Below are 57203 nucleotides of genomic sequence, written 5' to 3'. Positions count from 1 at the left end.
GCAACCGATCGGTGAGCGGCGGTTTCTGGCGCCGAGACCACTTCAGCCGTGGACCGGTCTGCGCGATGCAATCGAACACGGGCCGCTGCCGCCGCAGGGACGATCGTTTGTCGGCGGCGGCCGCGACGATCCCAAGGTCCGCGACGAGGCCTGCCTGACCGTCACCGTCTGGTCGCCCAACACCCGGGGTTCATTGCCGGTGATGGTGTGGATTCCCGGCGGTGCGTTCGTCTACGGCGCGGGCCAGTTACAGCTGTATAACGGGTCGCGGCTGGCCGCGAACGGCAACGTGGTCGTCGTCAACGTCACCTACCGGCTTGGGGTGTTCGGGGGTTTCGAACTCTCTGATCTCGGCGAGGGATTCGACGACAACCTCTGTCTGCGCGACCAGATCGCCGCGCTGCGTTGGGTGCAGGACAACATCGCCGCGTTCGGCGGTCATCCCCAGAAGGTGACGGTATTCGGTGAATCTGCTGGCGCCACATCGGTGTTGGCGCTACTGGCCAGCCCGTCCGCGAAGGGGCTGTTCGCCCGCGCGATCGCCCAAAGCCCCGCGCTGCCGTTGATCGCCGACCGCGAAATCCGCGCGCAACGGGCCCGACGCTTTGTGGAACGGCTCGGCGTCGGAGTCGACGAGATCAAAGCTTTGCCACAGCGGCAGCTGCGCCGCGCGGCCGGGCAGTTGCAACTCGAAAGCGCCCAGGAGACGCCGACATTGGCCTACGGCCTGACCCACGGAGTCGACTTGTTGCCACGACACCCGATCGAGGCCGCGCGGGCCGGCGAGGTATTGGAGGTGCCGCTGATCATCGGCACCAACAGCCACGAGGCGTCGATGTTCGCGTGGGGCAAGCCGCCGATGCTGCCCACCACGGTCGCCGGCGTCGAAGGCTATTTCCGGCGGCGGGCACCGGACGCGAAGGACCGGGTGCTGGCCGCATATCCGGGCTATCCGCGACGACGGGCGCTGGTGGCGTTCGGCTCCGACGTCATGTTCGGCGCCCCGACGTGGGCGTTCGCCGACGCCTACAGCCCGCACGCGCCGACCTACGTGTACCGCTTCGACCACACGACGTGGACATTGCGGGCGTTGGGCCTCGGTGCGACGCATGGCAGCGAGATCGTGCACATCCAACACAGCTACGCGTCATATCTGGGCCGCAAACTCCATCCGCTGGGCCGGCGTGTGCAGCCGTCGGTCGGCCGGCGGATGCAGCGCACGTGGCTGGACTTCGCCGCCGACGGCCTGGGGCCGCAGTGGCCGCGCTACGACACGGACCGGCGTCGTACCCGTGTCATCCGGTCCACCCGCGACGACACCGTCGACGACCCCGATGGCGTCCGGCGTTCGGCGTGGGAGGGGCTGTACTAGCCCCCGTAGCGTTCGTCGCAGTAGCGGCGCAGGTTGTAGAGGAACCGCTGGAACATCCAGGCCATCACCGGCCTGCCGAGCGTCATACCCAGCCGCGCCGCCAGCCCCTTGGGCTTCATGGCCATCACCCAGGTCAGGTGGCAACCACCCGACGTCTTCACCACGCGATAGTCCTCGGCGAACGCCGCAATACTGCCCGTCGACGCCTCGTTGAATCGAAACGCCATGTGGCTGAACGGTTCCCAGGCCAGAAACTCCTCATCGCCGACGATGCCGCCGCGCATGTGCACCGTGCGTGTGGTGCCGACGCCGCGCGGCTCCGGACTGGTCCAGGTCACCTTGGTGATCACCGTGGCCCACTGCGGCCATGACTCGGCGTCGGCAAGCACCTCGAAGAGCTGCTCGGGCGTGATGGCGAGCTCGACGGTGCTGACGAACCGGTACGGCGCGGAGTCGATGAAGTCCAGGTCGACGCGTTCGCAGGGCCTCATGGCCATACACAGTAGATCAGCCTGTCTAGTCGCGGTGCAAGGCAAGGACCATCGGCCGCACCTCTTAGACTGTGGCGGTCCCAAACACCTACTCAGGGAGTTTTTGTGCTGCGCAGTCACGCCGCCGGTTCGTTGCGGCCCACCGATGCCGGGCAGACGGTGACCCTGGCCGGGTGGGTGGCGCGTCGCCGAGACCACGGCGGCGTCATCTTCATCGACCTGCGCGACGCGTCGGGCGTATCGCAGGTGGTGTTCCGCGAGGCCGACGTGCTGGAGCAGGCGCACCGGTTGCGAGCGGAGTTCTGCATCGCCGTCGACGGCGTCGTCGAGATCCGGCCCGAAGGCAATGCCAACCCCGAGATCGCGACGGGCGAGATCGAGGTCAATGCCACCGCGCTGCGGGTGCTGGGGGAGAGCGCGCCGCTGCCGTTCCAGCTCGACGAGCCCGCCGGTGAGGAAGCCCGGCTCAAGTACCGCTACCTGGATCTGCGCCGCGAGGGGCCGGGCTCGGCAATTCGGTTGCGCTCCAAGGTAAGTGCGGCTGCGCGCGCGGTGCTGGCCAAGCACGACTTCGTGGAGATCGAGACGCCGACGCTGACCCGGTCGACGCCGGAGGGGGCGCGTGACTTCCTGGTGCCGGCGCGGCTGCAGCCCGGTTCGTTCTACGCGCTGCCGCAGAGCCCGCAGTTGTTCAAGCAGCTGCTGATGGTGGCCGGCATGGAGCGCTACTACCAGATCGCCCGCTGCTACCGCGACGAGGATTTCCGCGCCGACCGCCAGCCCGAGTTCACCCAGCTCGATATGGAGATGAGCTTCGTCGACGCCGAGGATGTCATCGCGATCTCCGAGGAGATCATCGCGGCGCTGTGGGCGCTGATCGGTTACGAGGTACCGCTGCCGCTGCCGCGGATGACCTACGACGACGCCATGCGCCGGTTCGGCTCCGACAAGCCCGATCTGCGCTTCGGACTCGAACTCGTCGAATGCACCGACTACTTCTCCGACACCCCGTTCCGGGTGTTCCAGGCGCCCTATGTCGGCGCGGTCGTCATGCCGGGCGGCGCGTCGCAGCCGCGGCGCACGCTCGACGGCTGGCAGGACTGGGCCAAGCAGCGCGGACACCGCGGGCTGGCCTACGTGCTGGTGGGCGACGACGGCACGCTCGGCGGGCCCGTCGCCAAGAACCTGTCGGACGCCGAACGCGCCGGGCTGGCCGCGCACGTCGGCGCGGCGCCGGGGGACTGCGTGTTCTTCTCGGCCGGTCCGGCGAAGTCGTCGCGCGCGCTGCTCGGCGCCGCGCGCATCGAGATCGCGAAACGGCTCGACATGATCGACCCGAACGCGTGGGCGTTCACCTGGGTGGTGGACCCGCCGCTGTTCGAGCCGGCCGATGAGGCCACCGCCGCCGGTGAGGTGACGGTCGGCGGCGGGGCCTGGACGGCCGTGCACCACGCGTTCACCGCGCCCAAACCGGAGTTCGCCGATCGCATCGACACCGATCCGGGCGCCGTGCTTGCCGACGCCTATGACGTGGTCTGCAACGGCAACGAGATCGGCGGCGGGTCGATCCGTATCCACCGCCGCGACGTCCAGGAAAAAGTGTTCGCGGTGATGGGTCTGGACAAGGCGCAGGCCGAGGCGAAGTTCGGTTTCCTGTTGGAGGCGTTCATGTTCGGCGCGCCGCCGCACGGCGGAATCGCGTTCGGCTGGGACCGCATCACCGCACTACTGGCCGGGATGGAATCCATCCGCGAGGTCATCGCGTTCCCGAAGACCGGCGGCGGCGTCGACCCGCTGACCGACGCGCCGGCGCCGATCACGCCGCAGCAGCGGCGGGAATCGGGAATAGACGCCAAGCCGAGGAAGCTTGACGAGGCATGACCGAATCCCTGCAGGCGTTCAACGAATCCATCGTCGATGAGTTCCGCGCCAACGGCGGCAAGGTCGGCGGCCAATTCGAGGGCGCCAACCTGCTGCTGCTCACCACCACCGGCGCGAAGTCGGGCCAGCCGCGGCTGTCCCCATTGGCCTACCTGACCATCGACGATCGCATGATCATCGTCGGCTCCTACGCAGGCGCGGACGTCCATCCGGCGTGGGTGCACAATCTGCGGGCCAACCCGCGGGCGCACGTCGAGGTGGGCACCGACGCCTACGACGTGATCGCCCGCGAGTTGCCACCCGCGGAACGCGATCAGCTCTATCCGAAGATCGTGGAGCTGGCACCGGTATTCGCCGAGTATCAGGCGAAGACTTCTCGCGTCATCCCGCTGTTCGAGCTGCAGAAGGTGTGATTTCGGCGGGTTGCCGTTGAGTTTGCACACCCGGTCGTGGATTGACTGATTTCACAGCCTTGCGCGCAACCTCGACACCCGCAGGACCAACCGCTACCCGTTACTCTCGCCGGGTGCTGCATTTGCGCGTGATCGCGCCGTCCGAACTGCGCGAAGCGGTGCTCGACCTGCTCTCCGCCACCGACGGTGTCGCCCACATTGTTTTCCACCGCGAGGCCGCCCTGGACCCCCGCGGTGACGAGATCACCGCCGACATCGCCCGGGAATCGGCCAACGACGTGATCGACGGGCTCAAGGCGCTCGGCGTCAAGGAGCGCGGGGCGATCACGCTCGACGTCGTCGACACCGTGCTGTCCACCCGGGCCTACCGCGCCGAGGACGAGGCCGAGGGCGATCCCGCCGACGCCGTGGTCTGGGACGAGCTGGCCGCCCGCACCCGCGAGGAGTCCACCCTCAACATCACGTTCCTCGCGTTCTTGTGCCTGGCCTGCCTGATCGCGGCCATCGGGGTGGCCACCGACTCACCCGTCACCGTGGTGGGCGCCATGGTGGTCGGACCGGAGTTCGGCCCGCTGGCGGCCCTGGCCGTGTCGCTGGTACGTCGGCGGATGTATCTGGCCCGCCGCGCGGCGCTGGCGCTGATCGTCGGCTTCCCGGTGGCGATGCTCGTCACCGCGGCGGGTGTGCTCGCCGGCGAGGCAATCGGCTGGATCGACTTGACCAGCACCCGCCAACTCGACCAGGTGGACTTCATCTTCCAGGTCGGCCCGCTGTCTTTCGTGGTGGCGCTGCTGGCCGGAGCGGCCGGCATGCTGTCGCTGGTGTCGGCGAAATCGGCTGCGCTGGTAGGGGTTTTCATCTCAGTGACGACGGTGCCCGCCGCGGGATTCGCGGTCGTCGCCGCCACAGTCGGCGATTGGGACGTCGCCGCCAAGTCGGCTTTGCAGCTCGCGGTGAACCTGGTGGGCATCGTGCTGGCCGGCGTTCTGGTGTTGTGGGCGCGCCGGGCGGCGGACTGATCACGGTGTGCCGGGCATGTACGACGCGGGACCAGTGATTACCGTTCTGGGTTGATGGTTCTTCCTACGAACGGTCGCGACGTCGATCTGCTGGCCGGGTACCGCGCCGCCCGGGCCCAGCAGGCGCTGTTCGACCTGCGCGGCGGCGCGAGCGCGGGGTACGACGAATTCATCGACGCCGCAGGCGAAGTACGGCCGGCCTGGCAGGAGCTCGCCGACTACGTCCGTGAACGCGGCCGCGACGGGCTGGACCGGCTGCGCGGGGTTGTGCGCAGCCTCGTCGACAACGACGGCATCACCTACGTCCAGGTCGACCACAACGGCTCGGTTCTCGGTCAAGCGGCCACCAACGGAGACGTCACGGCCGAGCCCGGACCCTGGCACCTCGACGCATTGCCCCTGCTGCTCTCGGCGTCGGATTGGGACACGCTGGAATCGGGTCTGGTGCAACGCTCGCGGCTGCTCGACGCGATTCTCACCGACCTGTATGGGCCGCGGGTTTCGGTGACAAGCGGAGTGCTGCCCGCGCAACTGCTGTTCGCCCATCCGGGTTACGTGCGCGCCGCATGCGGTATCGAGGTGCCCGGCNCCGCGGGTTTCGGTGACAAGCGGAGTGCTGCCCGCGCAACTGCTGTTCGCCCATCCGGGTTACGTGCGCGCCGCATGCGGTATCGAGGTGCCCGGCCGTCATCAGCTGTTCCTGCACGGCTGCGACATCAGCCGCACCGCCGATGGGGGTTTCGTCGTCAACGCGGACTGGACCCAGGCGCCGTCGGGTGCCGGGTATGCGCTGGCCGACCGGCGGGTGCTGGCGCACGCCGTGCCCGAGCTGTACGAGCAGATCGGCCCGCGGCCCGCCTCACCCTGGGCGCAGGCGCTGCGGTTGGCGTTGATCGACGTGGCGCCGGAATCGGCCGAGGAGCCCGTCGTGGTGGTGCTCAGTCCCGGCATCTATTCCGAAACGGCGTTCGACCAGGCCTATCTGGCCAGCGTGCTGGGCTTCCCGCTGGTGGAGAGCGCCGACTTGGTGGTGCGCGACGGCAAACTGTGGATGCGCTCGCTGGGCACGCTCAAGCGGGTCGACGTGGTGCTGCGCCGGTTGGACGCGGACTACGCCGATCCGCTGGATCTGCGCGCCGATTCCCGGCTCGGTGTGGTCGGCCTGGTCGAGGTGTTGCGCCGCGGCGCGGTGACGGTGGTCAACACGTTGGGCAGCGGTGTGCTGGAAAGCCCTGGGCTGCTTCGCTTTCTGCCGGAGCTGGCCGAGAAGCTGCTCGGCGAGACACCGATGCTCCCGACGGCACCGCTGTACTGGGGCGGTATCAGCACCGAGCGCTCGCACCTTCTGGCCAACCTGGGGTCGTTGCTGATCAAGGCCGTCACGGGCGGCGAGCCGATCGTCGGGGCCGCCCTGTCGGCGGCGCAGCGGGAGGCGTTGACGGCCCGCATCGAGGCCGCGCCGTGGCAGTGGGTGGGCCAGGAGCTGCCGCAGTTCTCGTCGGCGCCGACCGACTACTACCCGGGCGGGTTGTCGGCCGCGAACGTCGGCATGCGATTGTTCACCGTGTCACAGCGCAGCGGCTATGCCCCGATGATCGGCGGGTTGGGTTACATCTTGGCGTCCGGGCACGCCGCCTACAAGTTGAATACCATTGCTGCCAAAGATATTTGGGTACGCACACCGGCGCGGGCAACGGTCGAGGAGATCCCGACCATCCCGGCCGAACTACCCGCGATCACCCCCAGCCCGACGCGCGCCGTCAGCTCGCCACGCGTGCTGGACGACATGTTCTGGATCGGCCGCTACGCCGAACGCGCCGAGAACATGGCGCGGCTGCTCACCGTCACTCGCGAGCGCTACCACGAATTCCGCTACCGCCGCGAGATGCCGGGCAGCGAGTGTGTGCCCGTGTTGCTGGCCGCACTCGGCGAAGTCACCGGCACCGACACCGGAGCCGGCGCGGACTACGCGGAAATGGTCGCGACGGCCCAGTCGACGCTGTGGTTGTTGACCACCGATCGGCATCGTCCGGGCTCGCTGGCCCAATCGGTCGAGCGGCTCGGCTTGGCCGCCCGCGCCGTGCGCGACCAGATGTCCAACGACACCTGGATGGTCTTGGCGGCCGTGGAGCGCACGCTGCTGCACGTGCCGCCGTCGCAGACCGAGAGCGACGACTACCTCACCTCCGCGAGCAACCTGACGCTGGCGGGGATGCTGGCGCTGTCCGGGGTGGCGGCCGAGTCGATGGTGCACGACGCCAGCTGGACGATGATGGACGCCGGTAAGCGCATCGAACGCGGGCTTGCGCTGACGGCGCTGCTGCGTGCGACGTTGACGACGGTCCGAAGCCCGGGCGCCGAGCAAACGATCACCGAATCGGCTCTGGTGGCCTGCGAGTCCTCGGTCGTCTACCGGCGGCGGACCTTGGGCAAGGTTAGTGTGGCTGCCGTGGCGGACCTGGTGCTGTTCGACGCCGAGAACCCGCGCTCGCTGGTGTACCAGATCGAGCAGCTGCGCGCAGACCTCAAGGCGCTGCCGGGGTCCTCGGGTTCGTCGCGACCCGAGCGGCTGGTCGACGAAATCGCCACGCGGTTGCGCCGCGTCGACCCCGCGGATCTGGAAACCGTTGCTGCGGACGGTAAACGGACGCGGTTGTCCGATTTGCTCGACAGGATGCAGGCCGACCTGCGCGGCCTGTCCGACGTCATCACCGCGACCCATCTGTCGCTGCCCGGCGGTATGCAGCCGCTGTGGGGTCCCGACGTGCGCCGGGTCATGCCGTGACGCGCTGCTACCAGATCGTGCATCGCACCGTCTACCACTACTCCGACGTCGTGACGAGTTCCTACGGCCGCGGGTTCTTGACTCCGCGCGACGCGGCGACGCAGCGCTGCCTGTCGCACGAGCTGCTGATCGACCCGGAGCCGTCGGATCGGTCCACCAGTCGCGACGCCTATGGCAACCTCAGTTCGTATTTTCACGTCACCGAACGCCACGACACCCTCAGCATCACCAGTCGGTCGGTCGTCGAGGTGGATCCACCGCCGCCGGAGCTCTACGGCGGAGGGTCGGCGGTGGCGCCGTGGGAGATCTCGCGACCGGTCGGCGTCGACGCGGCGTTGGCCATCGAATTCACGCTCGATCTGCAGCCGCCCGAGATCACCGACGCGGTACGCGAATACGCCGCGCCGAGCTTTGTGCCGGAGCGTCCGCTCATCGAGGTGTTGTCCGATCTGAACACCCGCATCTTCGACGATTTCACCTACCGGTCCGGTTCCACGACGGTGTCGACGAAGGTCGACGACGTGCTGGCGGCGCGGGAAGGCGTGTGTCAGGACTTCGCCCGGTTGGCGATCGCCTGTCTGCGCGCGAACGGTCTTGCGGCAAGCTATGTTTCGGGCTACCTGGCGACGGACCCGCCGCCCGGCAAGGAACGCATGATCGGCATCGATGCCACGCACGCGTGGGCGTCGGTGTGGACGCCGCAGAACCAGTGGCTGGGTCTGGACCCCACCAATGCTCAGATGGTCGATGAGCGTTACATCGTGGTCGGGTTCGGTCGTGACTATGCGGATGTCCCGCCGCTGCGGGGCATCATCTACACCGACTCGAAGAGCAGCATGATCGACGTTGCGGTCGACGTGGTGCCCTACGAGTCCGGGGTGGTCAATGCGTGACTTCAGCTGTCCGAAGTGCGGGCAGCGCCTGGCCTTCGAGAACTCGCTGTGCCTCAATTGCGGTAGCGCTCTGGGGTTTTCACTCAAGGACATGGCGCTGCTGGTGATCGCGCCTGCGGATCAGGGCGAACATCCCGGCGTGGTTGATTCGCGTCGGTATCGGTTGTGCGCCAATCTTCATCTGGCCGAATGTAATTGGCTGGTCGAAACCGGTCCGGTGCCCAAACTGTGCATCTCGTGCGCGCTGACTCGCACCCGTCCGAACGACAACGACGCCATGGCGTTGCCGGCGTTCGCTGCCGCGGAGAAGGCCAAGCGTCGGTTGATCGCCCAGCTATACGAGCTCAAGCTGCCGATCATCGGACGCGACGAAGATCCGGCGTACGGCCTTGCGTTCGACCTGCTGTCCAGCGCGGACCACAAAGTGTTCACCGGACACCAAAACGGTGTCATCACACTTGATCTGGCCGAGGGCGACGACGTGCACCGCACACGCCTGCGCATCGAGATGGACGAGCCGTACCGAACCCTGCTCGGACACTTCCGGCACGAGATTGGGCACTACTACTTCTACCGGCTGGTGAGTCCGTCGCAGGAGTATTCGCAGCGGTTCCGCGAACTGTTCGGCGATCCCGATGCCGACTACCAGGCCGCGCTGGACCGACACTACGAGCACGGCGCGCCGCCCGGGTGGGACGACCGCTACGTGTCCTCCTACGCGACCATGCATGCCAGCGAGGATTGGGCCGAAACCTTCGCGCACTACCTGCACATCCGGGACACGCTGGACACCGCCGCGGCGTTCGGTTTTGCCCCCGCGGGCGCGATGTGCGAACGAACGGTGTTGGGGTCCAGCGGGTTTGACACGATAATAGAGCTGTGGTTGCCCTTGGCGTGGGGGCTGAACATGGTCAACCGCTCGATGGGCCGCGACGACCTGTACCCGTTCGTGCTGCCGCCTGCGGTGTTGGAGAAGATGCGGTTCATCCACACCATCGTCGACGAAATCACTCCGCAGAAGTAGCGCGTTGCAGATACGCGCGGCCGCGCGGCGACAGCCGATAACCGACGTCGAGGCTGATGGTCAGACCCAGCCCCTTGAGCTGGCGTACCCGCCGCTTGAACCGGGGCACATCCAGCCCGACGCGGAAGGCCAAGTCGGGTGCGCGGACCGCCTCGTTATCGCCGATCATTTCCAGGTACTCACGCGTCCACGGCGACGTTGCGGCATCCCAGCGAGTCAACCGGGCGGTGATCGCCTCCACGTCGGCGTCGGAAAGCCGGTCGTCGGCGGCCAATACCGGGCGCTCGTCGGGGCCGACATAGGACACTGTGATCACGTAGGTGTGCCGGGCCGGGCGACGATTTAGGTCGGCCTGCGCGGTCTTGGCGTCCGGATATCCGGCCGCGCGGGCTTGCGCGGCGGTGACCCGGTAACTGCCGGGGTATTCGGTGACGTCGTCGATGCGAATCGTGCCTGCCGGGGTGCGCTGTGTGCCACCGGCTTTCACGCGCGGGGCGTCCCAGCGCCGCAAGACGATCGTTATGTCACCGTTCGCAATGCCTTCCGCCGTGTCGCGATTGAGCAGCACGGGTGTGACCCTACGATCGGGCGGTGGCTGATCGCTATGGGACAGACGTACTCGCCAACAATCCGCACAACACGCGGAAGGTTCGCTCCACCGAACAGCCGGTGGATACCGGGATGGTCGTGGAGGACGCGCAGAGCGGCTTCGTGGGCGCTGTGGTTCGCATCGAGAAGAGCCGCATCGACCTCGAGGACCGCAACGGCCGGATCCGCTCGTTCCCGCTGGGGCCGGGCTACCTGATCGACGGCCGGCCGGTGATCCTCACCGCGCCGCAGCGTCCGGCACGCACCGCGACACGCACGGCGTCGGGCTCGGTGGCGGTGCCCGCGACGCGTGCCCGGGTGGCGCTCGCCAGCCGCATCTACGTCGAGGGGCGCCACGACGCCGAGCTCGTCGAGCAGGTGTGGGGCGACGACCTGAGGGCCGAGGGCGTCGTCGTGGAGCACCTCGGCGGGGTCGACGACCTTGTCTGCATCGTCGAGCAGTTCCGGCCCGGACCCGGCCGGCGGCTCGGAGTGCTCGTCGACCATCTCGTCGCCGGGTCGAAGGAGGCCCGCATCGCCGATGCGGTGCGACGCGGGCCGGGCGGCGCGCACACGCTCGTCGTCGGACATCCGTATGTCGACATCTGGCAGGCGGTCAAGCCGGCCCGCGTCGGCCTGCAGGCCTGGCCGATCGTGCCGCGGCACACCCAGTGGAAGCACGGCGTCTGTCAGGCACTGGGCTGGCCGCACGCCACGCAAGCCGACATCGCGCAGGCGTGGCAGCGGATCCGCGGGCGGGTCCGCGACTGGAACGACCTCGAGCCGGCGCTCATCGGCCGGGTCGAGGAGCTGATCGACTTCGTCACGCAAACCTGACGGCTCGCGCGGGAGATGTCGCCGCCGCGTGGTATGCCTGAAGCGTGTCCGAAGGTCTGTTCGACCTGCCCGGCGCGTCCGGGCTGACCGACCGCAGCGGGACGCCGGCTCCGCTGGCGGTGCGGATGCGCCCGGCCACGCTCGACGAGGTCGTCGGGCAGGACCACCTGCTGGCGCCGGGGTCACCGCTGCGGCGGCTCGTCGAGGGCGCCGGGGCTGCGTCGGTGATCCTCTACGGGCCACCCGGCACCGGTAAGACGACGCTGGCGTCGTTGATCTCGCAGGCGACGGGCCGGCGATTCGAGGCGCTCTCGGCGCTGTCGGCCGGTGTCAAGGAGGTCCGCGCCGTCATCGACACCGCCAGGCGAGCGGCGGCCCACGGCGAGCAGACCGTGTTGTTCATCGACGAGGTGCACCGGTTCTCCAAGACGCAGCAGGACGCGCTGCTGTCCGCGGTGGAGAACCGGGTGGTGCTGCTGGTCGCGGCCACCACCGAAAATCCATCGTTCTCCGTGGTGGCACCGCTGCTGTCGCGCTCGCTGATCCTGGCGCTGCAACCGCTGAGGCCAGACGACGTCCGCACCGTCGTCAAACGGGCCATCGACGATCCGCGCGGCCTGGGTGGGCAGGTCCAGGTCAGCGACGACGCCGTCGAGCTGCTGGTGCAGCTCTCGGCGGGTGATGCCCGTCGAGCGCTCACCGCGCTGGAGGTTGCCGCCGAAGCGGGTGACGAGGTGACGGTCGAAGCGATCGAGCAGTCGCTGGACAAGGCCGCGGTGCGCTATGACCGCGACGGGGATCAGCATTACGACGTCATCAGCGCGTTCATCAAGTCGATCCGCGGGTCCGACGTCGACGCCGCCCTGCACTACCTGGCCCGGATGCTGGTGGCGGGGGAGGACCCGCGGTTCGTGGCGCGCCGGCTGATGATCCTTGCCAGCGAGGACATCGGCATGGCCGACCCGACCGCGCTGCAGACCGCGGTCGCCGCCGCGCAGACGGTCCAATTGATCGGAATGCCCGAAGCCCAGCTGACCCTCGCACACGCCACCGTGCACCTGGCCACCGCACCGAAATCGAATGCGGTGACGACGGCGCTGGGGAAGGCGATGAACGACATCCGCGACGGCAAGGCGGGGCTGGTGCCGCCGCATCTGCGCGACGGGCATTACTCCCGCGCGACCAAACTGGGCAATGCCGTGGGCTACAAGTATTCGCACGACCACCCCGACGGCGTTGTGGCCCAACAGTATCCACCCGACGAGCTGGTCGGCGTCGACTACTACCAGCCGACGGGCCGCGGAGCCGAACGCGAGATCGCGAGCCGGCTGGAAAAGTTGCGGGCCATCATCCGCCGCAAGCGCGACAAAGCCTGAGGGTCACACCATCTCAGGTACCCGCAGGTGCGCGATCGCCAGCTCGAATTCGCCAACGTCGATCACGTCAGCGCCCAATTCCCGGGTCCGTGCATTTCTCAGTTCTCGCGCGTGTTCGCGGTTGCGCTCCATGGCGTCGCGGCTGTCGAACGTCGTCGACGACACGCCACGCCCCGATGAGCGGTTGACAAGCAGGCTGGCGCTGGAGAAACCCTCCAAGTTCTCTAGCGACGGCAAGACCGACGTCCGATAGAACTCGACGGCGCGGTCGGCCTGATCCGGTGGCAGCTTTAGCCAGGTAGCCCGCACGCAAGCGCCCTCACTCGACGGGTGGTCACGGTGCAGCACCGCGAGTTCCCATGAATCGATCGTCGGGGTGCCGCCGAAGATCTCCGCGGCCCGCTCCCGAAGCGGTGCAGCCTTCTCGGTGCTGATGCGCAACGCCTCCTCGGTTTCCCAGGCGCTGGTGGCGATGCAGTGGCCGGACTCCCTGTCGACCAACAGCGATAGGCCGACGTAGCCGTCCATTTGCGCTAAAGCCGGCATGACTTCGTCACGGACGTAGGCGATTCCGGCATCGATGGACTCCGGCTTGGCATCGATAGTCGTAGAGCGCGCGTACACGATCCCCACCTCTTCGTGTCGGGGCAGCGCCCCGGTGGCGCCACCGGATCTACCCAGCCTCCTCCCGCAGAGCAAACATTTCAATGAAGGCCGCGCTGTCGCGAAGCTGTAGTTGTCGGGGTATGCACTCGAACAACGTCTCGATATCTACAGCCTCGACGAAACATCTACAGCCTCGACGAAACCCGAAGAGATTGCTCCTTGACACCCGGCGAACCATCCCTTAGCTTGGCAATCAACCAACAGATTGATCAATGAAAAGGTTGACTATTGGGGAGTGAGGGAGATGCCGAAGCTCGGCTGGATCGCGCCTTCATGGCGCTGGCGGACCCCGTCCGGCGCGCCATCGTGGCGCGCCTGTCGCGGGGCCCAGCCACTGTCAACGAGCTGGCCGAGCCGTTCGACATCACCAAACAAGCTGTGTCCAAACACATTCAGGTGCTCGAGCAATCGGGTCTGGTCACCCGGACCCGCGACGCTCAGCGCCGCCCGGTTCATCTGGACGCGGCCGCACTGGAGCGGCTGACCGCCTGGATCGACCGGTATCGGCTCGACGCCGAACGCAATTACCGCCGGCTGGATGCCCTGCTTGCGGCGATGAACACCGAGAAAGGAAGCGAAGAATGACCAACGCACTGGATCTCAACGCCCCCGTCGACACCCTGGCGATGGAGTTCACCCGGGAATTCGACGCGCCCGTGGAGGCGCTGTTCCGCGCGCACGCCGAGCCGGATCTGATCAAGCAATGGTTGGGTCCGCACGGCCTGGAGATGACGATCGAAGAGTGGGACTTCAAGAGCCACGGCGGATATCGCTACTCGCACACCGACGAGAGCGGCGAATACCGGTTCAACGGCGTGTTCCACACGGTGCGCGAGAACGAATTGATCCTGCAGACCTTCGAATTCGAGGGCGCACCCGACCAGGTCAACATCGAGTACATGTGGTTCGAGGACCTCGGCGACGGACGCAGCCGACTCCGCGGCCGGTCCATCTGCCCGAGCGTCGAGGCCCGCGACGCGCTGCTGTCCTCGGGTATGGAGGGCGGCATGACCGAGGGTTACGAGAAGCTCGACGCGCTGCTGAAGACGCTGTGACGATGGATTGGACGCTCGAGGTGGTGGTGGTCCCGGTCAGCGACATCGACCGGGCCATCGCCTTCTACCGCGATCAACTCGGCTTCCACCTCGACCACGACACCCAGGCGCCGGGCATGCGGTTCGCGCAGTTGACGCCGCCGGGGTCGGGCTGCTCGATCGTCGTGGGTGACCAGCCCGGTGGCCGGTCGATGCCGCCGGGGTCGCTCAAGGGTCTGCAACTGGTGGTGGCCGACGCCTACCGGGCGCACGACGTACTGGCCGCGCGCGGCGTCGCGGTCGGCGACATCAACGTCATCGACCAACGCGACGGCGGCACCCTGTTTGAGTTCGCCGACCCCGACGGCAACGCGTGGGTGGTGCAACAGATCAAGGCGCGGGCGGAGGAGCCGCTCATCCCGCGCTGAGATCCGTCAGGCCAACTCGGGGACCCGCAGATGAGCCAGCGCCAGCTCGAACTCGCACTCGTCGACTTCTTCGACCGCGCCGAACTCGGTGATCTTGGCGGCCTTGAGCTGGTTCGCCTGCTCCCGGTTGCGTTCCATCGCCTCGCGGCTGTCAAACGTCACGGTGGACACCGAACGCCCGGTAGCCCGGTTGGTCAGCAGGCTGGCGCTGCAGAAGCCCTCGAGGCCCTCCAGGTCGTGGATGACCGAGCTCTTGTAGTACTCGATGCCGGCGTCGACGTTGGCCGGGTCGGTCTGCACCCACGTGGCCCGCGCGCAGGCCACGTCGTGGGTGGGATGGTCGCGGTGCAGCGCGGTGATCTCCCAGTCCTCGACGGTCGCGCTACCTCCGCCGAACATCTCCACGGCCCGGTCCCGAAGCGGCTTCACCCGCTCCAAACTGGCGGCTCTGGCGTCCTCGGTCTCCCAGGCGCTGGTGGCGATGCAGCGGCCAGACTCCCGGTCGACGAGCAGTGACATGCCGACACACCCATCCATCGCCTGCAGGGCGGGCATGACCTCATCGCGAACAAACGCAATTCCGGCGTCGATCGACTCCGGCTGCGCAGTAATAGTGGTAGAGCGTGCGTACACGACCCACCCCCTTTTGTTCGGGGCAGCGCCCCGGTGGCGCCACCGGTCACTCCTAAGGGTCCTCCGCTGCGTTGCCTGAGGCAATGCCCTCAAGCTGCCCTCGTACGCTGGAAATATGGAATCTGATGTGCTGGATGTGGACACCTCCCGCCGCCGGATCGTCGACCTGACCGACGCGGTGCGGTCCTTCTGCGCGGGCCACCGCGACGGGCTGTGCAACGTGTTCGTTCCACACGCCACGGCGGGGGTGGCGATCATCGAAACGGGCGCCGGGTCCGACGACGATCTGGTGGATACGTTGGAGCGGTTGCTTCCCCGCGACGATCGCTACCGGCACGCCCACGGTTCGCCCGGCCACGGCGCCGACCACGTGCTGCCGGCCTTGGTCTCACCGTCGGTGACGGTGCCCGTCGCGGCGGGCGAACCGTTGCTGGGCACCTGGCAGAGCATCGTGCTGGTGGACCTCAACCGAGACAACCCGCAACGGTCGGTGCGCCTCAGCTTCATCACCGGCTGACGGACGGCAACCGGTACTGTAGTGCGGTCGATTATTCGCGACGGAACAAACATTAAGGACAGCAGCCAGTGCAGACACACGAGATCAGGAAGCGCTTCCTCGATCATTTCGTGAAGGCGGGTCATACCGAGGTGCCCAGCGCCTCGGTGATCCTCGATGACCCCAACCTGCTGTTCGTCAACGCCGGCATGGTGCAGTTCGTGCCGTACTTCCTCGGCCAACGCACGCCGCCGTACAAGACGGCCACCAGCATCCAGAAGTGCATCCGCACTCCGGATATCGACGAGGTGGGTGTCACCACCCGGCACAACACCTTCTTCCAGATGGCGGGCAACTTCTCGTTCGGCGACTATTTCAAGCGCGGCGCCATCGAGCTGGCGTGGACGCTGCTGACGACGTCCATCGACGACGGCGGCTTCGGGATGGATCCCGAAAGGCTTTGGGCCACTGTCTATCTGGACGACGACGAGGCTGCAGAGCTCTGGCAGGAGGTAGCCGGGCTGCCGCCCGAGCGCATCCAACGTCGTGGAATGGCCGACAATTACTGGTCGATGGGCATCCCCGGCCCGTGCGGTCCTTGCTCCGAAATCTATTACGACCGCGGCCCTGAGTTCGGTGTCGAGGGCGGGCCCATCGTCAATGAGGAGCGCTACCTCGAGATCTGGAACCTCGTCTTCATGCAGAACGAGCGTGGCGAGGGTACGTCGAAGGAGGACTTCGAAATCCTCGGCCCGCTGCCGCGCAAGAACATTGACACCGGAATGGGTGTCGAGCGGGTGGCATTCCTGCTGCAAGGTGTGCACAACGTCTACGAAACCGACCTGCTGCGGCCGATCATCGACACCACGGCACGGTTCGCCCCGCGCGGATACGACGTGGGAAACCACGACGACGACGTCCGTTACCGGGTCATCGCCGATCACAGCCGAACCGCGGCGATCCTGATCGGCGACGGCGTCAGCCCCGGCAACGACGGCCGCGGTTATGTGCTGCGCCGGTTGCTGCGTCGCGTCATCCGGTCGGCCAAGCTGCTGGGTATCGATGTCCCGATCGTCGGCGAACTGATGAGCACGGTGCGTGACGCGATGGGTCCGTCGTATCCGGAGCTGGTCAACGATTTCGACCGTATTCAACGCATCGCGGTCGCCGAGGAGACCGCGTTCAACCGCACGTTGACCTCCGGATCGCGGTTGTTCGAAGACGCTGCGCGCGCGACGAAAGCCGCTGGCACCACGGTGCTGTCGGGCTCCGACGCGTTCACGCTGCACGACACCTACGGCTTCCCGCTCGAGCTCACGCTGGAGATGGCCGCCGAGGCAGGGCTAAGTGTCGACGAAGAGGGCTTCCGGCATCTGATGGCCGAACAGCGACAGCGGGCCAAAGCCGACGCCGCGGCGCGCAAGCAGGCGCACACGGATCTGTCGGCCTACCGCGAACTCGTCGACACCGCCCCGACAGAGTTCACCGGTTTCGACGAATTGACTTCCGAGGCAAAGATTCTCGGTATCTTCGTCGATGGTCACAGGGTGCCGGTGGTGAGCCACAACGGCGGCCCGTCGCCGGATCGTGTCGAGCTGATCCTGGACCGCACCCCGTTCTATGCCGAGTCGGGCGGACAGATCGCCGACGAGGGCACCATCGTCGGGACCGGTGCGTCGGTCGCCGCCAAGGCCGCCGTCACCGATGTGCAGAAGATCGCCAAAACACTGTGGGCGCACCGGGTCAACGTCGAGTCGGGCGAGTTCGTGGAGGGCGACACCGTCGTCGCCGCCGTCGACCCACGGTGGCGCCACGGCGCGACGCAGGGCCATTCCGGCACCCACATGGTGCACGCCGCACTGCGGCAAGTGCTGGGGCCCAACGCCGTTCAGGCCGGATCGCTCAACCGGCCAGGGTATCTGCGGTTCGACTTCAACTGGCAGGGCGCGTTATCGGAAAGCCAGCGCACCGACATCGAAGAGGTCACCAACGAAGCCGTCGAGGCCGACTACGAGGTGCACAGCTTCACCACCGAACTCGACAAGGCCAAGGCGATGGGCGCGATGGCGCTGTTCGGCGAGAGTTATCCCGACGAGGTGCGGGTGGTCGAAATCGGGGGCCCGTTCTCACTGGAGCTGTGCGGCGGTACACACGTGCGCAGTTCGGCGCAGATCGGTCCGGTCACCATCCTGGGCGAGTCGTCGGTGGGGTCGGGCGTGCGGCGCGTCGAGGCCTACGTCGGGTTGGACTCGTTCCGCCACCTGGCCAGGGAGCGCGCGCTGCTGGCCGGACTGGCGTCGTCGCTGAAGGTGCCGTCCGACGAGGTGCCCGCCCGGGTGGCCCAGTTGGTGGAGCGCCTCAAGGTCGCCGAGAAGGAACTCGACAAGATGCGGCTCGCCAACGCGCGAGCAGCCGCGGCAAATGCCGTCGCAGGCGCCGAGATCATCGGTAAGGTCCGACTCGTGGCGCAGCGGATGGCCGGCGGGATGTCGGCGGCGGATCTGCGCACGCTCGTCGCCGACATTCGCGGCAAGCTCGGTAGCGACCCGGCCGTGGTCGCGTTGCTCGCCGAGGGCGAGAACGATACCGTGCCTTTCGTCGTGGCGGTCAACCCGGCCGCACAGGACCTCGGCTTGCGCGCCAACGAGTTGGTCAAAACGGTGGGCGTAGCGGTGAACGGCCGCGGGGGCGGCAAGGCCGATCTGGCGCAAGGTTCCGGTAAGGGGGCGGGGGGCATCGACGCGGCATTGGCCGCGCTGCGCGCAGAACTGGGCCGGAGTTAGCTTTGACCTACACCGATGATCGCCTGCCGGATCGACCCGGGCGTTTCTTGACGCCACCCGATCCCGGGCGCGGACGACGGCTGGGCATCGACGTGGGCAGCGTCCGCATCGGGGTGGCCACCAGTGACCCCGACGGCATCTTGGCCACGCCGGTGGAAACCGTGCGGCGGGATCGGTCGGGCGGGCATCTGCGCCGGCTGGCCAGCTTGGTCGACGAGCTCGCGGTGGTGGAAGTGGTGGTGGGCCTGCCCCGTACGCTGGCCGATCGCACCGGCCCGTCCGCCCGCGACGCGATCGACCTGGCGGACGCACTCGCCCGGCGTGTCGCGCCCGTCCCCGTGCGCCTCGCCGATGAACGGCTGACTACTGTGACGGCGCAGCGGTCGTTGCGCGAGGCCGGAGTTCGCGCTAAGAGTCAGCGGACGATGATCGACCAAGTAGCCGCCGTGGGGATTTTGCAAGGCTGGCTGGACCAGCGGCGCGCGGTGATGGCCGCGCCCGGAGAGGGCGGCGATGGTTGACGACTGGGGTACCGATCGCGCACAGCCTGTGGCGGTGGGGTCGCCGCGGCGCGCAACGAGCCGCGCCGAGAAGAACCGGGAGGCCCGACGGCGGCGCAGGCGTCGCATGGTTCGGGGGTTCTCGCTGGCCGCGCTCATCGTGGTGGTCGTCGGCGCGATCTTTGTGGGCTCCAGGTTGTGGCACAACATGTTTGGCGGCGTCGACGATTACGCCGGCGGCGGCGTGGACGACGTGGTGATCCAGATTCACGACGGCGATTCCACGACAGCGATCGGCCAGACGCTGGAGGACCACAATGTGGTGGCGACGAGTGAGGCATTCGTCGCGGCGGCGGCGGGCAATTCTGCGATCTCGTCGATTCAGCCCGGTTTCTATAAAGTCCGCACCGAGATTTCCGCCTCGAATGCCGTTGAGCAACTGGCCGATCCGCAGAACCGGGTGGGCAAGCTGGTGATTGCGGAGGGACGCCAGCTCGACGACGTCGCCGACGTCAGGACCAATGCGGTGACCGAGGGCATCTTCACCTTGATCTCCCGCGCGTCGTGCGTGAACCTCAACGGCGAACGTCGCTGTGTAGATGCCGACGAGCTGCGTGAGATAGCGCGTACCGCCGAGCTGTCCGCGTTGTCCGTGCCGGACTGGGCCGCAGAACAAGTCGAGGCGATGGGCGACGACCACCGCCGGCTGGAAGGGTTGATCGCACCGGGTACGTGGAACATCGACCCCTCCGCGTCCGCGCAGGACATCCTGTCCCGGTTGATCGCCGACAGCGTGAAGCAATATGAGGAAGGCGGCCTGCTGGAGACGGCGAAGACGCTGAACATGTCGCCCTACGAGATTCTCACGGTGGCTTCGCTGGTGCAGCGAGAGGCGCTGCCGCAAGACTTCGCGAAGGTCGCACGCGTCATCTACAACCGGCTGGTCGAGTACCCCAAGCTGGAGTTCGATTCGACGGTGAACTATCCGCTGGATCGCATCGAGGTGGCCACCACCGACGCGGACCGTGCCCAAGCGACACCGTGGAACACCTATGTCCGCGAGGGACTTCCGGCCACCCCGATCGGTTCACCCGGCGCGGAGGCGCTGGCGGCCGCCGAGCACCCGGCGCAGGGGGACTGGCTGTACTTCGTCACCATCGACATGCAGGGCACGACGCTGTTCACCCGGGACTTCAACGAGCACCTCGCGAATATCCAACTGGCTCAGAACAACGGTGTCCTCGACTCCGCGCGATGAGCGCCAGCGAAGAGCGCAATCGGGTAGCGCACGGTAGAAAAGCCGCCGTTCTCGGGTCGCCCATCGCGCATTCCCGCTCGCCCCAGTTGCACCTGGCCGCGTACCGCGCGTTAGGGCTTCACGACTGGACTTATGAGCGCATCGAGTGCACGGCCGAGCAATTGCCCGGTCTGGTAGGCGGTTTCGGCCCGGAATGGGTGGGCGTCTCGGTCACCATGCCCGGCAAATTCGCGGCGTTGCGATTCGCCGACGTGCGCACCTCACGCGCGGATCTGGTGGGCTCGGCCAACACGCTGGTCCGGACGGCGACCGGCTGGCGGGCAGACAACACCGACACCGACGGCGTGATCGGCGCGTTGGGATCCGCGACGGGACACGCGGTGGTGGTGGGTTCGGGCGGCACCGCCCCGGCGGTGGTGGTCGGTCTGTCCGAGCTTGGTGTGCAACGGATTACTGTCGTTGCGCGCAATCCCGACAAGGCCGCGCCGCTGGTGGCCCTCGCGGCCGGTGCGGACATCGAGGCGTGCTGGTGCGATATCGAGGGCGTCGAGCTGACGGACGTCGACGTGATGGTCAGCACCATCCCGGCGGACGCGGCCGCCCCGTATGCGCAGGCGCTGGCGGTGACGCCGCTGCTGCTCGACGCGATCTATGACCCGTGGCCGACGCCGCTGGCCGCAGCGGTCGAAGCGGCCGGCGGCCGGGTGATCAGCGGGCTGGAGATGTTGTTGCATCAGGCGTTCGCTCAGGTGGAGCAGTTCACCGGATTGCCCGCGCCCAAAGAAGCGATGAGGGCGGCGCTGGACGGGCCTTAACCTCAGTGGGTGGGGGTGGTGGCGGCCGTACTGGGGCTTGGCTGGTTGGTCACGCTGAGTGTGTACGACGTGCGGGAACGGCGACTGCCGAACCGTCTGACACTGCCCGGTGCCGCGGTGATCCTTGTCGGAGCTGTGGTGGCCGGGCGCGGGGTGGGCGCGGTTGTCGGCGCCGCGACGCTTCTGGGGCTGTATCTGCTCGTGCATCTGCTGGCGGCCCAGGCGATGGGCGGCGGCGACGTGAAGCTGGCGTTCGGCCTCGGCGCACTGACGGGCGCGTTCGGGATGGACGTGTGGATGCTGGCCGCGCTCGCGGCCCCGCTGCTGACCGCCGCGTGGGCCGTCGTCGCGCTCATTCGACGGGCCGGACCGGCTGTGCCGCACGGCCCGTCGATGTGCCTGGCGAGCGCTGCGGCCGTCGCCATGGCGACGTGGGCGTAATTGGTTCCGCTGCGCGCCACCCAGCACGCCGAAATCGCACGCCAGGGCCGTCGTGGGAAGATGGGACACGTGTTGCGATGGACCACAGCTGGTGAATCTCATGGCCGCGCGCTGGTGGCCGTGCTCGAAGGCATGGTCGCCGGCGTTCACGTCACCTCCGACGACATCGCTACCCAGCTGCAGCGCCGGCGGCTCGGCTACGGCCGTGGCGCCCGTATGAAGTTCGAAAAAGACCACGTCACCCTGCTGGGCGGCGTCCGGCACGGCGTCACGCTCGGAGGCCCGATCGCCGTGGAGATCGGCAACACCGAATGGCCCAAGTGGGAAACCGTGATGGCGCCCGATCCGGTCGACCCCGCCGAACTCGAAGACAGCGCCCGTAACGCGCCTCTGACCCGGCCCCGTCCGGGCCACGCCGACTACGCCGGCATGCTCAAATACGGTTTCGACGACGCCCGTCCGGTGTTGGAACGGGCCAGCGCCCGCGAGACCGCCGCCCGCGTCGCCGCCGGGACGGTCGCGAAGCAATTCCTCAAGCAAGCGATCGGGGTCGAGGTGATCTCACACGTCATCTCCATCGGGGCGTCCGCGCCGTATGACGGGCCGCCGCCGCAGCCGGGCGATCTGGCCGCCATCGACGAGAGCCCAGTCCGGGCCTATGACAAGGACGCCGAATCGCGGATGATCGCCGAGATCGAGGCCGCCAAGAAAGACGGCGACACCCTCGGCGGTGTCGTCGAGGTGGTCGCCGACGGCCTCCCCGTGGGCCTGGGCTCGTTCACCAGTGGTGACAACCGGCTCGACAGCCAGCTGGCGGCCGCGGTGATGGGCATCCAGGCGATCAAGGGTGTCGAGATCGGCGACGGCTTCGAAACCGCGCGCCGCCGCGGCAGCGTGGCCCACGACGAGATGTTCCCCGGTCCAGGCGGTGTGCTGCGGTCGACGAACCGCGCCGGAGGCCTCGAGGGCGGCATGACCAACGGCCAGCCGCTACGGGTGCGCGCCGCGATGAAACCCATCTCGACCGTGCCCCGGGCGCTGTCCACCGTCGACATGGCCACCGGCGACGAGGCCGTCGCGATCCATCAGCGCTCCGACGTGTGCGCGGTGCCCGCCGCCGGCGTGGTGGTCGAAGCGATGGTCGCGCTGGTGCTGGCCCGCGCCGCGCTGGAGAAGTTCGGCGGCGATTCGCTCACCGAGACGCGCACGAATATCGACACCTACCTTCGCGCCGTGGCTGCCCGCGAACCCGCCACCGAACCGGCACAGGCGTCGGGCTGATGGCACCCAAGGCGGTTCTGGTGGGCCTGCCCGGCTCGGGCAAGTCCACCATCGGTCGGCGACTGGCCAAATCGTTGGGTCTGACGCTGCTCGACACCGATGCGGCGATAGAGGAACGGACCGGTCGCACCATCGCCGACATTTTCGCCAACGACGGTGAGCAGGAATTTCGTCGCATCGAGGAAGAGGTCATCCGGTCGGCGCTGCAGTCGCACGACGGCGTGCTCTCGCTCGGCGGCGGCGCCGTCACCACGCCAGGCGTGCGGGAGGCGTTGGCCGGCCACACCGTCATCTACCTGGAGATCAGCGCCGCCGAGGGGATTCGCCGCACCAGCGGCAACACCATGCGTCCGCTGCTGGCCGGCGGCGACCCGGCCGAGAAGTTCAAAGCACTGATGTCCCAACGTGTTCCGCTGTACCGGCGGGTTGCCACCATGCGGGTCAACACCAATCGCCGCAACCCGGGAGCCGTGGTGCGCCACATCGTGACGCGCCTGGAGAATCCCGACGCGCCGAGTGCGTCGCGCCGCCGGCGCCGGCCGTCGTGGCGTCGTGGCCCCGCCCGCCTGATCGCGCCGCCGAGCACCGAGGCGCCACCTACCCCCGCGGCCCTGGCCGCGCGCAATCTGGAGCGCAACAAGTGAGCCAACCGGTAACCGTCGACGTGCTCGTCGATCCGCCCTACCCGGTGATCATCGGCACGGGGCTGCTCGGCGAGCTGGTCCGCATCCTCGATGGCCGCCACAAGGTCGCCATCCTGCACCAGCCGGTGCTGTCCCAGACCGCTGAGGCTATCCGGAAGGCGCTGTCCGACACCGGGATCGACGCGCATCGCATCGAAATCCCCGACGCCGAGGCGGGTAAGGAACTGCCCGTCGTCGGATTCATCTGGGAAGTGTTGGGCCGCATCGGCCTTGGTCGCAAGGATGCAATTGTCAGCCTGGGCGGGGGAGCGGCCACCGACGTTGCCGGCTTCGCCGCGGCGACCTGGTTGCGCGGAGTGGACATCGTGCATGTACCCACCACGCTGCTCGGCATGGTCGACGCGGCGGTCGGCGGCAAGACCGGTATCAACACCGAGGCGGGTAAGAACCTGGTGGGCGCGTTCCACCAGCCCGCCGCCGTACTGGTCGACCTGGCGACGCTGGAAACCTTGCCGCGCAACGAGATCGTGGCCGGTATGGCCGAAATCGTCAAAGCCGGTTTCATCGCCGATCCCATCATCCTCGACATGATCGAGGCCGACCCCGAGGCGGCGCTCGATCCGACGGGAACGGTGCTGCCCGAACTGATCCGACGGGCCGTCGCGGTCAAGGCCGAGGTGGTCGCGGCCGACGAGAAGGAATCGCAGCTGCGCGAAATCCTCAACTACGGCCACACTTTGGCCCATGCCATCGAGCGGCGTGAACGCTATCAGTGGCGCCACGGCGCCGCGGTGTCGGTCGGGCTGGTGTTCGCGGCCGAACTTGGCCGTCTGGCCGGACGGCTCGACGACGAGACCGCCGATCGGCACCGGTCGGTGCTGACCGCGCTGGGCTTGCCGGTCAGCTATGACACCGACGCATTGCCGCAATTGCTGGAGTTCATGGCCGGCGACAAGAAGACTCGCTCCGGGGTGCTGCGGTTCGTCGTGCTCGACGGCCTGGCCAAGCCCGGTCGACTGGAGGGTCCCGATCCGTCGCTGCTGGCGGCGGCCTACGCGGAGGTTGCGGCGCAATGACGACGGTGCAGGTGATCAACGGACCGAACCTGGGTCGGCTGGGTCGGCGCGAGCCCGACGTCTACGGCAGCACCACCCACGACGATCTGGTTGCCCTCATTGAACGCGAAACCGCCGATCTCGGCTTGAAAGCCGTTGTGCGGCAAAGTGACAGCGAAGCCGAATTGCTCGGCTGGATTCATGCCGCCGCCGACGCCGGCGAACCGGTGGTGCTCAACGCCGGCGCGCTCACGCATACGTCGGTGGCGTTGCGTGACGCCTGCGCCGAATTGCGGGCCCCGCTGATCGAGGTGCACATCTCGAATGTGCACAAGCGCGAGGAGTTTCGGCACCACTCCTACATCAGCGGCGTGGCGACGGGCGTGATCGTCGGCCTGGGTGTGCAGGGCTATCTGCTGGCGCTGCGGTATCTGGCCAGCCTGGATTAGGTGCGGTTCTGGTCCTGCGGCGGCACCGGTTGCGTGGCATCGTCGGGATGGCGCACAGCGGCGAATACATCGGTATCCGCGCGATCTTCATCGATGGCGGCCAGGCCGTGGTGCTTCACCACCACGTCCGGGGCCTTGCGGTCGACGAGGTAGCGGCCGAGCGCGACGCCGATGATGGCCGCGACGAACGTCAGCAACGCGGTGAACGCGGCGAACGTCGTCAATTCGTTGATCAGACCCTCGACGTAGAGGTTCTTGTAGAACAGCCCGATGAACCACGCGACCGCACCGCTGACGATGCCGGCGAACAGACCCGCCAGCAGCCAGGTCATCGCGAAGTCGCCGCGGCGGTCGGGGTCAGGATTGGCGCGGGCGTCTCCGCGACCGTCGACCACACCCCACAGGAAGGCGGCGAGGGCGTACAGGCTCACCAGCACCGCGCTGATCAAACTCGCTCTGGTTTCCCACACGTTGATCATCGCGCCCTGGATCAACCGGACAATCACCATCAGGGCCGCGAACACCAGTCCGCGCAGTAACCACTTAGTCATGGGCAGACAGCGTAGCGAGTAGCGTCAAGAGCTGTGACTATTTCCCAGCGTCGGGACCGCTTGCGGCGCAAGCTGGCCGAAGCCGAACTGGATGCCTTGCTGGTATCGGACCTGGTCAACGTCCGTTATCTGTCCGGGTTCACCGGGTCGAATGCGGCACTGTTGATCCGCGCGGACGACGAAACGCCGGTGTTGGTCACCGACGGGCGCTATCGGACCCAGGCCGCGCAGCAGGCGCCGGACGCCGAGATCGTCATCGAGCGCGCGTGCGCACCGCGATTGGTCAAGCGGGCCGTCGCCGACGGTGTGCGGCGGCTGGGCTTCGAAAGCCATGTGGTGACCGTCGACGCCTACGACGCGCTCACCCGGTCCGGCGACGGCGCCGTCGAGCTGGTGCGCGCCGCGGGCATGGTGGAGGCGCTGCGCGAGGTCAAGGACGCCGGTGAGGTCGCCATCCTGCGGCTGGCGTGCGAGGCGGCCGACGCGGCGCTGACGGACCTGGTCGCCCGCGGTGGGCTGCGGCCGGGACGGACCGAGAAGGACGTGGCACGGGAGCTGGAGTCGCTGATGCTCGACCACGGTGCCGACGGGCCGTCGTTCGAGACCATCGTGGCGGCCGGTGCCAACTCCGCGATCCCGCACCACCGGCCCACCGACGCGGTGCTCAAAGCGGGTGACTTCGTCAAGATCGACTTCGGCGCGCTGGTGTGCGGGTATCACTCCGACATGACCCGCACCTTCGTTTTGGGGTCCGCCGCGCAGTGGCAGCGCGAGCTCTACGACCTGGTCGCCGAGGCGCAGCGGGCCGGCCGGGAAGCGCTGGAACCCGGGGCGTCGCTGTGTGATGTCGACGCCGCGTCTCGGCAAGTCATCGCCGACGCCGGCTACGCCGACAACTTCGGTCACGGCCTCGGCCACGGCGTCGGCCTGCAGATCCACGAAGCGCCCGGAATCAATTCCGCGGCCGCCGGTACACTGCTTGCTGGCTCCGCGGTGACTGTGGAACCCGGCGTCTACTTGCCCGATCGCGGCGGTGTCCGCATCGAGGACACCCTGGTCGTGTGCGAGCCGGCGCCCGACCTGCTTACCCGGTTCCCCAAGGAACTGGCTGTTATCGATTGAGACTCAGGAGAACAACCGACCGTGGCAACGACCGCCGACTTCAAGAATGGGCTGGTGCTTCAGATCGATGGCCAGCTGTGGCAGATCGTCGAGTTCCAGCACGTCAAGCCCGGTAAGGGACCGGCCTTCGTGCGCACCAAGCTGAAGAACGTGGTGTCGGGCAAGGTGGTCGACAAGACCTACAACGCCGGGGTCAAGGTGGAGACCGCGACCGTCGACCGCCGCGACGCCACCTATCTGTACCGCGACGGCACCGACTTCGTGTTCATGGACTCCGAGGACTACGAACAGCATCACCTTCCGGATTCGCTGGTCGGTGACGCCGCCAAGTTCCTGCTGGAGAGCATGCCGGTGCAGATCGCGTTCCACAACGGCACCCCGCTGTACCTCGAACTCCCGGTCACGGTCGAACTCGAGGTCACCCACACCGAGCCCGGTTTGCAGGGCGACCGTTCCAGCGCGGGCACCAAACCTGCCACCGTGGAGACCGGCGCGGAGATCCAGGTGCCGCTGTTCATCAACACCGGCGACAAGCTCAAGGTGGATTCGCGTGACGGCAGCTATCTGGGTCGGGTGAATGCCTGACCGCAAAGGCGACCGTGGCAGGCATCAGGCCCGCAAACGCGCCGTCGACCTGTTGTTCGAAGCCGAGGCGCGTGGCATCACCGCGGCCGAAGTGGCCGATGCGCGAAATGCATTGGCCGACAAGCAGTCCGACGTTTCGCCGCTGAACCCGTACACGGTCACGGTGGCGCGCGGCGTGACCGAACACGCCGCCCACATCGACGACCTCATCTCCGCGCACCTGCAGGGGTGGACGCTGGAGCGGCTGCCCGCGGTGGACCGGGCGATCCTGCGGGTCGCGGTGTGGGAACTGCTGCACGCCGACGACGTTCCCGAGCCGGTGGCCGTCGATGAGGCGGTGGAACTGGCCAAGCGGCTCTCCACCGACGAGTCACCGGCGTTCGTCAACGGCGTGCTGGGCCAAGTGATGTTGGTGACGCCGCAGATCCGGGCGGCGTCCCAGGCGGTCCGGAGCACCGGGAACGGCAGCGCCGGTTAGCGGTGGGCACCCCGCAGGACTGGGCCCCGTACTCCAGCTTGGAGGACGCGGCCAAGGTGTATCTGCGTGACCCCGATCTGGCGCTGGAGGCGCTGCGCCCCGTCGTCGACCTCGCCGCCATCAAGGCGTTCATCATGGCGCGGGGCAGCACCGAAGAGTCGTGGGGCGAGGCCATCTGGCAGGAGGTGGTGCTCACCGACGGCCACCGGCTCATCATGTGGCGCGCCGACGACGGATCGTCGACGGCCGGAGACCGCGAACGCCGCCTGCTCGACGCGTCGGTGCGCACGATCCTGCTGTCGTCGATCAACGACCACGTGCTGACCGCCGAATATGAGGTGCTTGACGACGGAACCCGGCGGCTCTTGGAAGTACGGCTGCGGTTGTACACCCAACTCGTGACGCGCAGCCGGCAGAAATCGGCGACCGAAACCGACATCTACTGTGAATCGTTTCGCTACCAGAAGACGGTCGACAACGGCGGGCTGGCGCAGATGCAGCGGCTGCTGCAATTCGGCCGAGTGCTGTCGCGATGCATGCAATAGGGGAGATCTGTTGAATCCGTTGAAGTTACGCGTGGTGGCCGCGAGCGTGCTGGCCGGCCTCGTCGTACTCGGGGCTGTCATCTGCGCGGCGCTGGACCTGGCCGTCGTGGCGGCGGCGTTGGCGATCTACGCGCTGGGCGCCGGCGCCTGGCTGTACCACGCGATCGAGCGGTACGTCGTCGCCAAGCGCGTCGACACCGTGATCGAGGCGAATCGGCTGAGTCCCATTCGCTACGCGGCCAAACCGCTGCTGCCGGTGATGGCGGCGATCATCGGGTTGACACAGGCGGTGGTCAGGGTGCTCAGCGACGCCACCGAACTCCATGAGCGGCGTGATCTCGGGCTGCGACGGCCGAGCCTGCCCGCGCTCACCCGCCGCTCGCGCACCATCGACGCCGACGAGGACTCCTAGAGCCGCGGAGGTCGCGATGTGGGAGCCGGTGATCAGCGCGATGACCCCGGTGATGCCGGCGCCGAACCGGAGTCGTAGTCCGGCAGTACGATGGCGTCGGCGGTGGTGAACCACTTCTTCTCGGCGAACGGGCGGAACGGCCAGCGCTGCATCCATTTCATCGCCTGAGCGTTGATCGTGATGTCGGTCGCCGACTTGGGTAGATAACCGTCGATGCCGTTCGGCAGATCCTGGCAGCGGTCTATGTAAGGCCTCATCACCGCTTCGTACTTCTGCAATGCCGTCTGAATCCGTTCGGCATCAAGGGAATCCGCGGGGCCGAGTTCGCCAGCCAACACGTACCCGCCGACCAGCGCGAGGCTGGTGCCCATGCCGGACAGCGGCGACGCGCAATAGCCGGCGTCACCGACGAGCGTCACCCGCCCACGGGAGAACGTCTCCATCTGAACCTGGGCGAACTCGCCAAAGTAGAAGTCATCGGCGTCCGCCGCCGCCGCCAGCAGGGCGTCACAATGCCAACCTGCACCCGCGAAGTACTGCGTCAGCAATTCACGTTGTTCATCGAGGTCGCGCCGGTCGTAGGCGATCGGATCCGACCGAAATGCCAACCCCGCCTTGGCCTTCTGCGGGTCGTGCGACGAACGCATCGAGGCGTTCAGACCCGGCGCCTGATACATCAGATACCAGCCGTGCAGCCCGACGGTGTCCGGTGCGGTGAACCATGCGTTGTAGCCGCCGAGTGGCTTGACGAACCGCTCCTCCGGGCCGAACACCAGGCGGCGAACTGCCGAATGGGGACCGTCGGCACCGACCACCAGATCCGCCGGAACTTCAGTGCCGTCGGCAAGCGTCACGTTCACCGCATTGTCGGTCTGCTCGATGGCGGTGATCCGGTTGTCAAAACGGTAGTCGGTGTATTCGGCGGTGGCGCGGTACAGCACGTCGGCCAGGTCGCCGCGCAGGATTTCCAGCTTCGACACCAGCCCGTTGCCGTGGAAGGCCTCGACCGGCATTTCGGCGCGCCGGCTGCCGTCCCTGCGCACCCACGCAACGCCCTTCTGGTCGAGGGACCGCTCGTTCATCTCGCCGAGCAATCCCATCCGCCTGACCACGCGTCGCCCGGCACCGCGCAGGTCGACGGTCTGCCCGCCCGGACGAATACCCGGCGCGACCTCGACGACGATCACGCGGTACCCCGAGCGGTGCAGCCAGTAGGCGAGTGACGGGCCGGCGATCCCGGCGCCGCTGATGAGCACAGTCCGCTGTGTCATGGCGCTAGGGTAAGCGCCGAACTCTCCATACAAAAAGGTATGGTAGCGTCACAGACCATGACCGCGACGGTGCCGACCCTGACCGATGAGTTCATCGACCGGCTCGCGGAGCGCGCCGCAGAAGGCGAACGGTTGCGCCGGCTACCGGACGCCACCATCGCCGAGTTCCGCGCCTCGGGCCTGGCGAACCTGCTGCTGCCGGCCCGCTTCGGCGGCGCACAGGCCGACTTCCCGGCGATCCTCGATCCGGTACGACGGATGGCATACGGATGTGCTTCCAGCGCTTGGACTTTGGGCTTCTACATCCTGCACAACTGGATGCTCGCGCTGTTCAACGAACAAGCGCAAGATGAGGTATTCGCGTCCGGGCCGGTGTTGTGTCCGGCCCCGCTGGCGCCGACCGGTCGCGCCATCCCGGCCGACGGTGGCATGCGGCTGACGGGCCGGTGGTCATGGGCCACCGGAGTGATGGACGCCGACTGGATCCTCGTCGGCGCGCTGTGCGGACCGGACGACGCGATCTACCCGGCGCTGGTGCTGCTGCCCGCGTCGGACATTCGCATCGAGGATGTCTGGCACACCTCGGGGATGCGGGCCACCGGATCCAACGACGTGGTCGTCGACGACGTCTTCGTGCCCGCTCACCGGCAGGTCGCGGTGCTCGACATCTACGGCGGCACGGCACCCGGCGCGGCGCTGCACGATGCCTCGACCTACCGGTGGCCGATGGTGCCGGCGCTGGCGCTGCTGGCCGCGATGCCGGCGCTCGGATCGGCCGAGCGGGTCGCGGACCTGTTCGCCAAGCGGCTGGGGGAGCGGGTGCTCGCCTACTCGGGCACCGCGCAGAAAGACCAACCGATGGCGCGGATGCGGCTCGCCGACGCGCGGGTTCGGCTGCGCGCCTTGACCGGACTGCTCGATGACACCGTCGGACAGATTCAAGCGATCGTGGCGGCCGGGGACGAGGTGGCGCGCCCCGTGCGTGGCAATGCCCGTGCCGCCGCGGCGCACATTGTGCACGAGTCACGCGCGGTGATCGCCGATCTGCTCGAAGCGTCCGGCGCGAGTGCGCATTTCGTCGACAACCCGCTGCAGCGGTTCAAGCGCGACATCGACATCATCTCCGGGCACGTGGTATTCGACTACGACGTCAGCCGTGAGCTGGCGGGCGCGCTGGAGATAGGCGCCAAGGTGTCGCCCATCGCGATGGTCTGAAACTGGGGTAGCCCTCTACCGCAGTTTCGATGCGTCGAGTGTGCGCTGACCGCATCGAGTGTGCGATGGCTGCGCAATTTCTTCACGATCTCAACCGTGGGCGCACACTCGAAACAGTGACCGCACACTTGACATCAGGTCTACAGGTCCAGTGCCCGATACGTGCGGCGGACGAATTTCGGTTGGGCCGACTGCAGTTTCGCCAATGACGTGTTGCCCGAGACGGCGGCGGCCGAGTCGACGCCCATGTCCGGATGGTTCTGAATCAGGTATAGCAGAATGAGATCCGCGCTCGGATCGGCCTGCCACCACGTCCCGTATGCCCCCGGCCAGCTGAACGTGCCCAGCCCGCCGGGGCCGAACAGCTGCCGCGACTGCGACGGGTCGGTCACCACCGACAGGTTCAGCCCGAACCCGCGGCCGACCCAAAACGGTGCTCCCAGAAAGTTGTGCCGCTTCTGCTCAGTGGTCAGCCGGTCGGTGCGCATCAACCGCACCGACTCTTCCGAAAGCACCCGCACCCCGTCGACCGTGCCGCCGCCCAACAGCATCCGGACGAACTTCAGGTAGTCGTCAACCGTCGACCACAGCCCCGCGCCGCCCATGCAGAACGGGGGATCGGCAATCGGAGCGGGGCCCATCACGTCGTGGCGCAGCACGTTGTCGGAGTCGAGCTTGTACATCGTCGCAGCGCGCCGCCGCCCGTTCGGCCCGACGTGAAAACCGGTGTCGGCCATGCCCAATGGCTCGAAGATGCGCTCGGCCAGCACCTGGGACAACGGTTTGCCCTCGATACGGGACAGCGCGATGCCCAGCACGTCAGTGCTATGGCTGTAAGTGACCCGCTCGCCAGGCTGATGAGCCAGCGGAAGCTCGGCCACCTCCGCAAGCCAGCGATCCTGGTCCTGGCGCATCGAAATCTTGCCGTAGGCGAATCCCAACGGACCCAAAACCGAGAACACATAGGCCAGCCCGCTGCGATGGGTCATCAGATCGTCGAACGTGATCGGTCGCGCGGCCGGCTCGGTCTGGTCCAGCGGACCGTGCCGATCGAGCAGCACCCGCATATCCGACAGCTCGGGCAGCCACTTGACCACCGGGTCGCTCAGCGCCAACTTGCCCTCGTCGACCAGCGTCATCGCGGCGGCCACCGTCACCGGTTTGGTCATCGACGCGATGCGGAACAGGGTGTCGCGCTGCATCGGCAGCCGGGCGTCGACATCGCGGTAGCCCAGCTCGTTGACCTGCAGTATCTCGCCGGACTTCCATACCAGCGTGACCGCGCCCGCGAGCAGGCCGGCGTCGATCGCCTCGGTGATGGACGCCTTGTTGCCGTCGAGGTTCACGACAGCCAGGCTAACCAGCTAGATACCGGCGGGCAGGGACCGGGTTCCCACCAGCGCCCGGATCACCGATGGCCCGTTGGTGTGGGCCTTGGCCGCCGCGAGCGCGGTGCGCAGCCCGGCGACGGTGTTGACCGTGGCCACCTTGGTGACGCCGAGCGCTTGGGCGAACGCGTCGAAATTCCAGTCCGGCAGCACGTTGTACGCCAGCGGCGGCTGTGACGGATTGGTGTAGAAGCCCGGCCCGAGCAGAAACTGCTCGATGCCGTAGAGGCTGTTGTCGATGATGACGATGATCGAATTGTGTTGGTAGCGAACCATTGTCGACACGGCCTGGCCCACCATCTGGAAGCCGCCGTCGCCGATCAGCACCAGTGGCCGCTTGCCGCCGGGCCCCCACACGCCCACCGCCGCACCGACCGAATGACCGATCGACGCCCAAATCCCGTCGGAGATGAACATGTCCGCGGCGGGCAGCTTCATCCGCGCCGCCGGGTAGATGCCGAGGAAGGTGTCGGGAATCACGGCGAACGACGAATCCAGGAAGGCCGGCTCGGAGACCACGTCGAACACTTGCTGATAGCTCAACTCGACCGCCGCGGCCGCGGGCGGATCCGCGACCGGCGTCGCTACACCGGTGTAGGTGATCGGTGTGGCACTCACGGACTGGCTGTCCAACGCGGCCACCAGCGCCGGCAGACCCACCGGGCGCGGCCCGGCGGGCGGGATGACGGCCGCGCCGTCCCAGATGCGGATCGTGTGACCCGCCTTCGGGATCATCAGATTCGCGTGCCCGGAGCCGAAAACCGCGCCCAGCGCGACAACCAACCCCGCCTGCTGGATGGCGCTCTTCAGCGGCGCAGGCGCCTTGTCGCCGTTGAAGCAGCCGAGGAAACGCGGATGCTGTTCGGACAGCACCGATTTGCCGACGACGGTGGTGGCCCACCGCACCTGCAACCGGTCCACCACCGCCTGCACCTGGGCGGCAACGCGGTAGCGCTGCACCTCTTCCCCGACGATGACCACGGGATTGGTTGCGGCAGAAAGCTTCTGCAGGATCGAGGCGGCGACGGCGTCGGCGTCGCCCGCGGGCACGGTGACGTCGATGGTGCCGGTCGGTGCCGGGCACGGCGCATCGAACAACGCCTTCGGAAATTCGATGTAGACCGGATGCTTGCGGATCAGCGCCGTCTTGAGCGCGTTGTCGACGAATTGCGGGACGCTGTTGAGATTCGTCTCGCGCCCGCACAACACGGTGACGTTGCGAAACACGTCGAGGTCGGTGTGCGGGCGTCCCATCGAATGGGAGAACAGCACGCCCGTCGTGTTCTGGTCGTCGATGTTCTTCTGCGACGGGCCGCCGTTGACCACCACGACCGGGCTGCGCTCGACGTAGGCGGCGGCGATGGCGTTGACGATGCTCAACGTGCCCGGCCCGTGGGAGACGGCGACCGCCGCCAGTCCTCGCGTGCGCGCGTATCCGTCGGCCGCATACCCGGCTTCCAGGTCGCTGTTCGTGACGACGGTGCGGAAGCCCGGCGCGCGCGCCGCCGCGTCGAACACCGGCGCGCAGAACACCGCCGGCACACCGAACAGTGCCTCCACGCCGTGCTGGCTGAGGCGCTTGATGATGTAGTCGGCGACGTTGGGCATGGGTCACCGGTATCCGTCGCCGGGCAGGGGCAGCATCCAGGGTTGCGGCGCGAAGGCCAGCACCGTCTCGCCGTCGAACACGTCCTTGGCCAAGTGCAGAATCCGCTGACAGATCGCCGGGTCGACGGTGGGATCTGAGACGCCGTGCTCCGCGCTGCCGCCGACCACCACATGGTCCTCCCGAGGAAACACGTACGTGTGGTCGGAGCTGTACAGGTACTGCAGATTCGGTTGAGGTTTGAGCAGTACCAGGTGGCCCTTGATCGGGACGAGACGGCTGTCACTGAAGAGCGCCTTCGAACCCAGTCCCGTGCAGTTGACGACGACCGGCTCCGGTAGTTGGCCGATGTCAGCGGCAGAGTGAAATTCCTTCTGTACCATCACAACCCCCGCAGCGTCGAGGTCGTCGCGCAGCTTCTTCAGGAAGATCGGTGGTTCGACGAGCAGCGTGTGGTAGCCGAAGCCCGGGACATTCAGGTGCTTGAACGGCAGCTGCGCGAACGGTGTCGGCGACGGAACGACGTCCTTGGGCACCTTGTCGAAACTCGTGCCGCTGCCATGTTTGGAATAGTTGATCCGCTTGGAAACCCCGTAGCCCAATCCGATTCGATCACGATGCATGGTGAACGAGTTGCGCAGAATCCGTTCGAAGCGCTGTTTTGCCGCCGCCGTGGTCTCGCACTCGACAAACGAGGGTTGCCATTGGCCGCCCGCGATGTGAGAGGTCGTCGCGTCCAGCGATGCGGCGTAAATGCTCACCGCGAAGCCGGAGTCAACCAAGAGCGCGGCGGCCGTCAGCCCCATCGCGCCCGCGCCCAGCACTGCGACCGGCTGCGGCGTCGCGCCGATGTGCTGGCGGACCAGATCGCGGACCTCGACGGCGCAGCCCCAGCACATGGTGATGCCGGCGCCGCCGTGGCCGTAGTTGTGCACGACGAACTTGGTACCCATCGATTGAGGTTCGAGGCGAAAGGTTTTCGTTCGGTAGGGCCGGATGCCGGCGACGAATTCACAGTCGGCGGGCGTGCACGTGAAATCGGGGTCGGGCAACAGTGTGGAAGTCGTGCCATTGCCCACGTCGCACCCCCGGGGTTCCGTCGAGATGACGGTACGCGCAGGCCGTCGCGATTACCGGCGGTTTGCCTGAAGCAGCCAGAACGTCGCTTCGGCGTTGTTGTGCGGCGGACGCGTAGGCGCGCTTGCCGTCGTCGTCGAGGCAGTGGTACATCCCGCTGTCGATGACGGTGTCGAAGGCGTCGGTGTAGCCGTCCAGCTTGGTGGCGTCGGCCACCGCGAACCGGACGTCGACGCCGGCGTCGGCGGCGCGCCGCTCGGCGGTGATCAACGCCGTCGGCGAGATGTCCAGACCGGTCACCGAGTAGCCCTGCTGCGCCAGATACACAGCGTTGTCGCCGAGCCCGCAGCCGATGTCGAGCACCTCGCCGTGGATCAGACCCGCTTCGTGCCAGGCGATCACATTCTCCTTGGGGGCCTTGGTATCCCACGGCGGCGTTGTGATGGGTGGCACACCTTCGGCCGGGCTTTCGCCGCGGTACAGCGCATCGAAATCGAATTGGGGGGCGTTGGAGCCTGTCATTTTCGCCAGCGTATACCGGCTCTGTTAAGCTCCCCGCAGTTCGACATCCTTTAAAGGTCCGTCCAGAGAGGCGGAGAAGGAGGTCCGAGTCACTTCATGGGCTCTTTGGCCGGCTCATCGGGTACCGACCGGGAATTGATGTCCGCCGCGGACGTCGGTCGGACCATTTCTCGCATCGCCCACCAGATCATCGAAAAGACCGCGCTCGACGGTCCCGATGCGCCGCGCGTCGTCTTGCTCGGCATACCCACGAGGGGCGTCATCCTGGCCAGCCGCCTGGCCGAGCGGATCCGCGAGTTCTCCGGTGTCTCGGTGCCGCACGGCGCGCTGGACATCACGCTCTACCGCGACGACCTCAACATCAAGCCGCCGCGGCCGTTGGAGACCACGTCCATCCCGGAAGGCGGCATCGACGACGCGCTGGTGATCCTGGTCGACGACGTGCTGTTCTCCGGCCGCTCGGTGCGCTCGGCGCTGGACGCCCTGCGCGACATCGGCCGCCCGCGCGCGGTGCAACTCGCGGTGCTGGTCGACCGTGGCCATCGCGAACTGCCGCTGCGCGCCGACTACGTCGGCAAGAACGTGCCGACCTCACGCAGCGAAAGCGTGCACGTGCTGCTGCGCGAGCACGACGACCGCGACGGGGTGGTGATCTCCAAATGAAGCCCAGGCACCTGCTCTCGGCGTCGGACCTGTCCCGCGACGACGCCATCGCGATCCTCGACGACGCCGACCGGTTCAGCCAGGCCTTGCTGGGCCGCGAGGTGAAGAAGCTGCCGACGCTGCGCGGCCGCACCGTCATCACGATGTTCTACGAGAACTCCACTCGCACGAGGGTGTCGTTCGAGGTGGCCGGCAAGTGGATGAGCGCCGACGTCATCAACGTCAGCGCCTCCGGCTCGTCGGTGGCCAAGGGCGAATCGCTGCGCGACACCGCGCTGACACTGCGCGCGGCCGGGGCCGACGCGCTGATCATCCGTCATCCCGCATCGGGCGCGGCCCAGCAGCTCGCCGAGTGGACGGCCACCGAGGACGGCGGGCCCGCGGTGATCAACGCCGGCGACGGCACCCACGAACATCCGACGCAGGCGCTGCTCGACGCGCTGACCATCCGGCAGCGGCTCGGCGGCATCGAGGGCAAGCGGGTGGTGATCGTCGGCGACATCCTGCACAGCCGGGTGGCGCGCTCCAACGTCGTGCTGCTCGACACGCTCGGCGCGGAGGTGGTGCTGGTGGCGCCGCCGACACTGCTGCCCGTCGGTGTCGCGGACTGGCCGGTCACGGTGTCGCATGACCTCGACGCGGAACTGCCCGCCGCCGACGCGGTGCTGATGCTGCGGGTGCAGGCCGAGCGGATGACCGGCGGCTTCTTCCCGTCCGCCCGCGAGTACTCGGTGCTCTACGGGCTGTCCGAAAAGCGCCAAGCCATGCTGTCGGGGACGGCGGTGGTGCTGCACCCGGGACCGATGCTGCGCGGGATGGAGATCTCCTCATCGGTGGCCGATTCGACGCAATCGGCTGTGCTGCAACAGGTTTCCAACGGTGTGCATGTGCGGATGGCGGTGCTGTTCCACCTGCTGGTGGGCGCGGAGGAGACGATCAGCGCATGAGTGTTTTCATCCGCAGCGTAAGGCGCTACGGCGAAGGTGACCCTGTCGACGTGCTGGTCTCCGACGGTCAGATCACCGACATCGGCGCGGGACTTGCGATTCCCGACGACGCCGACGTGATTGATGCAGCCGACCAGATCCTGTTGCCGGGCTTCGTCGACCTGCACACCCATCTGCGTGAGCCTGGCCGCGAATACGCCGAGGACATCGAAACCGGTTCGGCGGCAGCGGCCTTGGGCGGCTTCACCGCGGTGTTCGCGATGGCCAATACCAATCCCGTCGCCGACAGTCCCGTCGTCACTGACCACGTCTGGCATCGCGGCCAACAGGTCGGCCTCGTCGACGTGCACCCCGTCGGCGCGGTCACCATGGGCCTGGACGGCAAACAGCTCACCGAGATGGGCCTGATGGCCGCCGGCGTCGGTCAGGTGCGGATGTTCTCCGACGACGGCCTCTGCGTGCACGACCCGCTGGTGATGCGCCGCGCACTGGAGTACGCCACCGGCCTGGGCGTGCTGATCGCCCAGCACGCCGAGGAGCCGCGGCTGACCGTCGGCGCCGTCGCGCATGAGGGCCCCAACGCGGCGCGACTGGGGCTGGCCGGTTGGCCGCGCGCCGCCGAGGAATCCATCGTCGCGCGCGATGCGTTGCTGGCGCGCGACGCTGGGGCGCGGGTGCACATCTGCCATGCCTCCACCGCGGGCACCGTCGAGATCCTGAAATGGGCGAAAGCACAAGGTATTTCGATCACCGCGGAGGTGACGCCGCACCATCTGCTGCTCGACGACACCCGACTGGCCAGCTATGACGGCCGCAACCGGGTCAACCCGCCGTTGCGTGAGACCAGCGACGCCGAGGCGCTGCGGCGGGCGCTGGCCCAGGGTGTGATCGACTGCGTCGCAACCGATCACGCCCCGCACGCCGAACACGAGAAGGTCTGCGAGTTCGCCAACGCCCGCCCCGGCATGCTGGGGCTGCAGACGGCGCTGTCGGTGGTGGTCGAAACCATGGTGCGGCCGGGCCTGCTGACGTGGCGCGACGTGGCCCGGGTGATGAGCGAGAACCCCGCCCGCATCGTCGGCCTGCCCGACCAGGGCCGGCCGCTGGAGATCGGCGAGCCGGCGAACCTGACCGTCGTCGACCCGGACGCCACGTGGACGGTCGAGGGTTCGGCGCTGGCCAGTCGCTCCGACAACACCCCGTTCGAATCGATGACGTTCCCGGCGACTGTCACAGCGACGCTGCTTCGCGGCAAAATCACTGCGCGCGACGGAAAGTGCCCGGCATGAATACACCGACGCTGGTGGGGTCGCTGATCATGGCGGCGATCATGGTGGTACTGATCGCGGTGATCATCCAGGCGATGATGCGCGGGTGGCGTCGTCGCGCCGAGCGGCAGGCCGAGCTGATCGGCACGCTGCCTCCGTTACCGGACAGCGTCGGCCCGGCGGTGATTCCCGCGACCAAAGGCCTCTACGTGGGCAGCACGCTGGCGCCGCACTGGAATGACCGGATCGCCGTCGGTGATCTGGGGTACCGCACCAAGGCCGTACTGACCCGCTACCCCGAGGGCATCATGCTGCAGCGCAGCGGCGCCGGGCCGATCTGGATTCCCAACGAGTCGGTCACCGCCATCCGCACCGAACGCGGGATCGCAGGCAAAGCCCTCACCCACGAGGGCATCCTGGCGATCCGGTGGCGGCTGCCGTCAGGAACTGAGATCGACACCGGGTTCCGCGCCGACAACCGTGCGGAGTACGACCGCTGGGTACAGGAGGCAGCGTGACCGACAAAGCAGTCCTGATCTTGGAGGACGGCCGCATCTTCACCGGCACCACGTTCGGTGCCATCGGTGAAACCCTCGGCGAGGCAGTGTTTTCCACTGGGATGTCCGGATATCAGGAGACGCTCACCGATCCGAGCTATCACCGCCAGATCGTGGTCGCCACCGCTCCACAGATCGGCAATACCGGCTGGAATCGGGAGGACGCCGAGAGCCGTGGCGACAAGATATGGGTGGCCGGCTACGCGGTGCGCGACCCGTCGCCACGGGCATCCAACTGGCGCGCCACCGGCACGCTCGACGACGAGCTTGTGGCCCAGGGCGTCGTCGGTGTCGCCGGCATCGACACCCGAGCCGTGGTGCGGCACTTGCGGACCCGAGGCTCGATGAAGGCCGGCATCTTCTCGGGTGATGCCCTGGCCGACCCCGAGGAGATGTTGAACCGGGTGCGCAGCCAGCCGTCGATGCTCGGCGCCAACCTGGCCGGCGAGGTCAGCACCGACGCGGTTTATGTAGTGGAACCCGATGGGCCGCAACGGTTCACCGTTGCCGCCATCGACCTGGGCATCAAGACCAACACGCCGCGCAACTTCGCGGCCCGCGGCATCCGCAGCCATGTGTTGCCGTCGTCGGTGAGCTTCGAGGCGATCGCCGACCTGAAACCCGACGGGGTGTTCCTCTCCAACGGCCCGGGCGATCCGGCCACGGCCGATCACATCGTCGCCGTCACGCGTAAAGTATTGGGCGCCGGGATCCCGTTGTTCGGTATCTGTTTCGGCAATCAGATCCTCGGCCGGGCGCTGGGCCGCTCGACCTACAAGATGGTGTTCGGCCACCGCGGCATCAACATCCCGGTCATCGACCACGCCACCGGCCGCGTCGCGGTGACCGCACAGAACCACGGCTTCGCCCTGGAGGGGGAGGCAGGAGAGCGGTTTGACACCCCGTTCGGCGAGGCGATCGTCAGTCACACGTGCGCGAACGACGGGGTCGTCGAGGGGATCAAACTCGTTGACGGGCGTGCGTTCTCGGTGCAGTACCACCCGGAGGCGGCGGCCGGCCCGCACGACGCCAACTACCTGTTCGACCAATTCGTCGACCTGATGGCAGGGGAGAAGCCGTGACTGTGCAGATCCATACGCCGGGATCGGCGCGCCGCGTACGAAACCGCACACTCGCGGTCGAAAGGAGCCGCTAGATGCCGCGGCGGACTGACCTCAACCACGTGCTGGTGATCGGCTCCGGGCCGATCGTCATCGGCCAGGCCTGCGAATTCGACTACTCGGGCACCCAGGCCTGCCGCGTGCTGCGCGCCGAAGGCCTGCAGGTGAGCCTGGTGAACTCCAATCCGGCGACGATCATGACCGATCCGGAGTTCGCCGACCACACCTACGTCGAACCCATCACCCCGGCATTCGTCGAAAAGGTGATCAAACAACAAGCCGAGCGCGGCAACAAGATCGACGCGCTGCTGGCCACCCTCGGCGGGCAGACCGCGCTCAACACCGCGGTGGCACTGTACGAGAACGGCGCGCTGGAGCGCTACGGCGTCGAACTCATCGGCGCCGACTTCGAGGCCATCCAGCGCGGCGAGGACCGGCAGCGGTTCAAGGACATCGTCGCCAAAGTGGGTGGCGAATCCGCGCGCTCGCGAGTGTGTTTCACCATGGACGAGGTGCGCGAGACGGTCGCGGATCTCGGGCTGCCGGTCGTGGTGCGGCCGTCATTCACCATGGGCGGGCTGGGCTCTGGCATGGCGTACTCCGCCGAGGACGTCGAGCGGATGGCCGGTGACGGGCTGGCCGCGTCGCCGAGCGCGAACGTGCTCATCGAGGAATCCATCTACGGCTGGAAGGAATTCGAGCTCGAGCTGATGCGCGACGGCCACGACAACGTGGTGGTGGTGTGCTCGATCGAGAACGTCGACCCGATGGGTGTGCACACCGGCGACTCGGTGACCGTCGCCCCGGCCATGACGTTGACCGACCGCGAGTACCAGAAGATGCGCGATCTCGGCATCGCGATCCTGCGCGAAGTCGGCGTCGACACCGGCGGCTGCAACATCCAGTTCGCCGTCAATCCCCAGGACGGCCGGCTCATCGTGATCGAGATGAACCCTCGTGTGAGCCGGTCAAGTGCGTTGGCGTCCAAGGCCACCGGCTTCCCGATCGCCAAGATCGCCGCCAAACTCGCCATCGGCTACACCCTTGACGAGATCCTCAACGACATCACCAAAGAAACCCCCGCCTGCTTCGAGCCGACCCTGGACTACGTCGTCGTCAAGGCACCACGCTTCGCCTTCGAGAAGTTCCCCGGCGCCGACGCCACCTTGACCACCACGATGAAATCGGTCGGCGAGGCGATGTCGTTGGGCCGCAACTTCATCGAGGCGCTCGGTAAGGTCATGCGGTCGCTGGAGACCGGCCGCGCCGGGTTCTGGACCGCACCTGATCCGGACCTCGGCGTCGACGAGGTGCTGGAGAACCTCAAGACACCCACCGACGGGCGGCTCTACGACATCGAATTGGCGCTGCGGCTGGGCGCCACCGTCGAACAGGTGGCGCAGGCCTCCGGTGTCGACCCGTGGTTCGTCGACCAGATCAACGGTCTGGTCGCGCTGCGCGCCGAACTTCTCGACGCGCCGGTGCTCGACGAGGCGTTGCTGCGGCGCGCCAAGCACAGCGGGTTGTCCGACCGCCAGATCGCCGCGCTGCGACCCGAACTCGCCGGCGAGGTCGGCGTGCGCGCGCTACGTCAACGGCTCGGCATCCACCCGGTGTACAAGACCGTCGACACGTGTGCCGCCGAGTTCGAGGCCAAGACGCCGTACCACTACAGCAGCTACGAGCTCGACCCCGCCGCCGAAACCGAGGTGGCGCCGCAGAACGAGAAACCGAAGGTGCTCATCCTCGGCTCGGGCCCCAACCGCATCGGCCAGGGCATCGAATTCGACTACAGCTGCGTGCACGCCGCGACGACGTTGAGCCAGGCCGGATTCGAGACCGTGATGGTCAACTGCAATCCCGAGACGGTGTCCACCGACTACGACACCGCCGACCGGCTGTACTTCGAGCCGCTCACGTTCGAGGACGTGCTGGAGGTGTACTACGCCGAATCCGCCTCCGGCGCAGACGGTCCCGGCGTTGTCGGGGTGATCGTGCAGCTCGGCGGGCAAACCCCACTCGGCCTGGCCGAACGGCTGGAACGCGCCGGCGTGCCGATCGTCGGCACCAGCCCGAAGGCCATCGACCTGGCCGAAGACCGCGGCGCCTTCGGTGAGGTGTTGACCAACGCCGGATTGCCCGCGCCGCGGTTCGGCACGGCCACCAGCTTCGAGCAGGCCCGCCGCATCGCCGCCGATATCGGCTATCCGGTGCTGGTGCGGCCGTCCTACGTGTTGGGCGGACGCGGGATGGAGATCGTCTACGACGAGGAAACCCTGGAGGGTTACATCACCCGGGCCACCCAACTGTCACCCGAACATCCGGTGCTGGTCGACCGATTCCTCGAGGACGCCATCGAAATCGACGTCGACGCGCTGTGCGACGGCTCCGAGGTCTACCTCGGCGGGATCATGGAGCACATCGAGGAGGCCGGCATCCACTCCGGCGACTCGGCGTGCGCACTGCCGCCGGTCACGTTGGGCCGCAGCGATATCGACGCGGTGCGCCGCGCCACCGAGGCCATCGCCCACGGGATCGGCGTCGTCGGCCTGCTCAACGTGCAGTACGCCCTCAAGGACGACGTGCTCTATGTGCTGGAGGCCAATCCACGCGCCAGCCGCACCGTGCCGTTTGTGTCCAAGGCCACCGCGGTTCCGCTGGCCAAGGCGTGCGCGCGGATCATGCTCGGCGCCACCATCGCCCAGCTGCGCGACGAGGGCGTGCTGGCCAAGACCGGCGACGGCGCCACCACTGCGCGCAATGCGCCGGTGGCCGTCAAAGAAGCCGTGCTGCCGTTCAACCGGTTCCGCAAAGCCGATGGCGCCCAAGTCGATTCACTGCTCGGTCCGGAGATGAAATCGACCGGCGAGGTGATGGGCATCGATCACGACTTCGGCAGCGCCTTCGCCAAGAGCCAGACCGCCGCCTACGGTTCGCTGCCCGCCGAGGGCACGGTGTTCGTCTCGGTGGCCAACCGCGACAAGCGATCGCTGGTGTTCCCGGTGAAACGGCTGGCCGACTTGGGCTTTCGCGTACTGGCCACGGAAGGAACCGCGGAGATGCTGCGGCGCAACGGCATTCCGTGTGACGAGGTGCGCAAGCATTTCGAACCACCGGGAGAGGGCCGGCCGGCGATATCGGCGGTGGAAGCCATCCGCGCGGGCGAGGTCGACATGGTGATCAACACTCCGTACGGCAACTCCGGTCCACGCATCGACGGCTACGAGATCCGCTCGGCGGCGGTGGCGGTCAACATCCCGTGTGTGACGACGGTGCAGGGCGCGTCGGCAGCCGTGCAGGGCATCGAGGCGGGGATCCGCGGCGACATCGACGTGATGTCGTTGCAGGAGCTGCACAGCGCGCTGGAAGCGGGTTAGCCGTGGGGCATTTCGGGGCTCGGCTGGCCGACGCGGTAAAGCAGCGCGGCCCGCTGTGTGTGGGCATCGACGCGCACCCCGAACTTCTGAGGGCGTGGGGTCTGACCGCCGATGCCGACGGGCTGCGGCGGTTTTGCGACACCTGTGTCACGGCGTTCGCCGACTTCGCGGTGGTCAAACCGCAAGTGGCGTTCTTCGAGGCCTACGGCGCAGCGGGTTACACCGTCCTGGAACACACCGTCGCGGCGCTGCGTAGCAGCGGCGTGCTGGTGCTGGCCGACGCCAAGCGCGGTGACATCGGCTCCACGATGGCCGCCTACGCCGCGGCGTGGACGGGGGATTCGCCGCTGGCCGCCGACGCCGTGACCGCCTCGCCGTATCTCGGTTTCGGCTCGTTGCAACCATTGCTGGACACCGCAAAAGCCCACGGCCGGGGCGTGTTCGTGCTGGCCGCCACGTCCAATCCCGAGGGGGCAACGGTGCAGCGCGCGGTGATCGCCGGATGCACCGTGGCCCAATCGATCGTCGACGCCGCGGCGGCGGTCAACCGCGAGGAGCCGGGTCTGGTCGGCGTCGTCGTGGGCGCCACGGTCACCGAGCCGCCCGATGTGAGCGAACTCGGCGGGCCCGTGCTCGTACCAGGCGTGGGCGCTCAGGGCGGCCGACCGGAGATGCTGGGCGGATTCGGCGGGGCGCGGCCGGGGCAGTTGTTGCCTGCGGTGTCGCGTGACGTGCTGCGCGCCGGACCCGATCGTGCGGAGTTGCGAGCGGCCGCAGAGAAGTTCCGCGACGCCGTGGCATATCTGGCCTGACCCCCCGTTCGCGATGTCCTCGAGATCGACGTAATGGTCGTGAATCGGTGGGTGATCACAGCCATTGCGTTCGATCTCGCGAGCGATGGCAAGCAAATAGCGTGCAACACATGCCCCTTTTGTCACATTGAACCCGCTGGTCACAGCCGTTTCACAGGTGCGGGGCTGCGCGCTGTCGCGACACGCCCGACACGCCATGACCAGGCAAAATTTCTCACATTGGCCCGCCGCCCCGACGTCGGCCACCCCGCGCCGAGCCGCCGAATGACCGAGCCGTCACCGCACGTCGCCAAAACCCTTGATATGCAGGCAAATCCGCTTCCAAAGCACAGCCCGAACCGATTTCGACGTCGATCTACAGGCCGCGGCGAGCGTCTTGCCGCCGTGCTACACGCTGGGCTTTTGACGCTGTAACCAGGGGGTGGGGTTAGCTTTCGTCAGGTTGCGTGGGTACGGTCGTCGTCGCTGGCTGGTTTCACCCCACCAGCCGAGAAAAACAAGTGATGGCCGAGAGAATCGCCAGAGACGGAGGAACCCGTGGCCCTTCCCCAGTTGACCGACGAACAGCGCGCGGCTGCGTTGGAGAAGGCTGCTGCCGCACGTCGAGCGCGAGCCGAGCTCAAAGATCGGCTGAAGCGCGGTGGCACCAATCTCAAGCAGGTGCTCAAGGATGCCGAGACCGATGAGGTACTGGGCAAGATGAAGGTTTCTGCGCTGCTGGAGGCCCTGCCGAAGGTCGGCAAGGTCAAGGCGCAGGAGATCATGACCGAGCTGGAGATCGCTCCCACGCGCCGCCTGCGCGGCCTCGGCGATCGTCAGCGCAAGGCCCTGCTGGAAAAGTTCGACTTCTCCTAGTCGGCTCGCAGGAGCCCCTGTGAGCGCCGGCGAAGGACCGGATAGCGCTCGTGTCGTAGTGCTGTCCGGTCCTTCGGCCGTCGGGAAATCCACTGTTGTCCGTTGCCTGCGGGAGCGGGTTCCCGACCTGCATTTCAGCGTCTCCGTCACCACCAGAGCGCCCCGCCCGGGCGAGGTGGATGGCGTTGACTACTCGTTCGTGACGCCCGAGCGTTTTCAGCAGCTCATCGACGAGGGCGCGCTGCTCGAATGGGCGGAAATCCACGGTGGCCTGCACCGATCCGGAACACCTGCCCAGCCTGTGCGAGAAGCCGCCAAGGCCGGTCATCCGGTTCTCATCGAGGTCGACCTGGCCGGCGCGCGCGCCGTCAAGAAGGCGATGCCCGAGGCGATTACCGTGTTTCTGGCCCCACCCAGCTGGGAGGAGCTCGAGAGCCGGCTCGTCGGCCGCGGCACCGAGTCACCGGAGGTGAGGGCCCGCCGGCTGGCCACTGCCCGCGCCGAATTGGCAGCTCAAGCCGACTTCGACGTCGTCGTGGTGAACAGCCAATTGGAGTCGGCGTGTGCAGAATTGGTATCCTTGCTGGTGGGCCGCGACTGACCCCAGCGCCGGCACGGCGCGATCAGGCCCGAGAGCCACCTGAGTTTCAGGCCACCACGCAAACCAGCCAGGAGATTTCTACGTGAGCACCCCGCACGCCGACGCGCCGCTGGCCGTTGACGACATCGACCGGGCCGCCGGCGTCTACGACGAGCCGCTGGGCATCACCAACCCGCCCATCGACGAGCTGCTGGCACGCGTGTCGAGCAAGTACGCGCTGGTCATCTACGCCGCCAAGCGCGCCCGTCAGATCAACGACTACTACAACCAGCTCGGCGACGGCATCCTGGAGTACGTCGGCCCGCTGGTCGAGCCCGGCCTGCAGGAAAAGCCGCTGTCGATCGCGCTGCGTGAGATCCACGGCGACCTGCTCGAGCACACCGAGGGCGAATAGCGCAGGCGTGGCGATGACCGAGCGCAAACGGATCATCGTCGGCGTCGCCGGTGGCATCGCCGCCTACAAGGCGTGCACCGTCGTCCGCCAGCTCACCGAGGCCGGCCACTCCGTTCGCGTCGTCCCCACCGAATCGGCGCTGCGTTTCGTCGGCGCCGCCACCTTCGAGGCGCTGTCGGGCAACCCGGTGCACACCGGTGTCTGGGATGACGTGCACGAGGTTCCGCACGTGCGCATCGGCCAGGAGGCCGACCTGGTGGTGGTCGCTCCGGCCACCGCCGACCTACTGGCCCGGGCCGTCTCGGGACGCGCCGATGACCTGCTGACCGCCACGCTGCTGACCGCGCGATGTCCCGTGTTGTTCGCGCCCGCGATGCACACCGAGATGTGGTTCCACCCGGCCACCGTCGACAACGTCGCCACGCTGCGCCGCCGCGGTGCCGTCGTTTTGGAGCCGGCGTCGGGCCGGCTCACCGGGGCCGACAGCGGTGCGGGTCGGCTGCCCGAGGCCGAGGAGATCACCACGTTGGCCCAGCTGCTGCTGGCCCGCGGCGATGCACTGCCCTACGACCTGGCCGGCGTCAAGGTTCTGGTGACCGCCGGCGGCACCCGTGAACCCATCGACCCGGTGCGCTTCATCGGCAACCGCAGCTCCGGCAAGCAGGGCTACGCGATGGCCCGGGTGATGGCCCAGCGCGGCGCCGAGGTCACACTGATCGCCGGCAACACCGCGGGGTTGATCGACCCGGCGGGTGTCGAGGTCGTGCACATCGGCTCGGCCAGTCAGCTCAAAGACGCCGTCTCCAAGCACGCACCCGATGCGCATGTGCTGGTGATGGCCGCGGCCGTCGCCGACTTCCGCCCCACCCACACCGCCGCCGCCAAGATCAAGAAGGGCGCGTCGGAACCCACGGCGATCGAGTTGACCCGCAACGACGACGTGCTGGCCGGGGCGGTGCGGGCCCGCGCCGACGGTCAGCTGCCCAACATGCGCGCGATCGTCGGGTTCGCCGCCGAAACCGGAGACGCCAACGGCGACGTGCTTTTCCACGCCCGCGAGAAGCTCAAGCGCAAGGGCTGCGATTTGTTGGTGGTCAACGCGGTCGGCGAAAATCGGGCGTTCGAGGTCGACAACAACGATGGTTGGCTGTTGGCCGCCGACGGCACCGAGTCGGCGCTGGAGCACGGTTCGAAAACTCTGATGGCCAGCCGTATCGTGGATGCGATCGTGGCCTTCCTGCATAGCAGCGGCGGGTGATCCGAGCGCACGGATCGGACTGCGCGTAAGGGTTGCGCGTCGCAGGGGCACGCGCTTGGGTGCAACAGGACGCGCATATAATTTGTTCAACTAAGTATCGGAAGGAACAAGGCTGTGAGCACAGGGCGGCTGTTTACCAGTGAGTCGGTGACCGAGGGACATCCCGACAAGATCTGCGACGCCATCAGCGACTCGGTGCTCGACGCACTGCTGAAGCAGGACCCCGCTTCGCGCGTCGCGGTGGAGACCTTGGTGACGACGGGCCAGGTGCACGTTGCCGGTGAGGTGACCACCACGGCCTACGCAGATATTCCCAAGATCGTGCGCGACCGGATCCTCGAGATCGGCTACGACTCGTCGACCAAGGGCTTCGACGGCGCCTCCTGCGGCGTCAACATCGCGATCGGCGCGCAGTCGCCCGACATCGCCCAGGGCGTGGACACCGCCTACGAGGCGCGGGTCGAGGGCGTGCGCGACCCGCTGGACACCCAGGGCGCCGGCGATCAGGGCCTGATGTTTGGTTACGCGATCAAGGACACGCCCGAGCTGATGCCGCTGCCGATCGCGCTCGCGCACCGGCTGGCCCGCCGGCTGACCGAGGTGCGCAAGAACGGTGTGCTGGACTACCTGCGGCCCGACGGCAAGACGCAGGTCACCGTCCAGTACGACGGCACCACCCCGGTGCGCCTGGACACCGTGGTGCTCTCCACGCAGCACGCCGACGGCATCGACCTGGAGAAGACGCTCACCCCCGACATTCGGGAGAAGGTCGTCAACACCGTGCTCGGCGATCTCGCGCACGACACCATGGACACCTCCGACTACCGTCTGCTGGTCAACCCGACGGGCAAGTTCGTGCTCGGCGGACCGATGGGCGACGCCGGTCTGACCGGACGCAAGATCATCGTCGACACCTACGGCGGCTGGGCGCGCCACGGCGGCGGCGCGTTCTCCGGCAAGGACCCGTCCAAAGTCGACCGTTCGGCCGCTTACGCGATGCGCTGGGTGGCAAAGAACGCCGTCGCAGCGGGCTTGGCGGAGCGCATCGAGGTGCAGGTCGCCTACGCGATCGGCAAAGCCGCCCCGGTCGGGCTGTTCGTCGAGACGTTCGGCACCGAGACCGTCGACCCCCACAAGATCGAGAAGGCCATCACCGAGGTGTTCGACCTGCGGCCCGGCGCCATCATCCGCGATCTGGACCTGCTGCGCCCGATCTACGCGCAGACCGCCGCCTACGGGCACTTCGGCCGCACCGACATTGAACTGCCGTGGGAGCAGCTCAACAAGGTCGACGACCTGAAGTCTGCTGTCTAGGGGCTGTCGGTGACCCTCAACACCATCGCGCTCGAACTGGTGCCGCCGAACCGGGAAGGCCAAGACGGCGGTCGCGAGCGGGCGCTGGAAGATGCCGGCAAACTGCTGCGGTGCTCCGCGGAAGCCGGCATCGAGGGCCGCATCCGGCACGTGATGATCCCCGGGATGATCGAAGAGGACGACGACCGTCCCATCGAGATGAAGCCCAAGATGGACGTACTGGACTTCTGGTCCATCATCAAGCCCGAGCTGCCCGGCGTGAACGGGTTGTGCACGCAGGTCACGGCGTTCATGGACAAGGCGACCCTGCGCCAGCGGCTCGCAGCACTCGTCGCGGCCGGTTTCGACGGCATCGCCTTCGTCGGCGTCCCGCGCACCATGAACGACGGCGAAGGGTCCGGTGTCGCCCCGGCCGACGCCTTGTCGCTGTTCGACGGGCTGGTGCCCAACCGCGGCGCGATCCTGATCCCCACCCGTGACGGTGAGCAGGGCCGGTTCCGCTTCAAATGCGACAGCGGCGCGACGTACGGCATGACGCAGCTGTTGTACTCCGACGCGATCGTGGACTTTTTAGCCGAGTTCGCCCGCACCACCGATCACCGGCCCGAGATCCTGCTGTCGTTCGGATTCGTGCCGAAGGTCGAAGCCAGGGTCGGGTTGATCAACTGGCTGATCCAGGATCCGGGTAACGCCGCCGTCGCCGACGAGCAGGAGTTCGTCAAGCGGCTCGCCAACGTGGAGCCGACCGAGAAGCGCAAGCTGATGCTCGACCTGTACAAGCGGGTTATCGACGGGGTCGTCGACCTTGGCTTCCCGTTGAGCATCCACCTCGAGGCCACCTACGGCCTGTCGACGCCGGGGTTCGAAACGTTCGCCGAGATGCTCGACTACTGGTCGCCGGACCAGCCTTAAGACGTGAACGCGTAGTCGTCGAGCGGGAAGCGGCGGCTGCGCCAGACCGCCTCGACCGTGGAGGTGGGACGCAACGGCACGTCGCCGTTCTTGTCGAAGTAGTAGCTGTTGGCCAGCGCGCAGCTGTCCTGCCAGAAGATCTGCCGGTGCCGCTTGCGCATCATCTCGGCGAAGTAGCGGTCGTTGGCGTCCTGGCGGACCTCGACGCGCGTGGCCCGGCGGCGCGCAGCCTGTTTCAGGCACCGCACGATGTGGTGGGTCTGGGCTTCGATCAGCGCGAAGTACGACGAGCCGACGTACCCGTACGGACCGAACACCGTGAAGAAGTTCGGAAACCCCGGCATGCTGACGCCTTCGTAGGCCTGCAGCCGGTGCTCGTCCCAGAATCGGGCCAGTGATTGCCCGCCGCGGCCGGTGACGGGATACGTCGGGACGTTGTCGGTGTCCATCACCTTGAATCCGGTCGCCAGGATCAGCACGTCGACCTCGTAGGTGGTGCCGTCGGTGGTGGCGACGCCGGATCCGGTGATCTTGTCGATGGGCTCGGTCACCAGCTCGACGTTGTCGCGGTTGAACGTCGACAGATACGTGTTGTGGAAGCCGGGCCGCTTACACCCGACGGCGTAGCGCGGCGTCAGCTTGTCGCGTACCACCGGGTCATGCACCTCACGCCGCAGGTACGCCTTGCCGACCTTGTCCATGTTCTTGGCCATCGGGTTGATGGTGAAGTACTGCGCGGCCAGCGGGAACGTCAACTCGACATACGCCTGGCTCAGCCAGCGCTGGACGGCTTTGCCGCCGGGGATCCGCATCGCCAACCGCGCGGGCCGTGGGAGAGGCAGGTCGGCTTTGGGGAAGCACCAGATCGGTGTGCGCTGAAACACAGTGAGCTGCTTGACGATTGGGGCGATCTCGGGAATCACCTGGACGGCCGACGCGCCGGTGCCGATGATGGCGACACGCTTACCGGTCAAGTCGGCGGTGTGGTCCCAGCGCGCCGTGTGCATCGTCAACCCCGCGAACGAGTCGACGCCGTCAATGTCGGGCAGATTCGGAACCGTCAGCACGCCGCTGGCATTGACCAGGAATCGCGACGTCAGTGTCTCGCCGGAATCCAGCTCTACCCGCCACACGTTTTCGGATTCGTCAAACGAAGCACCCAGCACCTTGGTGGAGAACCGGATCTTGGGCCGCAATCCGTACTTGTCGACACAGTGTTCGGCGTAGGCCTTGAGCTCGTGCCCCGGCGCGTAGGTACGTGACCACTCAGCGCTCTGCTCGAACGAGAACTGGTAGGAAAACGACGGAATATCTACGGCGATACCGGGATAGGTGTTCCAGTACCAGGTGCCGCCGGGGCCGTCGCAGGCCTCGACGATCAGGTAGTCGTGAAGGCCCGCCCTGTCGAGTGTGATCGCGGTGCCGATGCCGGAGAAACCGGCGCCAACGACGAGCGCGTGGTAGTCGGGCACTCTCATAGGGCCTCCCGGGGGTGCGCGATGACGTGCACCCCGTGCTTGGGCCGCAACGTCAGCGTTGCCTCCAGTTCTACTGGCCGGTCGGGCTGTAGGTCAAAGGTGAACTGCTGGCTCATGATGGCCGCCATCAGCACCATCTCCATCAACGCGAAGCTCTGCCCGATGCAGACTCGGCGCCCGCCGCCGAACGGCAGGTACGCCGACCGCGGCCGGCCCTTGGCCGCACCAGCCAAGAATCGGGTCGGGTCGAAGCGCTCCGGATCCGGCCACCAGCGCTCGTCGTGGTGGATGTGGTGGATCGGGATGATGACGGTGGTGCCGGGGCGGATGTGGTGGCCGTCGATGAGGTCGTCCTCGATCGCCTCACGCGCCAGCACCCACACCGCGGAGTAGTAGCGCTGCGACTCCTGCAGGCACGCGGTGGTCCACGGCAGCCGATCCAGGTCGGCCACAGTGGGCCGGCGGCCGCCGAGCACGTCGTCGATCTCGCTGAGCATCTGCGTGCGGATATCCGGATGCAACGCCATCAGGTACCAGAACCACGACATGGCGTTCGCGGTGGTCTCGTGGCCGGCCAGCATGAAGGTCAGAGCCTCGTCGCGGATGCGTTGCCGCGGCCATGATCCGCCGTCGGCCGAGAACAGCACATTGAGCAGGTCGGCGGATTCGGTTGGGTGCGCCAGCCTTTCGTCGATGACGTCGTTCACCGCGGCATCGAGCGCGAGCGAGATCTTCTGGCCCTCGCGCAGCGGGGGCGGCAGCGGCACACGGTGGTCGGTGCACCAGGTCAGCGTGTCGTAGACGGGTTTGGGCAGCAGTCCGCACAGCCCGAGCCGCTCCATTTTCTCCGCGCGCCGCATGCCGCGGGTGGCGAGGTCGTTCATGCTGTGCACCAGCGCCCCGAAGTCCTGGCTGAACAGTGCATTGGCCACCACCCGCAGCGTGGCCTCGACCATGGTCGCGTGGATGTCGAAACTCTGCTCACCGACGAGCTCGGCGGTGACGCGTTCGATCGGGGTGATCATCAGGTCGACCATCTCGTTGAGGTGCCGCCGCGCGAACGTGGGATTGAGCGCTGTGCGGTGAGCCGCCCACGAATCGGCTTCATCGGTGAGCAGATTGATGCCCGCAGCGGCCCGGATAGGTTCGTACTCAAGGGATTTGACGTACTTCAGCCGGGCCCGGTGCAACACGTGGTCGACGTAGTCGGGGTGGCCGAGCGTGACGAAACGCCGTCCGGCGCAGCGGAACCGCGTGATGTCGTGGCCGCGGGCTCGGCCCAAGAATCCTTCGCCCGCATCGAATCCGATGGTGATGGCCTCGCGGGTCATGGTCACCGTGCTCAATCGCGTCGCCGGAGCCGTCATGAATCGAGCGTATGAAGCCCAATAGCCGCGCGGAATGGGACTATGGGACAAAGAGTTGGGAGTTTAGGACAACCATGGCGACGACGTGGTCACCGGACCTGCGGCATCCGGTGTATGCCACCCGGGTGTTGTGCGAGGTGGCGAATGAGCGCGGCGTGACGACGCCGGAGATCCTCGCCGGCACCGGGATCGGGCCCGCCGACCTGGACGACCCCGAAGGCGTGGTCACGGCCTGGGACGAAATCGTCGCGGTACGGCGGTTGTTGGCCCGGCTACCCGACGACGCCGGCGCGGGCATCGATGTCGGCAGTCGGTTCACGCTCACCCATATGGGCTTGTTGGGTTTCGCGGTGATGTCGTGTGCGACGCTGCGCGAGCTGTACACGATCGGGATGCGCTACTTCTCGCTGACGACGATGCACATCGACATCAAGCTGTTCGAAGGCGCTCACGAATGCATGCTCGAGATCAATGTCGACCACCTGCCGGCCGATGTGCGGCGGTTTTTCATCGAACGTGATATCGCCGGTATCGTCGCGACCACAACGGGTTTCGCGTATCCGGTCATTCAGCGCTACGCCGACGAGATCTACGCCGAGATGGCGCTCGACGAGGAGACGATGCGCCCACTGTTCGCCCTTGTCCCGATGCGCGACATCGCATTCCGGCGCGCCCACACTCGGCTGCACATGCCGCGCGCGATGTTCGACGAACCGCTGCCGCAGTCCGACGCCCATACTCTGGAGATGTGCATCGCGCAATGTGATGTGGTGATGCAGCGCAACGAGCAACGCCGCGGCATCACCGCCGTCGTGCGGTCGAAGTTATTCCGTGACACCGGCTTTCCGACGTTGCCGGAAGTCGCCGCGGAACTCGACATCCACCCGCGCACGCTGCGGCGCCAGCTCGCCGACGAGGGCACGTCGTTTCGGGCGTTGCTCAACGAAGCCCGCTCCGCGGTCGCGGTCGACCTGCTCTGCAACGTCGGGCTGACCGTGGAGGAAACGTCAAAGCGGCTGGGCTACACCGATGTGTCGACGTTCAGCCACGCCTTCAAGCGGTGGTACGGCACCTCGCCCAGTAGCTATCCGCGCCGTTAGGGGTGCAGCGCGGCCTTCAATGCCGCCAGCCCGCGGTTGGTCGCCTCGGCCGCAGCCGGCACCACCGGAGCGAAGTTGACGAAGCCGTGGACCAGCGTCGGCTCGTTGTGCAGTTCGACGGGAACGCCTGCAGCCGACAGCAATTCGGCATAGCGGGCGCCGTCGTCGCGCAGCGGGTCGTGCTCTGCGGTGCCGATGTACGCGGGTGGCAGGCCGGACAGGTCCGCGGTGTTGGCCGGCGCGAGCGTCGGCGACAGCTTGTCAGGCTCGCCGATCTCGGTGTCGGGCAGATACCACTGCAGAAACGCCGCAATCATGTCGCGGTTCAGAATCGGCGCGTCGGCGTTCTCGGTGAACGACGGCAGCGACATGTCGCCAGTGGTGGAGGGATACCAGAGCAGCTGGAACACCAGCGGCGGCCCACCCTGGTCCCGGGCCAGTTGCGCCATCACCGCCGAGATGTTGCCGCCCGCCGAGTCGCCGGCGACGGCGATACGCTGCGAGTCCCCGCCCAGCTCGTCCGCATGCTCGCCGACCCAGCGCAGCGCCGCCCACGAGTCGTCGATGCCGGCGGGCCAGGGATGCTCCGGCGCCAGCCGGTAATCCACCGACACCACGATGGCCTCCGCGCCGACCGCGTGCGCGCGGGCCACCCCGTCGTGGGTGTCCAGGTCGCCGATCGCCCAGCCCCCGCCGTGGTAGAACACCACCACCGGCAGATTGTCGTGCTGTTCGATCGGCGGCCAGTAGATGCGGACCGGGACGTCGGTGATGTCGCCGTAGCCGACGGTGCGTTCGTCGATCCGCATGGCCGGCAGTGCCTCGGGGGGTGTCTTCAGTTGCCGCATCAGCTCGCGGGCCACTTCGACACCGTCGTCGGCGGTGAACTTGAACGGAATCGCGTCGAGCAGGGCCTGCATGGTCGGGTCGATGCCCGGCCGCTCACGTGTGGTTTCAGCCATATTTTCACGCTAGCGCGGTGCGCAGCGCTGCCAGTCCACGATCGACGGCTTCGGTAGCGGCGGGCACCACGCCGGCATAGCCGAGGTAGCCGTGCACCAGCGTTTCGGCGTTGTGCAGTTCGACGGGTACCCCAGCGGCGGAGAGCAGTTCGGCGTAGCGGGCGCCGTCGTCGCGCAGCGGATCGTGTCCGGCGACGGCGATGTAGGCCGGCGGCAGCCCCGACAAATCCTTGGCCCGGGCCGGCGCCATCGTCGCGGGCAGGTCACGCAGATCCGCGTCCCCGGCGTACCAGCGGCTGTAGGCCTTACATGCCGCGAGGGTGAGGATGGGCGCGTCGGCGTTCTCGGTGAACGACGGCAGCGAGGTGTCCCACGTCGTCGACGGGTACCACAGCAGCTGGAAGCGGATGGGCGGCCCGCCGTTGTCACGGGCCAACTGGGTGACCACCGCGGCCAGGTTGCCGCCGGCCGAATCTCCGGCGACGGCCATCCGGCTCGGGTCGGCGCCGAACTCGCCGGCATGCTCGGCCACCCATTGCGTTGCGGCCCAAGCGTCGTCGACTGCGGCGGGGTAGGGATGCTCGGGCGCCAGACGATACTCCACCGACACCACCACCGCCCCGCCGCCGACCGCGTGCGTGCGGGCCTCGCCGTCATAACAGTCGAGGTCGCCGACCGACCAGCCGCCGCCGTGGAAGAACACCACCACCGGCGGGGTGAAGTCGCCGGACGTCGGGGGCCAATACACCCGGATCGGGATCGGCCCGGCCGGGCCGTCGGCGGCGTGGTTCTCGACGCGCAGCTCGGGGTGTACGGGCCGCCGCGGCAGATCCCGGAACCGCTGCCGCGCCGCCTCCGCACCGCCGTCGGTTGTCAACTGAAACGGCGCCGCCTCCAGTACCTTCTGCAAGATGGCATCGACGGCCGGCTTCTCCTCGGCAACAGACACACCGTCACCGTACGCAAAGGGTCGGACAAAGGTGTTGTGGCTGGCGGCAGCCCTCGTGGCGGCGGGCTACGGGGTCTTTCTCATCGTCACGGCGGCACGGCTGCCGTCGGGCGCCGAGCTCACCGGCCAGTTCACCCTCCAACCGGCCGTCAAGGCGATGGCGGCGGTGCTGCTGGCGGTGGCCGCGCTGAGCCACCCGATCGGCCGGGAACGCCGGTGGCTGGTTGGTGCCCTGGTCTTTTCGGCGGCCGGGGACTTTCTGCTCGCGCTGCCCTGGTGGCAGCCGTCGTTCGTGTTGGGGCTGGGCGCGTTTCTCGTCGCGCACCTGTGCTTCCTGGCCGCCCTGATCCCGCTGATTGGCCCCTCGACGCCGCGGCTGGTCGCCGTCGCTGTCACCGTGGTGGCGTGTGTGGCGCTGCTGGTGTGGTTCTGGCCGAAGTTGATCGAGGACGGGATGGCGGTCCCGGTGACGCTCTACATCGCGGTGCTGGGGGCGATGGTGTGCGCCGCCCTGCTGGCGCGGCTGCCCACGCCGTGGACGGCGCTGGGCGCGGTGTGCTTCGCGGTGTCGGACGCGATGATCGGCATCAGCAAGTTCGTACTGGGTGACGAGAGGCTGGCGGTGCCGATCTGGTGGGCGTATGCGGCGTCGCTGCTGCTGATCACCGCCGGCTTGTTCTTCGGCCGGTCGCCGTCGGACGCGTCTGCTAAACCGGCTGCGTGACCAAGACCCGCCAACAGGCTGAGCACGAGCCGATCGCGCGCGTGCTGCCGATGTTGTCGGTGCCGCATCTGGACCGCGAGTTCGACTACCTCGTCTCCGCGGAGCAGTCCGACGACGCGCAGCCCGGCGTGCGGGTGCGGGTGCGTTTCCACGGCAGGCTGGTGGATGCGTTCCTGCTCGAAAGGCGTTCGGACACCGACCATGTCGGCCAACTGGGCTGGCTCGACCGGGTGGTGTCGGCCGAACCGGTGCTCACCGCCGATGTGCGTCGCCTCGTCGATGCGGTCGCCGCCCGCTACGCGGGCACCCGCGCCGACGTGCTGAGGCTGGCGATCCCGCCCCGGCACGCCAGCGTGGAGAAGCAGATTCCGCCCGAGCTCGAACCACCGCAGCCGAAACCCGTTGATACGTCGGCCTGGACGGCCTACGGCCGCGGCGAACAGTTCCTCACCGCCCTCCGCGACGGCCGCGCAGCGCGTGCGGTGTGGCAGGCGCTGCCGGGCGAACGGTGGGCGGACCGGCTGGCCGAGGCGGCCGCGGTGACCGTCAATGCCGGCCGCGGCGTGCTCGCCATCGTGCCCGACCAGCGTGATGTGGACCGGCTCCACGC

At 67.5% G+C, this 57203-nt stretch carries 55 protein-coding genes and 3 pseudogenes (2 of these 58 running past the window's edge); 44 read left to right on the top strand and 14 right to left on the bottom strand.

Translation table 11 applies throughout. The annotated features are described in order from the left end of the window. Window positions 1–1372, top strand: partial view of a carboxylesterase/lipase family protein gene (locus CWS39_RS01335; protein WP_431306070.1) — the 3' portion only. Its footprint begins 263 nt before the window's first position; only the last 1372 of its 1635 coding nucleotides appear in the window; its start codon lies beyond the left edge, outside the window; the stop codon is at window positions 1370–1372. On the opposite strand, the gene CWS39_RS01330 is transcribed toward CWS39_RS01335, so the two are convergent. Next, the gene (locus tag CWS39_RS01330; RefSeq protein ID WP_102141090.1) at window positions 1369–1869 is read right to left on the bottom strand and encodes an SRPBCC family protein; all 501 of its coding nucleotides are present in this window, start codon (window positions 1867–1869) and stop codon (window positions 1369–1371) included. The genes CWS39_RS01335 and CWS39_RS01330 overlap by 4 nt on opposite strands. 63 nt (window positions 1870–1932) lie before the next feature. Between CWS39_RS01330 and aspS the strand changes: the two genes are divergently transcribed. The 6 genes and pseudogenes from aspS to CWS39_RS01300 all read left to right on the top strand — a co-directional run bounded on the left by aspS (window position 1933) and on the right by CWS39_RS01300 (window position 9878). Then, complete coding sequence (gene aspS / locus CWS39_RS01325; protein ID WP_233213321.1) at window positions 1933–3744, top strand: aspartate--tRNA ligase; 1812 nt, start codon at window positions 1933–1935, stop codon at window positions 3742–3744. Beyond that, complete coding sequence (locus CWS39_RS01320) at window positions 3741–4157, top strand: nitroreductase family deazaflavin-dependent oxidoreductase (protein ID WP_102141088.1); 417 nt, start codon at window positions 3741–3743, stop codon at window positions 4155–4157. Before aspS ends, CWS39_RS01320 begins: the two co-directional genes overlap by 4 nt. A 113-nt stretch (window positions 4158–4270) precedes the next feature. Next, a complete protein-coding gene (locus tag CWS39_RS01315; protein WP_102141087.1) occupies window positions 4271–5176 on the top strand; it encodes a DUF389 domain-containing protein in 906 nt (301 codons plus the stop codon). Between the two features lie 54 nt (window positions 5177–5230). Then, window positions 5231–7961 (top strand): annotated as a pseudogene (locus tag CWS39_RS01310) (circularly permuted type 2 ATP-grasp protein). Further along, entirely contained in the window at window positions 7928–8854 is a 927-nt protein-coding gene (locus tag CWS39_RS01305; protein WP_102141086.1) for a transglutaminase family protein, read from the top strand. Before CWS39_RS01310 ends, CWS39_RS01305 begins: the two are co-directional and overlap by 34 nt. Next, complete coding sequence (locus CWS39_RS01300) at window positions 8847–9878, top strand: zinc-binding metallopeptidase family protein (protein WP_102141085.1); 1032 nt, start codon at window positions 8847–8849, stop codon at window positions 9876–9878. The genes CWS39_RS01305 and CWS39_RS01300 overlap by 8 nt, the downstream gene beginning before the upstream one ends. Here CWS39_RS01300 and CWS39_RS01295 read toward each other — a convergent pair. Beyond that, a complete protein-coding gene (locus CWS39_RS01295; RefSeq protein ID WP_102141084.1) occupies window positions 9862–10446 on the bottom strand; it encodes a hypothetical protein in 585 nt (194 codons plus the stop codon). The genes CWS39_RS01300 and CWS39_RS01295 overlap by 17 nt on opposite strands. A 23-nt stretch (window positions 10447–10469) precedes the next feature. Between CWS39_RS01295 and CWS39_RS01290 the strand changes: the two genes are divergently transcribed. Next, entirely contained in the window at window positions 10470–11303 is an 834-nt protein-coding gene (locus CWS39_RS01290; protein WP_102141083.1) for a DUF3097 domain-containing protein, read from the top strand. Between the two features lie 44 nt (window positions 11304–11347). Then, window positions 11348–12679, top strand: a complete 1332-nt coding sequence (locus CWS39_RS01285; RefSeq protein WP_102141082.1) for a replication-associated recombination protein A — start codon at window positions 11348–11350, stop codon at window positions 12677–12679. 3 nt (window positions 12680–12682) lie between these two features. Here the strand turns inward: CWS39_RS01285 and CWS39_RS01280 are convergent, their stop codons facing one another. Beyond that, the gene (locus CWS39_RS01280) at window positions 12683–13303 is read right to left on the bottom strand and encodes an antibiotic biosynthesis monooxygenase (protein WP_199177900.1); all 621 of its coding nucleotides are present in this window, start codon (window positions 13301–13303) and stop codon (window positions 12683–12685) included. Window positions 13304–13618: 315 nt separating this feature from the next. On the opposite strand from CWS39_RS01280, the gene CWS39_RS01275 reads away from it, so the two are divergent. Genes CWS39_RS01275 through CWS39_RS01265 form a run of 3 tightly spaced genes read left to right on the top strand, consistent with a single transcriptional unit; the run spans window position 13619 to window position 14807 of the window. After that, the gene (locus tag CWS39_RS01275; protein ID WP_102141172.1) at window positions 13619–13930 is read left to right on the top strand and encodes an ArsR/SmtB family transcription factor; all 312 of its coding nucleotides are present in this window, start codon (window positions 13619–13621) and stop codon (window positions 13928–13930) included. Then, on the top strand, window positions 13927–14400 hold the full coding sequence (locus CWS39_RS01270) for an SRPBCC family protein (protein WP_102141081.1): 474 nt from the start codon (window positions 13927–13929) through the stop codon (window positions 14398–14400). Before CWS39_RS01275 ends, CWS39_RS01270 begins: the two co-directional genes overlap by 4 nt. A gap of 2 nt (window positions 14401–14402) precedes the next feature. Continuing rightward, window positions 14403–14807, top strand: coding sequence for a VOC family protein (locus tag CWS39_RS01265; RefSeq protein WP_102141080.1), 405 nt, complete (start codon window positions 14403–14405; stop codon window positions 14805–14807). A gap of 6 nt (window positions 14808–14813) precedes the next feature. On the opposite strand, the gene CWS39_RS01260 is transcribed toward CWS39_RS01265, so the two are convergent. Continuing rightward, window positions 14814–15440 carry an antibiotic biosynthesis monooxygenase gene (locus CWS39_RS01260; RefSeq protein ID WP_102141079.1) on the bottom strand — a complete coding sequence of 209 codons (627 nt, stop codon included), beginning with the start codon at window positions 15438–15440 and terminating at the stop codon, window positions 14814–14816. Between the two features lie 127 nt (window positions 15441–15567). Here CWS39_RS01260 and CWS39_RS01255 point away from each other — a divergent pair, with 127 nt between their 5' ends. The 10 genes and pseudogenes from CWS39_RS01255 to aroQ all read left to right on the top strand — a co-directional run bounded on the left by CWS39_RS01255 (window position 15568) and on the right by aroQ (window position 25162). After that, a complete protein-coding gene (locus CWS39_RS01255; protein WP_199177914.1) occupies window positions 15568–15957 on the top strand; it encodes a secondary thiamine-phosphate synthase enzyme YjbQ in 390 nt (129 codons plus the stop codon). Window positions 15958–16025: 68 nt separating this feature from the next. After that, window positions 16026–18719 (top strand): alanine--tRNA ligase, encoded by a 2694-nt coding sequence (gene alaS, locus CWS39_RS01250; protein ID WP_102141077.1) that lies wholly within the window; start codon window positions 16026–16028, stop codon window positions 18717–18719. Between the two features lie 2 nt (window positions 18720–18721). After that, window positions 18722–19240: a Holliday junction resolvase RuvX gene (gene ruvX / locus CWS39_RS01245; protein ID WP_102141076.1), complete on the top strand. Its 519-nt coding sequence runs from the start codon at window positions 18722–18724 to the stop codon at window positions 19238–19240. Further along, window positions 19233–20477, top strand: a complete 1245-nt coding sequence (gene mltG, locus CWS39_RS01240; protein ID WP_102141075.1) for an endolytic transglycosylase MltG — start codon at window positions 19233–19235, stop codon at window positions 20475–20477. The genes ruvX and mltG overlap by 8 nt, the downstream gene beginning before the upstream one ends. Further along, on the top strand, window positions 20474–21292 hold the full coding sequence (locus CWS39_RS01235; RefSeq protein ID WP_102141074.1) for a shikimate dehydrogenase: 819 nt from the start codon (window positions 20474–20476) through the stop codon (window positions 21290–21292). The genes mltG and CWS39_RS01235 overlap by 4 nt, the downstream gene beginning before the upstream one ends. Window positions 21293–21301: 9 nt before the next feature. Continuing rightward, window positions 21302–21733 (top strand): prepilin peptidase, encoded by a 432-nt coding sequence (locus tag CWS39_RS01230; RefSeq protein WP_102141073.1) that lies wholly within the window; start codon window positions 21302–21304, stop codon window positions 21731–21733. Window positions 21734–21802: 69 nt separating this feature from the next. Next, window positions 21803–23014 (top strand): chorismate synthase, encoded by a 1212-nt coding sequence (aroC, locus tag CWS39_RS01225; protein WP_102141171.1) that lies wholly within the window; start codon window positions 21803–21805, stop codon window positions 23012–23014. Beyond that, a pseudogene (locus CWS39_RS01220) lies at window positions 23014–23538 on the top strand (shikimate kinase); the annotation flags it as partial. The gene aroC and the pseudogene CWS39_RS01220, both read left to right, overlap by 1 nt. Window positions 23539–23654: 116 nt before the next feature. Beyond that, window positions 23655–24734 (top strand): 3-dehydroquinate synthase, encoded by a 1080-nt coding sequence (gene aroB / locus CWS39_RS01215; RefSeq protein WP_102141071.1) that lies wholly within the window; start codon window positions 23655–23657, stop codon window positions 24732–24734. Then, window positions 24731–25162, top strand: a complete 432-nt coding sequence (gene aroQ, locus CWS39_RS01210; protein WP_102141070.1) for a type II 3-dehydroquinate dehydratase — start codon at window positions 24731–24733, stop codon at window positions 25160–25162. Before aroB ends, aroQ begins: the two co-directional genes overlap by 4 nt. On the opposite strand, the gene CWS39_RS01205 is transcribed toward aroQ, so the two are convergent. Next, entirely contained in the window at window positions 25159–25713 is a 555-nt protein-coding gene (locus CWS39_RS01205) for a B-4DMT family transporter (protein WP_102141069.1), read from the bottom strand. The two genes, aroQ and CWS39_RS01205, sit on opposite strands and share 4 nt — an antisense overlap. A 33-nt stretch (window positions 25714–25746) precedes the next feature. Between CWS39_RS01205 and CWS39_RS01200 the strand changes: the two genes are divergently transcribed. Genes CWS39_RS01200 through CWS39_RS01180 form a run of 5 tightly spaced genes read left to right on the top strand, consistent with a single transcriptional unit; the run spans window position 25747 to window position 28855 of the window. Then, a complete protein-coding gene (locus tag CWS39_RS01200) occupies window positions 25747–26835 on the top strand; it encodes a M24 family metallopeptidase (RefSeq protein WP_102141068.1) in 1089 nt (362 codons plus the stop codon). 21 nt (window positions 26836–26856) lie between these two features. Further along, the gene (gene efp / locus CWS39_RS01195) at window positions 26857–27420 is read left to right on the top strand and encodes an elongation factor P (RefSeq protein WP_102141067.1); all 564 of its coding nucleotides are present in this window, start codon (window positions 26857–26859) and stop codon (window positions 27418–27420) included. After that, complete coding sequence (nusB, locus tag CWS39_RS01190) at window positions 27413–27898, top strand: transcription antitermination factor NusB (RefSeq protein WP_102141066.1); 486 nt, start codon at window positions 27413–27415, stop codon at window positions 27896–27898. The genes efp and nusB overlap by 8 nt, the downstream gene beginning before the upstream one ends. A gap of 2 nt (window positions 27899–27900) precedes the next feature. Continuing rightward, on the top strand, window positions 27901–28443 hold the full coding sequence (locus CWS39_RS01185) for a hypothetical protein (protein ID WP_102141065.1): 543 nt from the start codon (window positions 27901–27903) through the stop codon (window positions 28441–28443). A 10-nt stretch (window positions 28444–28453) separates the two neighbouring features. Continuing rightward, the gene (locus CWS39_RS01180; RefSeq protein ID WP_102141064.1) at window positions 28454–28855 is read left to right on the top strand and encodes an antitermination protein NusB; all 402 of its coding nucleotides are present in this window, start codon (window positions 28454–28456) and stop codon (window positions 28853–28855) included. Between the two features lie 32 nt (window positions 28856–28887). On the opposite strand, the gene CWS39_RS01175 is transcribed toward CWS39_RS01180, so the two are convergent. Then, a complete protein-coding gene (locus tag CWS39_RS01175) occupies window positions 28888–30126 on the bottom strand; it encodes an FAD-dependent monooxygenase (protein ID WP_102141063.1) in 1239 nt (412 codons plus the stop codon). A 57-nt stretch (window positions 30127–30183) separates the two neighbouring features. Between CWS39_RS01175 and CWS39_RS01170 the strand changes: the two genes are divergently transcribed. Further along, window positions 30184–31341: an acyl-CoA dehydrogenase family protein gene (locus CWS39_RS01170; RefSeq protein WP_102141062.1), complete on the top strand. Its 1158-nt coding sequence runs from the start codon at window positions 30184–30186 to the stop codon at window positions 31339–31341. 140 nt (window positions 31342–31481) lie between these two features. Here CWS39_RS01170 and CWS39_RS01165 read toward each other — a convergent pair whose 3' ends face one another. The 4 genes and pseudogenes from CWS39_RS01165 to CWS39_RS01150 all read right to left on the bottom strand — a co-directional run. Next, window positions 31482–32687, bottom strand: a complete 1206-nt coding sequence (locus CWS39_RS01165; protein WP_102141061.1) for a serine hydrolase domain-containing protein — start codon at window positions 32685–32687, stop codon at window positions 31482–31484. 18 nt (window positions 32688–32705) lie between these two features. After that, entirely contained in the window at window positions 32706–34337 is a 1632-nt protein-coding gene (locus CWS39_RS01160) for a thiamine pyrophosphate-binding protein (protein ID WP_102141060.1), read from the bottom strand. Window positions 34338–34340: 3 nt separating this feature from the next. After that, window positions 34341–35288, bottom strand: a complete 948-nt coding sequence (locus CWS39_RS01155; protein WP_142386788.1) for an NAD(P)/FAD-dependent oxidoreductase — start codon at window positions 35286–35288, stop codon at window positions 34341–34343. A 220-nt stretch (window positions 35289–35508) separates the two neighbouring features. Next, window positions 35509–35934: pseudogene (locus tag CWS39_RS01150) on the bottom strand (class I SAM-dependent methyltransferase); the annotation flags it as partial. Window positions 35935–36030: 96 nt separating this feature from the next. On the opposite strand from CWS39_RS01150, the gene pyrR reads away from it, so the two are divergent. The 13 genes from pyrR (at window position 36031) to CWS39_RS01085 (ending at window position 50013) form a co-directional block, all read left to right on the top strand. Next, a complete protein-coding gene (gene pyrR / locus CWS39_RS01145) occupies window positions 36031–36597 on the top strand; it encodes a bifunctional pyr operon transcriptional regulator/uracil phosphoribosyltransferase PyrR (protein WP_102141057.1) in 567 nt (188 codons plus the stop codon). Next, the gene (locus CWS39_RS01140; RefSeq protein ID WP_102141056.1) at window positions 36594–37544 is read left to right on the top strand and encodes an aspartate carbamoyltransferase catalytic subunit; all 951 of its coding nucleotides are present in this window, start codon (window positions 36594–36596) and stop codon (window positions 37542–37544) included. Before pyrR ends, CWS39_RS01140 begins: the two co-directional genes overlap by 4 nt. Continuing rightward, the gene (locus CWS39_RS01135; RefSeq protein ID WP_102141055.1) at window positions 37541–38833 is read left to right on the top strand and encodes a dihydroorotase; all 1293 of its coding nucleotides are present in this window, start codon (window positions 37541–37543) and stop codon (window positions 38831–38833) included. Before CWS39_RS01140 ends, CWS39_RS01135 begins: the two co-directional genes overlap by 4 nt. Then, window positions 38830–39330, top strand: a complete 501-nt coding sequence (locus tag CWS39_RS01130) for a PH-like domain-containing protein (RefSeq protein ID WP_102141170.1) — start codon at window positions 38830–38832, stop codon at window positions 39328–39330. Before CWS39_RS01135 ends, CWS39_RS01130 begins: the two co-directional genes overlap by 4 nt. Then, window positions 39327–40451 carry a glutamine-hydrolyzing carbamoyl-phosphate synthase small subunit gene (carA, locus tag CWS39_RS01125; RefSeq protein WP_102141054.1) on the top strand — a complete coding sequence of 375 codons (1125 nt, stop codon included), beginning with the start codon at window positions 39327–39329 and terminating at the stop codon, window positions 40449–40451. Before CWS39_RS01130 ends, carA begins: the two co-directional genes overlap by 4 nt. A gap of 74 nt (window positions 40452–40525) precedes the next feature. Continuing rightward, window positions 40526–43867, top strand: a complete 3342-nt coding sequence (carB, locus tag CWS39_RS01120) for a carbamoyl-phosphate synthase large subunit (protein ID WP_102141053.1) — start codon at window positions 40526–40528, stop codon at window positions 43865–43867. 2 nt (window positions 43868–43869) lie between these two features. Further along, complete coding sequence (gene pyrF, locus CWS39_RS01115) at window positions 43870–44679, top strand: orotidine-5'-phosphate decarboxylase (RefSeq protein WP_102141052.1); 810 nt, start codon at window positions 43870–43872, stop codon at window positions 44677–44679. 537 nt (window positions 44680–45216) lie between these two features. Next, window positions 45217–45534 (top strand): integration host factor, actinobacterial type, encoded by a 318-nt coding sequence (gene mihF / locus CWS39_RS01110; RefSeq protein WP_003932123.1) that lies wholly within the window; start codon window positions 45217–45219, stop codon window positions 45532–45534. 19 nt (window positions 45535–45553) lie between these two features. Then, window positions 45554–46135: a guanylate kinase gene (gene gmk / locus CWS39_RS01105; protein WP_102141051.1), complete on the top strand. Its 582-nt coding sequence runs from the start codon at window positions 45554–45556 to the stop codon at window positions 46133–46135. Between the two features lie 82 nt (window positions 46136–46217). Beyond that, entirely contained in the window at window positions 46218–46529 is a 312-nt protein-coding gene (gene rpoZ / locus CWS39_RS01100; protein ID WP_102141050.1) for a DNA-directed RNA polymerase subunit omega, read from the top strand. Between the two features lie 13 nt (window positions 46530–46542). Next, window positions 46543–47787: a bifunctional phosphopantothenoylcysteine decarboxylase/phosphopantothenate--cysteine ligase CoaBC gene (gene coaBC / locus CWS39_RS01095; RefSeq protein WP_102141169.1), complete on the top strand. Its 1245-nt coding sequence runs from the start codon at window positions 46543–46545 to the stop codon at window positions 47785–47787. A 114-nt stretch (window positions 47788–47901) separates the two neighbouring features. Next, complete coding sequence (metK, locus tag CWS39_RS01090; protein WP_102141049.1) at window positions 47902–49101, top strand: methionine adenosyltransferase; 1200 nt, start codon at window positions 47902–47904, stop codon at window positions 49099–49101. A gap of 9 nt (window positions 49102–49110) precedes the next feature. Further along, a complete protein-coding gene (locus CWS39_RS01085; protein WP_102141048.1) occupies window positions 49111–50013 on the top strand; it encodes a mycobacterial-type methylenetetrahydrofolate reductase in 903 nt (300 codons plus the stop codon). Here CWS39_RS01085 and CWS39_RS01080 read toward each other — a convergent pair. Both CWS39_RS01080 and CWS39_RS01075 read right to left on the bottom strand, forming a co-directional pair. Beyond that, window positions 50010–51491 (bottom strand): flavin-containing monooxygenase, encoded by a 1482-nt coding sequence (locus tag CWS39_RS01080; RefSeq protein WP_102141047.1) that lies wholly within the window; start codon window positions 51489–51491, stop codon window positions 50010–50012. The two genes, CWS39_RS01085 and CWS39_RS01080, sit on opposite strands and share 4 nt — an antisense overlap. Then, window positions 51488–52858, bottom strand: coding sequence for a cytochrome P450 (locus CWS39_RS01075; protein WP_102141046.1), 1371 nt, complete (start codon window positions 52856–52858; stop codon window positions 51488–51490). The genes CWS39_RS01080 and CWS39_RS01075 overlap by 4 nt, the downstream gene beginning before the upstream one ends. A 74-nt stretch (window positions 52859–52932) precedes the next feature. Between CWS39_RS01075 and CWS39_RS01070 the strand changes: the two genes are divergently transcribed. Next, complete coding sequence (locus CWS39_RS01070; RefSeq protein WP_102141045.1) at window positions 52933–53958, top strand: helix-turn-helix domain-containing protein; 1026 nt, start codon at window positions 52933–52935, stop codon at window positions 53956–53958. Here the strand turns inward: CWS39_RS01070 and CWS39_RS01065 are convergent. Continuing rightward, a complete protein-coding gene (locus tag CWS39_RS01065; protein WP_102141044.1) occupies window positions 53955–54920 on the bottom strand; it encodes an alpha/beta hydrolase in 966 nt (321 codons plus the stop codon). The two genes, CWS39_RS01070 and CWS39_RS01065, sit on opposite strands and share 4 nt — an antisense overlap. 4 nt (window positions 54921–54924) lie before the next feature. After that, complete coding sequence (locus CWS39_RS01060) at window positions 54925–55869, bottom strand: alpha/beta hydrolase (RefSeq protein ID WP_102141043.1); 945 nt, start codon at window positions 55867–55869, stop codon at window positions 54925–54927. On the opposite strand from CWS39_RS01060, the gene CWS39_RS01055 reads away from it, so the two are divergent. Then, complete coding sequence (locus CWS39_RS01055) at window positions 55832–56593, top strand: lysoplasmalogenase (protein WP_102141042.1); 762 nt, start codon at window positions 55832–55834, stop codon at window positions 56591–56593. The two genes, CWS39_RS01060 and CWS39_RS01055, sit on opposite strands and share 38 nt — an antisense overlap. Next, window positions 56590–57203, top strand: the start of a protein-coding gene (locus tag CWS39_RS01050) for a primosomal protein N' (RefSeq protein WP_102141041.1). Its footprint extends 1387 nt past the window's final position; 614 of the gene's 2001 nt are visible here — the first part of the coding sequence; the start codon lies at window positions 56590–56592; its stop codon lies beyond the right edge, outside the window. The genes CWS39_RS01055 and CWS39_RS01050 overlap by 4 nt, the downstream gene beginning before the upstream one ends.

The sequence above is a fragment of the Mycobacterium hubeiense genome (genome assembly GCF_002838065.1).
Lineage (GTDB): Bacteria > Actinomycetota > Actinomycetes > Mycobacteriales > Mycobacteriaceae > Mycobacterium > Mycobacterium hubeiense.
The sequence above is the reverse complement of the archived record's forward strand: the minus strand, read 5'-3'. Positions and strand labels throughout refer to the sequence as shown.

Bases quoted from the DNA above. Each gene is read 5' to 3' on its own strand.
- CWS39_RS01330 (WP_102141090.1), bottom strand. From the start codon at position 1,869: ATGGCCATGAGGCCCTGCGAACGCGTCGACCTGGACTTCATCGACTCC.
- CWS39_RS01320 (WP_102141088.1), top strand. From the start codon at position 3,741: ATGACCGAATCCCTGCAGGCGTTCAACGAATCCATCGTCGATGAGTTC.
- CWS39_RS01300 (WP_102141085.1), top strand. From the start codon at position 8,847: ATGCGTGACTTCAGCTGTCCGAAGTGCGGGCAGCGCCTGGCCTTCGAG.
- CWS39_RS01275 (WP_102141172.1), top strand. From the start codon at position 13,619: ATGGCGCTGGCGGACCCCGTCCGGCGCGCCATCGTGGCGCGCCTGTCG.
- CWS39_RS01270 (WP_102141081.1), top strand. From the start codon at position 13,927: ATGACCAACGCACTGGATCTCAACGCCCCCGTCGACACCCTGGCGATG.
- CWS39_RS01265 (WP_102141080.1), top strand. From the start codon at position 14,403: ATGGATTGGACGCTCGAGGTGGTGGTGGTCCCGGTCAGCGACATCGAC.
- mltG (WP_102141075.1), top strand. From the start codon at position 19,233: ATGGTTGACGACTGGGGTACCGATCGCGCACAGCCTGTGGCGGTGGGG.
- CWS39_RS01235 (WP_102141074.1), top strand. From the start codon at position 20,474: ATGAGCGCCAGCGAAGAGCGCAATCGGGTAGCGCACGGTAGAAAAGCC.
- aroQ (WP_102141070.1), top strand. From the start codon at position 24,731: ATGACGACGGTGCAGGTGATCAACGGACCGAACCTGGGTCGGCTGGGT.
- CWS39_RS01205 (WP_102141069.1), bottom strand. From the start codon at position 25,713: ATGACTAAGTGGTTACTGCGCGGACTGGTGTTCGCGGCCCTGATGGTG.
- nusB (WP_102141066.1), top strand. From the start codon at position 27,413: ATGCCTGACCGCAAAGGCGACCGTGGCAGGCATCAGGCCCGCAAACGC.
- CWS39_RS01175 (WP_102141063.1), bottom strand. From the start codon at position 30,126: ATGACACAGCGGACTGTGCTCATCAGCGGCGCCGGGATCGCCGGCCCG.
- CWS39_RS01170 (WP_102141062.1), top strand. From the start codon at position 30,184: ATGACCGCGACGGTGCCGACCCTGACCGATGAGTTCATCGACCGGCTC.
- CWS39_RS01160 (WP_102141060.1), bottom strand. From the start codon at position 34,337: ATGCCCAACGTCGCCGACTACATCATCAAGCGCCTCAGCCAGCACGGC.
- CWS39_RS01155 (WP_142386788.1), bottom strand. From the start codon at position 35,288: ATGGGTACCAAGTTCGTCGTGCACAACTACGGCCACGGCGGCGCCGGC.
- pyrR (WP_102141057.1), top strand. From the start codon at position 36,031: ATGGGCTCTTTGGCCGGCTCATCGGGTACCGACCGGGAATTGATGTCC.
- CWS39_RS01140 (WP_102141056.1), top strand. From the start codon at position 36,594: ATGAAGCCCAGGCACCTGCTCTCGGCGTCGGACCTGTCCCGCGACGAC.
- CWS39_RS01135 (WP_102141055.1), top strand. From the start codon at position 37,541: ATGAGTGTTTTCATCCGCAGCGTAAGGCGCTACGGCGAAGGTGACCCT.
- CWS39_RS01130 (WP_102141170.1), top strand. From the start codon at position 38,830: ATGAATACACCGACGCTGGTGGGGTCGCTGATCATGGCGGCGATCATG.
- carB (WP_102141053.1), top strand. From the start codon at position 40,526: ATGCCGCGGCGGACTGACCTCAACCACGTGCTGGTGATCGGCTCCGGG.
- coaBC (WP_102141169.1), top strand. From the start codon at position 46,543: ATGACCGAGCGCAAACGGATCATCGTCGGCGTCGCCGGTGGCATCGCC.
- CWS39_RS01080 (WP_102141047.1), bottom strand. From the start codon at position 51,491: ATGAGAGTGCCCGACTACCACGCGCTCGTCGTTGGCGCCGGTTTCTCC.
- CWS39_RS01075 (WP_102141046.1), bottom strand. From the start codon at position 52,858: ATGACGGCTCCGGCGACGCGATTGAGCACGGTGACCATGACCCGCGAG.
- CWS39_RS01070 (WP_102141045.1), top strand. From the start codon at position 52,933: ATGGCGACGACGTGGTCACCGGACCTGCGGCATCCGGTGTATGCCACC.
- CWS39_RS01065 (WP_102141044.1), bottom strand. From the start codon at position 54,920: ATGGCTGAAACCACACGTGAGCGGCCGGGCATCGACCCGACCATGCAG.
- CWS39_RS01055 (WP_102141042.1), top strand. From the start codon at position 55,832: ATGGCATCGACGGCCGGCTTCTCCTCGGCAACAGACACACCGTCACCG.